This window comes from Chitinophaga sp. Cy-1792, assembly GCF_011752935.1.
In the GTDB taxonomy this organism is placed as follows: Bacteria; Bacteroidota; Bacteroidia; order Chitinophagales; family Chitinophagaceae; genus Chitinophaga.
This window is the reverse complement of sequence record NZ_VWWO01000002.1, coordinates 1,960,064-2,017,734: the sequence shown is the minus strand read 5'-3', so window position 1 is coordinate 2,017,734 and position 57,671 is coordinate 1,960,064. Positions and strand designations below refer to the sequence as shown.

General features: G+C 45.8%; 52 protein-coding genes (2 of these 52 running past the window's edge). 31 read left to right on the top strand and 21 right to left on the bottom strand.

The window, feature by feature from the left end; translation table 11 throughout:
- The 3 genes in view from F3J22_RS22420 to F3J22_RS22410 are tightly spaced (at most 12 nt apart) and all read right to left on the bottom strand, a layout consistent with a single transcriptional unit that may run on beyond the window.
- On the bottom strand, positions 1–1,302 hold the 5' portion of the coding sequence (locus tag F3J22_RS22420) for an aspartate aminotransferase family protein (RefSeq protein WP_167020166.1). 213 nt of this gene lie to the left of the window's left edge; the window shows 1,302 of its 1,515 coding nt (coding positions 1–1,302); it begins with the start codon at positions 1,300–1,302; the stop codon falls past the left edge of the window.
- Positions 1,303–1,308: 6 nt separating this feature from the next.
- Positions 1,309–2,460, bottom strand: a complete 1,152-nt coding sequence (locus F3J22_RS22415; RefSeq protein WP_167020165.1) for a GNAT family N-acetyltransferase — start codon at positions 2,458–2,460, stop codon at positions 1,309–1,311.
- Between the two features lie 12 nt (positions 2,461–2,472).
- A complete protein-coding gene (locus tag F3J22_RS22410; protein ID WP_167020164.1) occupies positions 2,473–3,609 on the bottom strand; it encodes a TauD/TfdA family dioxygenase in 1,137 nt (378 codons plus the stop codon).
- Between the two features lie 356 nt (positions 3,610–3,965).
- Between F3J22_RS22410 and F3J22_RS22405 the strand changes: the two genes are divergently transcribed.
- Positions 3,966–6,374 carry a TonB-dependent receptor gene (locus tag F3J22_RS22405; RefSeq protein WP_167020163.1) on the top strand — a complete coding sequence of 803 codons (2,409 nt, stop codon included), beginning with the start codon at positions 3,966–3,968 and terminating at the stop codon, positions 6,372–6,374.
- 163 nt (positions 6,375–6,537) lie between these two features.
- Here F3J22_RS22405 and F3J22_RS22400 read toward each other — a convergent pair whose 3' ends face one another.
- Positions 6,538–6,930, bottom strand: a complete 393-nt coding sequence (locus tag F3J22_RS22400) for a hypothetical protein (protein WP_167020162.1) — start codon at positions 6,928–6,930, stop codon at positions 6,538–6,540.
- A 218-nt stretch (positions 6,931–7,148) separates the two neighbouring features.
- Here F3J22_RS22400 and F3J22_RS22395 point away from each other — a divergent pair, with 218 nt between their 5' ends.
- Positions 7,149–7,781 carry a class I SAM-dependent methyltransferase gene (locus tag F3J22_RS22395; RefSeq protein ID WP_167020161.1) on the top strand — a complete coding sequence of 211 codons (633 nt, stop codon included), beginning with the start codon at positions 7,149–7,151 and terminating at the stop codon, positions 7,779–7,781.
- 90 nt (positions 7,782–7,871) lie between these two features.
- On the opposite strand, the gene F3J22_RS22390 is transcribed toward F3J22_RS22395, so the two are convergent.
- Complete coding sequence (locus tag F3J22_RS22390) at positions 7,872–8,186, bottom strand: KGG domain-containing protein (protein WP_205195526.1); 315 nt, start codon at positions 8,184–8,186, stop codon at positions 7,872–7,874.
- Positions 8,187–8,455: 269 nt separating this feature from the next.
- Between F3J22_RS22390 and F3J22_RS30575 the strand changes: the two genes are divergently transcribed.
- The 5 genes from F3J22_RS30575 (at position 8,456) to F3J22_RS22365 (ending at position 11,750) form a co-directional block, all read left to right on the top strand.
- A complete protein-coding gene (locus F3J22_RS30575) occupies positions 8,456–9,025 on the top strand; it encodes a DUF6496 domain-containing protein (protein ID WP_370459454.1) in 570 nt (189 codons plus the stop codon).
- A 96-nt stretch (positions 9,026–9,121) separates the two neighbouring features.
- Positions 9,122–9,376: a hypothetical protein gene (locus F3J22_RS22380; protein WP_167020159.1), complete on the top strand. Its 255-nt coding sequence runs from the start codon at positions 9,122–9,124 to the stop codon at positions 9,374–9,376.
- 72 nt (positions 9,377–9,448) lie between these two features.
- Positions 9,449–10,330, top strand: a complete 882-nt coding sequence (locus F3J22_RS22375) for a mechanosensitive ion channel family protein (RefSeq protein ID WP_167020158.1) — start codon at positions 9,449–9,451, stop codon at positions 10,328–10,330.
- Between the two features lie 83 nt (positions 10,331–10,413).
- Positions 10,414–10,890, top strand: coding sequence for a hypothetical protein (locus tag F3J22_RS22370; protein ID WP_167020157.1), 477 nt, complete (start codon positions 10,414–10,416; stop codon positions 10,888–10,890).
- Between the two features lie 224 nt (positions 10,891–11,114).
- Positions 11,115–11,750, top strand: coding sequence for an NAD(P)H-dependent oxidoreductase (locus tag F3J22_RS22365; protein ID WP_167020156.1), 636 nt, complete (start codon positions 11,115–11,117; stop codon positions 11,748–11,750).
- 71 nt (positions 11,751–11,821) lie between these two features.
- Here the strand turns inward: F3J22_RS22365 and F3J22_RS22360 are convergent, their stop codons facing one another.
- Positions 11,822–12,985 carry a histidine decarboxylase gene (locus F3J22_RS22360; RefSeq protein ID WP_167020155.1) on the bottom strand — a complete coding sequence of 388 codons (1,164 nt, stop codon included), beginning with the start codon at positions 12,983–12,985 and terminating at the stop codon, positions 11,822–11,824.
- A 182-nt stretch (positions 12,986–13,167) separates the two neighbouring features.
- Between F3J22_RS22360 and F3J22_RS22355 the strand changes: the two genes are divergently transcribed.
- Positions 13,168–13,629: an Lrp/AsnC family transcriptional regulator gene (locus F3J22_RS22355; RefSeq protein WP_167020154.1), complete on the top strand. Its 462-nt coding sequence runs from the start codon at positions 13,168–13,170 to the stop codon at positions 13,627–13,629.
- Between the two features lie 6 nt (positions 13,630–13,635).
- Here the strand turns inward: F3J22_RS22355 and F3J22_RS22350 are convergent, their stop codons facing one another.
- The gene (locus F3J22_RS22350) at positions 13,636–15,636 is read right to left on the bottom strand and encodes a tetratricopeptide repeat-containing sensor histidine kinase (protein WP_167020153.1); all 2,001 of its coding nucleotides are present in this window, start codon (positions 15,634–15,636) and stop codon (positions 13,636–13,638) included.
- A gap of 205 nt (positions 15,637–15,841) precedes the next feature.
- Between F3J22_RS22350 and F3J22_RS22345 the strand changes: the two genes are divergently transcribed.
- The 3 genes from F3J22_RS22345 to F3J22_RS22335 all read left to right on the top strand — a co-directional run bounded on the left by F3J22_RS22345 (position 15,842) and on the right by F3J22_RS22335 (position 19,498).
- Positions 15,842–17,068, top strand: coding sequence for a TCR/Tet family MFS transporter (locus tag F3J22_RS22345; protein WP_167020152.1), 1,227 nt, complete (start codon positions 15,842–15,844; stop codon positions 17,066–17,068).
- 60 nt (positions 17,069–17,128) lie between these two features.
- Entirely contained in the window at positions 17,129–18,310 is a 1,182-nt protein-coding gene (locus F3J22_RS22340) for a polymerase (RefSeq protein ID WP_167020151.1), read from the top strand.
- 159 nt (positions 18,311–18,469) lie between these two features.
- Complete coding sequence (locus tag F3J22_RS22335) at positions 18,470–19,498, top strand: outer membrane beta-barrel protein (RefSeq protein ID WP_167020150.1); 1,029 nt, start codon at positions 18,470–18,472, stop codon at positions 19,496–19,498.
- 76 nt (positions 19,499–19,574) lie between these two features.
- Here the strand turns inward: F3J22_RS22335 and F3J22_RS22330 are convergent, their stop codons facing one another.
- Positions 19,575–20,525, bottom strand: a complete 951-nt coding sequence (locus tag F3J22_RS22330) for an aldo/keto reductase (protein WP_167020149.1) — start codon at positions 20,523–20,525, stop codon at positions 19,575–19,577.
- Between the two features lie 69 nt (positions 20,526–20,594).
- On the opposite strand from F3J22_RS22330, the gene F3J22_RS22325 reads away from it, so the two are divergent.
- The 5 genes from F3J22_RS22325 to F3J22_RS22305 all read left to right on the top strand — a co-directional run bounded on the left by F3J22_RS22325 (position 20,595) and on the right by F3J22_RS22305 (position 27,681).
- Positions 20,595–21,401 carry a hypothetical protein gene (locus F3J22_RS22325; protein WP_167020148.1) on the top strand — a complete coding sequence of 269 codons (807 nt, stop codon included), beginning with the start codon at positions 20,595–20,597 and terminating at the stop codon, positions 21,399–21,401.
- Between the two features lie 95 nt (positions 21,402–21,496).
- Positions 21,497–21,859: a hypothetical protein gene (locus F3J22_RS22320; protein WP_167020147.1), complete on the top strand. Its 363-nt coding sequence runs from the start codon at positions 21,497–21,499 to the stop codon at positions 21,857–21,859.
- A gap of 46 nt (positions 21,860–21,905) precedes the next feature.
- Positions 21,906–23,324 carry a TolC family protein gene (locus tag F3J22_RS22315; RefSeq protein WP_167020146.1) on the top strand — a complete coding sequence of 473 codons (1,419 nt, stop codon included), beginning with the start codon at positions 21,906–21,908 and terminating at the stop codon, positions 23,322–23,324.
- Positions 23,325–23,363: 39 nt separating this feature from the next.
- Entirely contained in the window at positions 23,364–26,603 is a 3,240-nt protein-coding gene (locus F3J22_RS22310; RefSeq protein ID WP_167020145.1) for an efflux RND transporter permease subunit, read from the top strand.
- Complete coding sequence (locus F3J22_RS22305; RefSeq protein ID WP_167020144.1) at positions 26,590–27,681, top strand: efflux RND transporter periplasmic adaptor subunit; 1,092 nt, start codon at positions 26,590–26,592, stop codon at positions 27,679–27,681. The genes F3J22_RS22310 and F3J22_RS22305 overlap by 14 nt, the downstream gene beginning before the upstream one ends.
- A 399-nt stretch (positions 27,682–28,080) precedes the next feature.
- On the opposite strand, the gene F3J22_RS22300 is transcribed toward F3J22_RS22305, so the two are convergent.
- The 3 genes from F3J22_RS22300 to F3J22_RS22290 form a co-directional block, all read right to left on the bottom strand.
- Positions 28,081–28,728, bottom strand: coding sequence for a MarC family protein (locus F3J22_RS22300; protein ID WP_167020143.1), 648 nt, complete (start codon positions 28,726–28,728; stop codon positions 28,081–28,083).
- Positions 28,729–28,767: 39 nt separating this feature from the next.
- The gene (locus F3J22_RS22295) at positions 28,768–29,382 is read right to left on the bottom strand and encodes a trimeric intracellular cation channel family protein (RefSeq protein ID WP_167020142.1); all 615 of its coding nucleotides are present in this window, start codon (positions 29,380–29,382) and stop codon (positions 28,768–28,770) included.
- Positions 29,383–29,466: 84 nt separating this feature from the next.
- Entirely contained in the window at positions 29,467–29,724 is a 258-nt protein-coding gene (locus tag F3J22_RS22290) for a hypothetical protein (protein ID WP_167020141.1), read from the bottom strand.
- A 281-nt stretch (positions 29,725–30,005) separates the two neighbouring features.
- Here F3J22_RS22290 and F3J22_RS22285 point away from each other — a divergent pair, with 281 nt between their 5' ends.
- Both F3J22_RS22285 and F3J22_RS22280 read left to right on the top strand, forming a co-directional pair.
- On the top strand, positions 30,006–32,192 hold the full coding sequence (locus F3J22_RS22285) for a DPP IV N-terminal domain-containing protein (protein WP_167020140.1): 2,187 nt from the start codon (positions 30,006–30,008) through the stop codon (positions 32,190–32,192).
- 77 nt (positions 32,193–32,269) lie between these two features.
- Entirely contained in the window at positions 32,270–32,665 is a 396-nt protein-coding gene (locus tag F3J22_RS22280; protein ID WP_167020139.1) for a hypothetical protein, read from the top strand.
- 5 nt (positions 32,666–32,670) lie between these two features.
- Here F3J22_RS22280 and F3J22_RS22275 read toward each other — a convergent pair whose 3' ends face one another.
- From F3J22_RS22275 to F3J22_RS22265, 3 genes are read right to left on the bottom strand one after another with little or no spacing between them, the layout of a single operon-like run.
- A complete protein-coding gene (locus F3J22_RS22275; protein WP_167020138.1) occupies positions 32,671–33,312 on the bottom strand; it encodes a VIT1/CCC1 transporter family protein in 642 nt (213 codons plus the stop codon).
- A 33-nt stretch (positions 33,313–33,345) separates the two neighbouring features.
- Positions 33,346–34,569, bottom strand: a complete 1,224-nt coding sequence (gene rocD / locus F3J22_RS22270) for an ornithine--oxo-acid transaminase (protein WP_240155144.1) — start codon at positions 34,567–34,569, stop codon at positions 33,346–33,348.
- A 36-nt stretch (positions 34,570–34,605) separates the two neighbouring features.
- Positions 34,606–34,863, bottom strand: coding sequence for an acyl-CoA-binding protein (locus tag F3J22_RS22265; protein ID WP_167020136.1), 258 nt, complete (start codon positions 34,861–34,863; stop codon positions 34,606–34,608).
- A gap of 154 nt (positions 34,864–35,017) precedes the next feature.
- Here F3J22_RS22265 and lepA point away from each other — a divergent pair, with 154 nt between their 5' ends.
- The 4 genes from lepA (at position 35,018) to F3J22_RS22245 (ending at position 40,988) form a co-directional block, all read left to right on the top strand.
- Positions 35,018–36,817, top strand: coding sequence for a translation elongation factor 4 (gene lepA / locus F3J22_RS22260; protein WP_167020135.1), 1,800 nt, complete (start codon positions 35,018–35,020; stop codon positions 36,815–36,817).
- A 129-nt stretch (positions 36,818–36,946) separates the two neighbouring features.
- Complete coding sequence (locus tag F3J22_RS22255; protein WP_167020134.1) at positions 36,947–37,486, top strand: thioredoxin family protein; 540 nt, start codon at positions 36,947–36,949, stop codon at positions 37,484–37,486.
- Positions 37,487–37,549: 63 nt separating this feature from the next.
- The gene (locus F3J22_RS22250) at positions 37,550–39,976 is read left to right on the top strand and encodes an AsmA family protein (protein ID WP_167020133.1); all 2,427 of its coding nucleotides are present in this window, start codon (positions 37,550–37,552) and stop codon (positions 39,974–39,976) included.
- A 58-nt stretch (positions 39,977–40,034) separates the two neighbouring features.
- Positions 40,035–40,988, top strand: coding sequence for an NADP-dependent oxidoreductase (locus F3J22_RS22245; RefSeq protein ID WP_167020132.1), 954 nt, complete (start codon positions 40,035–40,037; stop codon positions 40,986–40,988).
- A 133-nt stretch (positions 40,989–41,121) separates the two neighbouring features.
- On the opposite strand, the gene manA is transcribed toward F3J22_RS22245, so the two are convergent.
- Entirely contained in the window at positions 41,122–42,330 is a 1,209-nt protein-coding gene (manA, locus tag F3J22_RS22240; RefSeq protein WP_167020131.1) for a mannose-6-phosphate isomerase, class I, read from the bottom strand.
- A 100-nt stretch (positions 42,331–42,430) separates the two neighbouring features.
- On the opposite strand from manA, the gene F3J22_RS22235 reads away from it, so the two are divergent.
- Together F3J22_RS22235 and F3J22_RS22230 are read left to right on the top strand one after the other, a co-directional pair.
- Positions 42,431–42,784: a YraN family protein gene (locus F3J22_RS22235; protein WP_167020130.1), complete on the top strand. Its 354-nt coding sequence runs from the start codon at positions 42,431–42,433 to the stop codon at positions 42,782–42,784.
- Between the two features lie 193 nt (positions 42,785–42,977).
- Positions 42,978–43,304, top strand: a complete 327-nt coding sequence (locus F3J22_RS22230; RefSeq protein WP_167020129.1) for a hypothetical protein — start codon at positions 42,978–42,980, stop codon at positions 43,302–43,304.
- 100 nt (positions 43,305–43,404) lie between these two features.
- On the opposite strand, the gene purB is transcribed toward F3J22_RS22230, so the two are convergent.
- Positions 43,405–44,742, bottom strand: a complete 1,338-nt coding sequence (purB, locus tag F3J22_RS22225; RefSeq protein WP_167020128.1) for an adenylosuccinate lyase — start codon at positions 44,740–44,742, stop codon at positions 43,405–43,407.
- 35 nt (positions 44,743–44,777) lie between these two features.
- Between purB and F3J22_RS22220 the strand changes: the two genes are divergently transcribed.
- Entirely contained in the window at positions 44,778–45,530 is a 753-nt protein-coding gene (locus F3J22_RS22220; protein WP_167020127.1) for a menaquinone biosynthetic enzyme MqnA/MqnD family protein, read from the top strand.
- A gap of 138 nt (positions 45,531–45,668) precedes the next feature.
- Entirely contained in the window at positions 45,669–46,328 is a 660-nt protein-coding gene (locus F3J22_RS22215; protein WP_167020126.1) for an NADPH-dependent F420 reductase, read from the top strand.
- Positions 46,329–46,393: 65 nt separating this feature from the next.
- Here the strand turns inward: F3J22_RS22215 and F3J22_RS22210 are convergent, their stop codons facing one another.
- Entirely contained in the window at positions 46,394–48,049 is a 1,656-nt protein-coding gene (locus tag F3J22_RS22210) for a M1 family metallopeptidase (RefSeq protein ID WP_167020125.1), read from the bottom strand.
- 46 nt (positions 48,050–48,095) lie between these two features.
- Here F3J22_RS22210 and F3J22_RS22205 point away from each other — a divergent pair, with 46 nt between their 5' ends.
- Positions 48,096–49,742 (top strand): ABC transporter substrate-binding protein, encoded by a 1,647-nt coding sequence (locus F3J22_RS22205; RefSeq protein ID WP_167020124.1) that lies wholly within the window; start codon positions 48,096–48,098, stop codon positions 49,740–49,742.
- 107 nt (positions 49,743–49,849) lie between these two features.
- A complete protein-coding gene (locus F3J22_RS22200) occupies positions 49,850–50,629 on the top strand; it encodes an acyl-CoA desaturase (protein WP_167020123.1) in 780 nt (259 codons plus the stop codon).
- Between the two features lie 90 nt (positions 50,630–50,719).
- Here the strand turns inward: F3J22_RS22200 and F3J22_RS22195 are convergent, their stop codons facing one another.
- The 4 genes from F3J22_RS22195 to F3J22_RS22180 are packed head-to-tail and all read right to left on the bottom strand — an operon-like array spanning position 50,720 to position 54,296.
- Entirely contained in the window at positions 50,720–51,313 is a 594-nt protein-coding gene (locus F3J22_RS22195; RefSeq protein WP_167020122.1) for an HAD family hydrolase, read from the bottom strand.
- On the bottom strand, positions 51,310–52,041 hold the full coding sequence (locus F3J22_RS22190) for an SDR family oxidoreductase (RefSeq protein ID WP_167020121.1): 732 nt from the start codon (positions 52,039–52,041) through the stop codon (positions 51,310–51,312). Before F3J22_RS22190 ends, F3J22_RS22195 begins: the two co-directional genes overlap by 4 nt.
- A gap of 36 nt (positions 52,042–52,077) precedes the next feature.
- Positions 52,078–53,409 carry an FAD-binding oxidoreductase gene (locus tag F3J22_RS22185; RefSeq protein ID WP_167020120.1) on the bottom strand — a complete coding sequence of 444 codons (1,332 nt, stop codon included), beginning with the start codon at positions 53,407–53,409 and terminating at the stop codon, positions 52,078–52,080.
- The gene (locus F3J22_RS22180) at positions 53,409–54,296 is read right to left on the bottom strand and encodes a decaprenyl-phosphate phosphoribosyltransferase (RefSeq protein ID WP_167020119.1); all 888 of its coding nucleotides are present in this window, start codon (positions 54,294–54,296) and stop codon (positions 53,409–53,411) included. Before F3J22_RS22180 ends, F3J22_RS22185 begins: the two co-directional genes overlap by 1 nt.
- A 103-nt stretch (positions 54,297–54,399) precedes the next feature.
- On the opposite strand from F3J22_RS22180, the gene F3J22_RS22175 reads away from it, so the two are divergent.
- From F3J22_RS22175 to F3J22_RS22165, 3 genes are all read left to right on the top strand, one after another.
- On the top strand, positions 54,400–56,049 hold the full coding sequence (locus F3J22_RS22175) for a hypothetical protein (RefSeq protein ID WP_167020118.1): 1,650 nt from the start codon (positions 54,400–54,402) through the stop codon (positions 56,047–56,049).
- 318 nt (positions 56,050–56,367) lie between these two features.
- On the top strand, positions 56,368–56,985 hold the full coding sequence (locus tag F3J22_RS22170) for a CGNR zinc finger domain-containing protein (protein WP_167020117.1): 618 nt from the start codon (positions 56,368–56,370) through the stop codon (positions 56,983–56,985).
- Positions 56,986–57,105: 120 nt separating this feature from the next.
- Positions 57,106–57,671, top strand: the 5' portion of a protein-coding gene (locus tag F3J22_RS22165) for an NAD(P)-dependent oxidoreductase (RefSeq protein ID WP_167020116.1). Its footprint extends 73 nt past the window's final position; only the first 566 of its 639 coding nucleotides appear in the window; it begins with the start codon at positions 57,106–57,108; its stop codon lies off the right edge, out of view.

Genomic DNA, 57,671 nt, shown 5'->3' with positions numbered 1-57,671 from the left:
ATCGTCCTTCACTTCTGCAGGGTGGTAACGGAATACCAACGCACTGATATCGGAATGTGTGAGTAATTCGAAGTCGGGATCTTTTTCAAGGATATCTGCTGCCTGTTCGGTTGTATCAATAATTGCATCGATACAGGCTCCCAGTTTCTGTTTACCCATTAGTCGAAGTGTGCACCAAAGTTTCAGCGCATCGAAGCGGCGTGTGCTTTGCGTAATGGTTTTATTAATCTGGTTCAGGCCTTCAAAAATATTTTCCTGTGGGTTAAGATAGTCGGCATGATGGGTAATAAGGTCCAGGTATTTTTTATCCTTTACCAGCAAAGCGCTGCTACTGATTGGCTGAAAGAAAGCTTTATGATAATCAGTGGTAACGGAATTGGCGAATGTTATGCCATTAAGCCGGTGGCGGTATTTGCTGCTAAGTAGCAAGCCACATCCATAGGCAGCGTCAACATGCATCCACAGGCTATGTTTTGCTGCTATTTTCCCTATCGCACCGAGTGGGTCGATATTGCCGAAGTCTGTTGTTCCGGCGGTCGCTATTACTGCAATTGGCAGATTGCCTTGCTCCAGTTCTTTTTCTATGGCTTCCTCTAAGGAATCAGCCCTCATGCGGAAGCCTTCATCTGTCTTTACCTTAACAAGTGATCGCTCCCCGAGTCCCATCAGCGAGACGGTATTCTGTATGCTGAAATGGGTCATTTCAGATACGAAGATCCTGAAGCGGGACGCACTTTCCGGGAGGCCATGTTTTCTGATGTTATGTCCTAACTTTTCTCTGGAGAAATAATCTCTTGCAAGAAGCAATCCCATCAGGTTACTCTGAGAACCGCCTGCCGTGAAAACGCCATCGGATGCTGTACTGAAACCAATTTCGTTGCAGGTCCAGGATATTAATTTTTGCTCCATAAGCGTGCCTCCTGCGCTTTGGTCCCAGGTGTCCTGCGAAGAATTAATGGCAGCGATCAGCACTTCCGCAGCCAATGCCGGAATGACTACCGGGCAGTTAAGGTGGGCGATATAGTTGGGCAAATGAAACGCGGTGGCATGGTTAACATACAGCCTTTCCACTTCCAGGAAAAGTTCCTTATAGTCAGCAAGCGGTGTGTCAAAATCAACCTGACTGAATAGCTGTCTGAGCTGACCAGGAGTGATACCGCTGAAGGGTGTACGGTTCTTTTCAAGAAAAGTATTGATCAGCTCCTTTGCTGCATCGATGGCAAAATTATACTCAGCTGCGGTGTTTTCGTGAAAAATTTCTTTTGAAGGAACAGCAATCGCTGGTAGTGTGATATCGTTCATCTCGGTTTAATTTTTTTGTGTGAGTAATGTTGCTGCTGGCAAAGTGGCGGCATATTGTTCGCGGGTACAAAATGCGAGGTAAGCCTTTTTGTGAGGGAGCTGTAGTTCCCTCGTGTATGCAAAACCGACCTTTTGAGTAAGTACATGCATCTTTTCATTTCTGATGTCTGGCTCCACAATCACTCTTTTTACCGCATCGTTCATCAGCATGTATTGCATAATAGTGTGAAGGATTTGTAAGGTGTAGCCATGAATTACCCGGTCTGGTGGTGCTACCAGCAAATGCAGTCCGTAGTCACCTTCCTGCACATCGTAATATTTTCCGATCGGATCATTTGCGGCGTAATAACTTTCCCAGAGAAAGGCAGGTACGTTATTGCAGAAACCTAGGAAAGCCTGTGCGTGTTTGGACTGGATGATGGAAGTATATGTGTGCTTTACCTGTTCAATACTGGTATGTTGCATTTGCCAGTATTTTGCATATTCCCGGTTTACCCAGTTATGAATGAGGAAGATGTCTGTATCCAGTTGCAGTGGCCTGAATGAAAAGTGGCCCATCTGGGTTACCTGACGGCTAAAAAGCTGCGGGATAATGGAGCTGCCGGCACTTTTTGCAGCATTATATTGCTCGCGTGTGCAGAAGCCGAGATAAGCATCTTTCTGTGGTAGGGAAATGATCTTTTGGTATTCAAATCCTGCTCGTTTGTTGAGGATATGGATCTTCTCATTTCGTACATCCGGCTCTACTACTAGCCGGTGTACGGCAGGCTCAGATAGCATATATTCGATGATGACGGAAAAAACGTTCCATGTAAAATTGTGGATAGGCTTTTCAGCGGGGGCGACAAGGATGTGGAAACCCAAATCCCCGGGCATGGCATCGTAATAATTACTAAGCGGATCCTCATTTACCCAATAGCATTCCAGCAGGAAGGCTGGATGTCCGGCATAAAAGCCCATCAGTACCTGGGTACCTTTTGTCTGTGTAATGGCCGTATATACTGCCTTTACATCTTCGGTAGAAGTATGCTGCATTTGCCAGTATCGGGCATATTCCCTGTTTACCCAATCATGGATAATGGGGATGTCTTGCTCCATTTGGAGCGCACGAAGGGTGAACAAGGTAGTGTCTACCTGTGTCAATTTGGTGTCCGACATGAGGGCTGATGATTATAATGTAGAGGAAATGGTGGCGGGGTATATTTTCCCGTAATGTTCTTCCATCACCAGGTAAGGATTCTGCGGATGGGCCACTGGTTGAATATGAATGAGACTCGTTTTACTCATCATGCGTAGCATCATCCTTCTTTCGCATGGTACCAGCTGGTCTCCTTCCTGTTTAAACCCTGCGGTAAATGCATTACGGCCATGTGCACATAAGTGGTTATTGACAAAAATCAGGTCGCCTGCCTCAGGAATGAATTCATCATAGATGAGTCCCTGTGCTTCATTCCAGAACTTTTGCAGGTGTTCGAGGGCTTCGGGGCTCTGGCCTGCATCTTCGTTGAAGATTTGTTCCGCTGCATCAAAGCGGATAAAAGGGGCTTCGGGGTTGCCATAGAGGATACTGGCATGAGGTGCATCACCGGTTGCGTCCTGCTGGCTGAAGTTGGCGTCCTTGGGGCACTTGAAAACCTCTTCAAACAAAGGTTTCATCGCTTCGCCCGGTTTGCCGTGCGATCGGATCGAGTAAAGCATGGATGGAACTTTTTCGTCGTTGCGCAGGAAAAGGAAGGACAGAAAATCTGCTGCATTAAAGAGAAATGCATCTTCTGTATGTACGAACAGTTCTGTCTTTGAACCGGAACCTGTTTGCGAATAAGCCATGTTTATATCAGGAATAATGGCATGCATCAGTCCTCCACCTTTTCGCTGTACATAGTATTCCACCGGTTTGGATGGTACTGCACCGTGAAGGAGGGAACAAATAAAACCATATTCCATGATTTTTCCCTTGTCGATCTCCTGCCAGCTGGAAGGTGTGGGGCCAAGTGCTTCCTGGTCGACATCGATTAGTCCTCTGAATACGACAGCACCATATTGTGAAGCTGAAAAATCGGTCCCCATACGCATTAATGCTCTGGCAATACTTTCCGGCAGTATCTTATAGGCATTCAGGTGCAGCGAATCGATGTATTCCGGACTTTCATAACTGCCATATTGTTTTCTAAGGCTTCTGCCAATACGTTCAAGCTCCAGCCGTTCGATAGCTGTAATTATCACTATGGCAGGATTCAAGGGAGGGTTTTCAGGAGAAAACCAGTCTCTTTTCAGGGTGTTTTCCTGGGCGAAAATTTGTTTTTCCATGAGGGATTTTTGGGTTTTCTGTTTGAAAAGGGTTTATGCTCATCATATAAAAGCGTTGGCTTTTCCGGGCTTCATGTCAGATGCTAAATAGTAAACACAGGATGCAGGGGGGGTGATTGTACAAATATGTACGTAGATACATCCTGGTGATAACAAAATTATTCTATCGGAAAACATTGGGCAAATCGAAACGGGAAAAAAAACCGATGCTGCGCTTTTTTTCCTGAAACGTCCTGTGATGCTTCATTTGAAAAGAATAGAAAACAAGTTTTGCAGTGGAATAATTTTCCGCTTTGGACAAAGCACCTACTAATGACTGTACTATCTTGCAGCCACAAAAAATGATTACCCCAGCTATGAAAATCTTATTGCGTCACCACTGCAGAATTGCAGCGTCTTTGATAATTTTTCAACTGAATGTGGTCTGTCAACATGCGATGGCCCGTCCCTTTGTATTGAATAACATAGAAACTGCCACCTATAGAGGGGAAGGAGGTATCAGAGGAAAGGTTACAACCAGTGATGGACAGCCGGCGGAATTTGCCACTGTTGTATTAGATAATCAAAAAGTTGTACCGGTGAAAAAAGATGGTTCGTTTTCTTTTAATAACCTGACCGCTGGTACCTACAAACTGGCTATTTCCTTCATGGGCCAGGCTTCGCAGGAAAAGATTGTAGTAGTGAAAGACGGAGAAACTGCTGATGTAAGTTTTACGTTAACTGCCAGCTCAAAAGCATTAAATGAAGTATCTATAATTGGTGATAAGTACACGATCACCTCCAAAAAACAAAGCAATAGCGTTGCTCGCCTGCCACTGAAATATCTGGAAAATCCTCAGGTATACAGTGTGGTAGACAAAGAACTGATTCGCGAACAAATGTCCGTGACCCTGGACGAATCGTTCCGTAATGTACCGGGAGCTGCACCGGCAAAAACAGGCGCAGGTATTCCAGCCTTCTTTTCCCGGGGATTTGTCACAAATGATAACCTTCGTAATGGTATGGCTACATTCACCCGCACCACCATCGATCTGGCCGTTGTAGAAAGAGTAGAAGCCATCAAAGGGCCTTCATCCACCTTGTTTGGTGCATCAATGGTATCTTTTGGAGGCCTGGTCAACTATATTACCAAAAAACCTTTTGCACAAACAGCCGGGGAAGTGTCCTTTACCCAGGGAAGTTACGACCTGAGTCGCATCGCAGCAGATTTTAATACCCCATTGAATAATGAACACTCACTGCTTTTCCGTGCAAACGTCGCTTACCAGAAAGAAAACAGCTTCCAGGACCAGGGGCAGGGACAAACTATTGTCATAGCGCCAAGTATATCTTACCAGGTGAATGATCGTTTTATACTCCGCCTGGATGCCGATATGCAGCGGTACAACGGTACTTCAAGCTCTGCCTGGATTGTATCACCAGGTATTAATGCCAAATCATACGATCAACTGAAACTGGATTATAAAAGTTCCCTGATTGACAATTCATTTTCTTCTAAAATGTTCACTAACAATATATTCCTGCAGGCAGAATATAAAATATCGGATCAATGGACATCCACTACCAACTATGCCTGGGCAACGGGAGGGTATAACAATATGTACTATTTCAACCTTACCTGGCTATCTGATACAACTATTGCAAGAAGCATCGGCGTTTATGCTCCTGATGAACTGGGCCGGAAACACTTTCAGCAGAACTTCAACGGTGACTTTAAAATAGGCAATATGCGCAACCGCCTTGTCGTTGGGTTTGATTTCATGGATCAATACCGGAATCTAAAATATAACATGTTACAGCTGGATGTTGTCAATACATTACATGCCACCAACGATGTACGTGTGGAAACCGTAAATGACCGGCTCGGAACGATCAGCTCGCCGGCAACAAGTACCAGGCAGTACAGTTATGGTGCTTACTTCTCCGATGTGTTAAACTTTACCGATAATTTCCTGGTAATGGCCAGTCTGCGTGCCGATTATTTCGACAATAAAGGCAGCCGTAATAACCTGACCAAGGTTACCTCCGGTAATTACAACCAGGCAGCCTTGTCACCCAAATTTGGCTTAATTTATCAGCCGGTATTAAAACGGGTGTCGATATTTGCCAACTATATGAATGGATTTAAGAATATAGGAAATACCGTGCAACCTGACGGTTCCGTATCCTCTTTCAAACCACAGCAAGCCAATCAGCTGGAGGGAGGGGTGAAACTGGACCTGCTTAATAGTAAGCTTGCCGCAACGATCAGTTATTACGATATCCAGATCAGTAACAGCACCCGTCCTGAAATCAAGGATAGTTTGGTGTTTACAGTGCAGGACGGAACGCAGGAAAGTAAAGGACTGGAAGTAGAGGTTATCGGCAATCCCTTACCAGGACTCAATATCATTGCGAGTTATGGCTACAACGAAAATAAATATAAGAAGGCTGCAGCTAATCTGATCGGCAAGCGTACAGTAGGGGCCCCTGCAAATGTTGGCAATGTATGGATAAGCTACAGTCTGTTGAAAGGTGCCGCAAAAGGACTGGGATTCGGTGCAGGTGCTATGTATGTCGGTGATGCATACTATGACCCGGCGAATACCTTTACTTTACCATCCTATACTACGGTTGATGCTACCATTTTCTACAATACGCCCCAATATCGCATAGGGATCAAAGGCAATAACCTTACAGGGGAAAAATACTGGGTAAGCGATGGCTTTTATGCTCGTCCTCAGAAACGCGGCAATTTCCTGGTAAGTCTCGCATTAAAATTCTAACCGATGACCGCATGAGCACTTGTTTACTGGTTCCTGTTGTCTACGGATCAGAAGGTTTCAGGTTTGAATCCTGACGCGATCATAAGAAAAAGCCTTCCGCTAATTGTTAGCGGAAGGCTTTTTCTTTATATCCCTACACAACAGCGTGTGCTGTCGACTTGGTTTAATTCGTAAAAAACCATCTTAAAACACGACCTGCCGCTTTAATATTTATGACAATAAATAACAGCAAAACCCATAATGAAAAAGGTTGCACCTTTAGATCTAAGCCGTTGTTATTTACACTAAATCCGAAAGTATAGGCAGTTATTACAGGTGTGAACGCAATCAGATTAAGTGCACCGGCCAATAAGGTAATCAAAGTGACGACTTTACCAGTCTTACGGTTCAATACAATGGCAACAATACTCGCCAATACGAAGAAAATACCCCAATAGTGCTTGCCTGCCAATAATATATTGGTAGTTAAGATGGTATAAATGCTATAACCTATGGCTAGTGTCATTATTGCAAGTGGTATATATTGCAGACTGCTTTTTATATTCATATGGTTCATCAAAATATGAATATTTTCTATATTAAAAACTGCTAAACTTTCTCCCGATAAATTGCAGGAATGCAGTTAGCTGGTAAATCTGCCCGATTGCTGCTGGCAACGAATGCTCCGGAAGTCGGTCAGAAAGATTTGTTAATATGGGCCTGTTGGACAAATGTCCTTGTCTTGCGCCTGAAAATGAAGTAGATTTACATATAACCCAGAAAACAACGGAAACTATGAGTATCAGAGAAGCTTATAATGAATGGGCATCACAATACGATACCAATATCAACAGAACAAGAGACCTTGAAGCACTCGCATTAAGAGAATCCCTTTCCCCGTTTACGATTGAACATGTCCTTGAAATAGGCTGTGGTACAGGTAAAAACACGGCTTTCTTTGTTGAAAATGCAATCAGCGTAACTTCAGTTGATTTTTCAGAAGAGATGCTGGCGAAGGCAAGGGAGAAATTCAGCACGCAGGGTAATGTTAGTTTTATTCAGGCAGATATCACCGCCCCGTGGACATTCGCCGGCGATAGAAAATTTGACCTGGTTTCATTCAGCCTGGTGCTGGAGCATATTAAAGACCTGGACAATATTTTTGCTTCGGCGGCAGCTGTACTACAGCAAAACGGATTGTTGTATATAGGGGAGTTGCATCCATTCCGTCAGTACGGCGGCAGCAAGGCCAAATATGAAACTGCTGATGGCCCGCAGGAATTACAAACCTATACCCACCATATTTCGGAGTTTGTACAAATAGCTGCCAGGCATGGGTTGCAGGTCTTTAATGCCAATGAATATTTTGACGAAGACCAGATCAATCCGGTGCCACGTATCCTCGTGTTACTGCTCAACAAGGAATAAAAGTCTGTTATAACACGATATTAAACCATACAAAAAATCCTGTCACCATATGATGACAGGATTTTTCTTTTTGAATATCTTTTCTGGCTGCTACAGCACGTGTTGTTGCTGTTCCTTGTGTTTATTTTTGCCACGGTTTGTACCGCCTTTGCGGCCAATGGCAGCCATATGTTCCCTGTTACGGCTTACCGCCTCTCCACCTTTCTTGCCGGCAGCTCTGGCCTCTTCAGATGTGAATTTATGTGCAACGCCCTGTTTGTGGGCTGCTCGTCCACCTTCTCTGGATATGGCTCTCTGTTGTTCCGGGTCCATGGATGCAAAACCGCGTTTGCTGTGCTTAGGTTTTTCTACCGCACTATCCTGCGGATTGCCATTGGGAAATGATTGATACCTCATGTTTTCCATAATGCAACTTTTATAGTGTAGTGAACAAATTATGTATAGCTCAACTATACAACTATGGTGCCACCGCCTGTAACTCAATGCAATACAGCCTTTTGGGTGTTATCCCACTGTGGTATTAGTGCAATTCATTACCCAATACATAGAAAAATACACACAATAAAACCCCCGATTCCACAGTTTTACCCCCTGAAATGCCTGATCTGCATTGGCTTATGATTTGCATTATTCACAGAGCAATAAACTTTTAATAACCCATTCAAACTTCTGTTATGGCAAAGTATTCGAGCGCTGTACAGCGTAAGGTGAAAAAAGTAATGCAGGAAATGCATGAAGGTAAATTAAGAAGTGGTAGAAGCGGTACAAAAGTAAAGAACCCAAAACAAGCTATTGCGATAGGATTATCAGAAGCCCGCGCTGAAGGCGATAAGGTTCCGCCAAGAAAATCATCTTCCTCCGGCAAAAAAAGTACAAAATCATCTTCCCCAAAGATGACAGCAAAACGTAGCACCGTCAAAAAAACAACGGCTAAAAAAACCATGGCTAAAAAAACAATGGCCAAAAAAGCTACAGCAAAAAAAGCAGCACCTAAAAAAGCAACTGCTAAACGTGCCACTGCCAAAACTGCCACTGCCAAACGGGCAACCGCTAAAAGGGCCACAGCCAAAAGAGCTGCTACCGCTAAAAAAACTACTGCGAAATCCATGACCGGCAAAAAGGCAACTGCTAAAAAGGCAATGCCTAAAAAAAATGCTAAAACTACTGTTAAAAAATCAACAGGAAGAAGCACCACAGCGGCCAGGAAACGAGCCACCAGCAAGCGTAGGGCAATGCACGCATAAACCCGTTTCAAACAATATCCAATCATATACAAAAAAAGACCGATGCCGTACGGCACCGGTCTTTTTATATGGCACATACCTTGTCCATATATCTGTATGGAAAAACATCATGTAACAGTTATTATCAATGGTAAGGCTTATGGACTTAACATCACGGTAAATAGCCAGATTCATGAAACCATGTATGAGGTTATCCCTGATGTCAGGCCATTTGTACTGGAGGATTTTCAACCGCAAAACAACAATTTTACGGCAGACCATACCGATACTGTGGCCGAAAGGTTACGGATCGTGGAAACTGAACAGATCGCACGGATCATATGGACTGAAATCCTCAGTAAAATGGATTAGCTCCTTTGCCCGGTTCTAACTGGTTAGCAACCATTTGGCAGTAATGTGCCCGGTTTGTACATTTACACCACTATGATGCTAACCGACGCAGTCTATAAGCGGAAAAACCGAAAGGAACGGATCCTGTTTTTAGCCAAATTACTGGCCTATCTGGCTATTGTGTATTTTAACCTGAATCATGCAGCCACCTATGATAAGTTTCCCTGGCTCTTCAGAATAACCAACGCCCTCTCTTTCTTCCTGGGCGCCAACCTGGTCATATCACTCGCCTGGATCCTCATCATATCATGGTATACCCGCCGCAGGCTCAACAAACCCGTGGAAAAAGATAATTTCATGCTGGGCCTCAACCGTATCAGCTCCGTGCTGAATACGGTTTTCTTTATCCTGTCTGTCATGATCCTCTTCGGTATCGACCTGCTCAAGTTCGTAACCAGCATCACCATCGTGGCGGCAGCCATTGCACTGCTTTCCAAAGATTATATCACCAATATCATCAATGGCCTCATCATCATGTTCTCCGATCAGCTCTCGCTGGGAGATCATGTTAAAATCGGTGACTACAAAGGAAAAATACTGGATATCACGCTCATCAATCTCGTACTCCAGAACGATGATGATGAAATTATGATCGTGCCCAACTCCCTCGTATTTACAGCGATTGTTGTCAATCAGTCTAAACAGAATATCAAAAAATTAATTATCGAATTTGAACTGGACCGTAAACTCGCCTTCACACCAGACCAGCTCGAAACACGCCTGAAAAATTCCATTACTGCCTTCGAAAGCCATTATGCAAAAGGTAGTTTCCTCCTCCGTACCATGGAAATCAAAAAAGACCATGTGCTGTTTAAAGTGCAGCTGACGCTTCCTGTGGCAGACAAACAACTGGAACAACAATTACGTCGTACACTGAATACAGAGATAATTTCCATTGCAGAAAAAGGTGTCTGAAAAGCATTCATTTTCAATAGAAATTCACTAGATTCGCTGTTATTAAATTTTTTTTAGATCTGATGTCAACATTAGCGTATACTATGAAAAAGTATTTAATTCCATGTGGTGCTGTGCTGTTGTTTACTTCCTGTGGCCTGTTTTCAGGTAAAGAGAAAAATATTGAAAGTGATTCCGTGAAAATTGCTGCCAGTGAACTGATCGATAGTACACAGGGAAATAGTGCAGACGATGGTGAAACGATTGATATGGATACCAGCACCATTAAACGTTTATCATGGATAGATGATGTGATGAAAGGCTATCTCCGGACACCTGAAGGTGTTAAAATAGTACAGGGATATAAGTATGAAAAAGATGTTAACTGGATCTGGGACTCCATGCGTAAAACAGATTCCGCGACCTATGTCGTATTACAGCTCGGCGGCGATGTAGACAACGGAGAAGGAATGGTATTCTCAACAGCAGCATGGATCTACGTAGATACACTCTCCAGAAAGGCATATGAATACAGCATCGAAAAAGAAGATTTACGACCGCTGAATATTCCAGCAAAATAATACAACAAAACTTACCATACGAAAGAGGGTAGCTGCATTCCGGTGTTGTTACCCTCTTTTTTTGCCTTTCTGCTATTTTTTATATCATGGAAAATGCTAAAATGATATTTTTTATTGATGCAAATGCTGTCTTTTGATGATATTTTAACATTTTTATTACTTTCGTCCCTCCATAGCGAAGCTGCATGCATTATCTTTGCAAGTACAATAAAAGCACAGGAATTATGTCATTAATTGAGCATTTAAATTGGAGATACGCAACGAAAAGCTATGATCCAACGAAGAAAGTAAGTGAGGAAAATGTGACGAAGATTGTTGAAGCAGCGCGACTGGCACCAACTTCGTCAGGACTACAACAATTCAGGATTCTGGTAATTACCAACCAGGAACTGAAAGAAAAAATCGTTCCGTTGGCTTGGGGTCAGGAAATTGTGGCAGATTGCTCACACCTGCTGGTATTTGCCGCCTGGGACAACTACACAGAAGAAAGAATTGATACTGTATACGACAGAACTACCGACGAAAGAGGCTTGCCACGCGGTCGCTTCTCCAGCTATACAGATAAGATCAAAGGCATGTACCTGCCACAGGAAGCGCACACTAACTTTATCCATACTGCACGTCAGTCGTACATAGGTTTCGGCCTCGCCATCGCACAGGCAGCAGAGCTTAAAGTAGATGCCACACCGATGGAAGGTTTTGACAATGATGCACTGGATGCCTTACTGGACCTCCGTTCCCACGGACTAAGAAGTGTTACGATGCTGCCACTGGGCTACCGCAAAGAGGACACAGACTGGCTCGTTAATATGAAGAAGGTACGCATCCCTTCAACAGAATTTGTTATCGAGTTAAAATAACATTCAACTCAGTAGATATGTCGCCTGAAAAGCAGTTTAATACTGCCTTTCAGGCGATTTTGTTTGCGGGGTTAAACAAAACTCATATTGTACAGCTGTTCCTGCGGTGCTTCCGGCATCGCAGTTTCCATTTCATGAATAAAGGTATCTATCAGCGCTTTCGTTACGCCAGGCATACAGATTATATGTGACCAGCCATTCTCTGAAGCCAGCTGCCACTTGTTCCTGATGCTGGCCGGAGGCTCCGGAAATACGACGGTTAACGTATCCGGGTTGCGCCATGCTGCCACACCAATTTCCCGTAGGCGACTCGTGGCATATGCCGCTACTTCCAGCGCTGCCATTGCCCTTGCACGCATGCCTTCAATGCCATAACGCTTCAATGCATACCATAGAAACAACGGACTATGGCCATTCCGGCTGCCGGTGATCGTTGTGTCCATCGTGCCGATATAGGCCACGGAACGGGCAATGCGGTCGCGGTACGACTTGTGCGCAATCACCACGCCACACGGCACGGGAGAGCCAATAAATTTATGACCGCTGATAGCAATACTATGAGCACCATCGGCAAAGTCGAAAGCCGGCCTGTTTTCCAGGAAACCACTGTAGCTGCCGGACAAAGCGCCGTCGGCATGTATATAAAACTGACGTATCGCCGTTTTGTCCAGGATCTCCCTGATACGCTTCACGTCATCCCTTGCCTCTGTCATGGTGGTGCCAATATTAGCCAGAATGATCACCGGCAACTGACGGTTCATGGAAATCGTATTCTCCAGGTCATCATAATCCATTTCACCGTTGTCCTGTGTGCGCACTACGATGGCTGGCATATTGAGCAGATGAATATTTTTCTGAACACTATAATGGGTGGCAGCGGAATAATATACCATCGCTTTGGGGTATAGCTCCCTGGCCAGGTATAAGGCATAGAGATTGCCTTCAGACCCGCCGTTGGTAACATATCCCCACCAGTCGTTGGCCGGAGCCCGGAAAAGCTGCGCAAAAAATGCGACTACTTCTTTTTCCAGGTCTCTGGAACCAACTGCATATGTAGATGGAATGAAAGGGTCGCCCAGGTTGTTGAGCGGGTATTGCAAAAATGGCATCAGCGGCGAATAATCAAAATCCTTCGAAACCGGATATCCCAGGAAGCCGGCCGTACCATTTGCTACAGTATCCAACAATGTCTGTAACCGCGTTGTGTCGGCCGCAGACAACTTAAAGTCGTTCATTTCTTGAAATTACAGGTGTATGATCCTGCGAAGCTAGGGATATATGGTTGAATAAATCTGTGGTTTGCTATAACTCAGAAAATATACACTAATTTTGTCTTTTAGGTAGATGATTGTATCTGTTTTCGCCTTTGTTTTTTATCTCCCGCAGATAAATCTGACTACCTCAAAATCTATATTTTATGGACATACTGGATAAAACAGACCGCCGGATATTACAGGTATTACAGGAAGATGCCCGGTTAAATACCAAAGAAATAGCCCATAAGATCGGCCTTTCTGTTACGCCCACCTATGAGCGGCTGAAGAAAATCGAGAAGCTGGGAATCATAAAAAAGAATGTAGCCCTGCTGGATGGTGAGAAGCTGGGAAAGACAATGGTGGCGTATTGCAACGTTTCCCTTCAACTGCATTCCCTGCCTTTGCTCCGTAAGTTTGAAGCGGCTATTCACCGCCACGAAGAAGTAATGGAATGCTATCACGTAGCGGGCAACTATGACTACTTATTAAAAATTGTGGTAGACGATATGAAGAGCTATCAGCAGTTTATAACCACTAAACTGGCTGCCATAGAAAATATTGCGAACGTGCATAGCTCCTTCGTAATGACGGAAATTAAAAACAGTACTGCGTTTTCGTTGTAGGTCAGCTTATTTTACAATGCTCATTCCATTGCTCCCCTGGTCCTGGATAACAACCGTATAGCCGCGGGAGTTAGTGTCGGCTTCATCGGAGAGAGGTACGGTGAAAGAGAAGCTGCTACCGTTTCCTGGTGTACTATGAAACCATATCCGGCCATGGTTGCGTTCTACAAAATCTTTGGAGAGATGAAGCCCTAGCCCGCAGCCCTTTTCGTTTTGCGTGCCGGATGTGCTGTAGTAAATATTGGAGAAGATACGGTGCTGGTTTTCTAACGGTATGCCGGTACCATTATCACGAACGATGACCTCAGCGAAAGTCCGGTCTATTCTGGCGCTCACAGATATCTTACCGCCGCCGGGGGTAAACTTGATCGCATTGCTGATCAGGTTACGCAATACCATCCTGATCATTTCAGGGTCGGCATATACCATCAACGATCCCGATAGTTCATGCTGTAAGGAAACATCTTTCTGTTTGGCCAGTGTCTGCAGCAGTTCAAATTCCTGGTTAAGCAGGAGCAATATATCAAAATCATCTGCCCTGACACCAATGCCTTTCATCTGGTTGCTGGCCCATTGCAGCATATTATCCATCATGTAGGAGGTATTTTTTACATCTCTCCATAACTCATCTGAATAAAACTTAAACTGCTCCTGCGTGATCCTTTCATCGCGCAGCAGAAACAGCAGGCCTTCCAGGATCGCCAGCGGAGAACGCAGGTCATGGGAAATCACAGAGAAGATTTTATCCTTTACCTGGTTCAGACTTTCCAATGTTGTATTCTGCTCAAGGATAATATGGTTTTGAAGAGACACTTCCTGGTTTTTGCTGTTGAGTTCACGGGTAAGCAGCTTTTGCTTTTTAAACATACGGTACAGCATAAACGTAATGACCAGCAGAATGATAAACAGCAGGGTAGCAGAAAACACCAGCATGCGCTGTTGCTGTATGGTGGCGAGGTGTATCTGTTGTTCTTTTTTTAGTAAGATGTTCTCCTTTTGCTTTTTCTCTGCTTCGTACTTTTCCTGGCTGCGGGATATCTGCCTGGATTTCTCCAGGTTGAAAAATTCCATATTGCGCTCCGTATAGGCTTTATAGTTATTGAGCGCCGACCGGTAATCATTGCGGGTACTATCCAGCTCATACCTGATCTTATAATAGATCATCTCATTTTTCACGTTCTTCAGCACCACATTGCCGGCATGGGCCTGCTGCAGGTTCTTTTCTGCATTGATGAGATCACCCATGAAGGTTTGTACCTCGGCGAGGTTCAGACTGGATTTAACCATTCCCAGCTGGTTGTCGGCTTCTCGGTAGCATTCGTTGGACAGCTGGTGATAATGCAACGCGTCTTCCAGGCGGTATTGCAACATGGCCACCAGCCCCAGGTTTTCGTAGGTATAGGCCAGTCCCCTGCGATCATTCTGCGCCAGCTTCATCGCCTCTGCTTCATGGAGGAATAGCAGGGAAGAATCCAGTACATGCAGAGCCAGGTAGGCTGATCCTATATTATTAAGTGTCTTGCTGATTTCTGAAATTTCGTGGAGGCTCTTTTTTATTGCGAGCGACCGGAGAAGATAGGGTAGGGCGTCTCTGGGGCTGTTTTGTTCTGTGAAGATGTTCCCCATGTCGTTATACAGGATGCTCAGGGTATGCAGGTCATTGATGCTTTCTGCGAGCTTCAGGGAGCTGAGGGTCAGCTGCATCTGTTTGTCGAGGTGGCCCCGGGTATTTTCGACGAGGGCCAGGTTACGCTGTGCCCAGATGCGCCCGTTCATATAATGGAGCTGTGCGCTGAGGCCCAATGCCTCATTGGCGTATTTTTCCGCTATCTGTGCATCTTTGGTAAAAAAGGCCCGGGAGGCTTTATTGAGAATATCTACGCGTTCCGTATCCTTCGCTGAGTGGTGAAGCAGCTCCATTTCAAAGCTGTCTGGCTGCGCTGATTGTGCCTCGCTGGCAGGTGACAGCAGTATCAGCCACAGCGGAATCAGTAAACATTTTTTCAAAGGATTGGCGGGCAGCATATGACGTAATTAATGTTGGCATTCGGTGGAACGGTTTTGGGGCGTCTCCACATAATTATGATAAAAATAATCATAATGCATGATGATTCAAAAATTGATCTATAATTGTATCCCATTTTGGGTAATTTTGCGCCCTGAATTATTGATCTTCAACTCCATTTGTACTAACAAGAAAATTTTCGCTAACATGGCTGTCAAGAAATCAGCTGCACTGGGCTTCATCTTTGTTACCCTCCTGATCGATGTTATCGGTTTTGGTATCATTATACCGGTAATGCCTAAACTTATCGAGTCGCTCACTGGCGAAGGCCTTAGCGGCGCCTCCTGGTATTCCGGCTGGTTAACTTTTGCCTACGCCATTACACAGTTTTTTATGGCCCCGGTGATCGGTGGCCTCAGCGATGCCTACGGCAGACGTCCTGTTTTGCTGTCCTGCCTGGCTGCATTTTGCCTGGATTACCTGTTCCTGGCCTGGGCGCCTAATATTGGGTTACTGTTCGTTGGCCGTATCATTGCCGGCATCACAGGCGCAAGTATGAGTACCGGCGCGGCCTATATTGCTGATATCAGTACTCCGGAAAAACGCGCACAGAATTTTGGTATGATTGGCGTGGCCTTCGGGTTAGGGTTTATTATAGGCCCGGGACTGGGAGCACAATTCAGCTCCTTTGGGCCCAAAGGTCCATTTATAGCTGCTGCCGGATTAACCCTGCTGAATTTCCTTTATGGCTTCTTTATCTTACCGGAATCCCTTGCACCTGAAAACAGGCGTCCATTTGAGCTGAAGAGAGCAAACCCATTTGGTGCGCTCAAGCAGCTGAAAAAATACCCGGTAATTTCCGGACTGATTTTTTCGCTGGTGCTGATTTACCTGGCTAACTATGCTGTACAGTCCACCTGGTCTTTCTTTACCATGCTGAAATTTAACTGGACTGTTAAAATGGTGGGGAACTCCCTGATGTTTGTGGGTTTCCTGGTCGCACTGGTGCAGGGAGGTCTTATCCGTGTGGTTATTCCGCGTTTGGGACAGAAGAAATCTGTAATCCTTGGGTTGATCCTGTATACTATCGGATTAGGACTATTTGGCTTCGCCGCAAATGGCTGGGAAATGTTCGTATATCTGGTACCGTATTGCCTGGGTGGAATATGCGGCCCTAGCCTCCAGGGTATCATGAGCAGTGCCGTACCTCCAAATGCACAGGGTGAGCTGCAGGGTGCTATGACAGGGCTCGTGAGCCTGACCATGATCGTCGGCCCGCTGATGATGAACAGTATCTTCACCTGGTTTACCAAACCTTCCGCACCGATCTATTTTCCAGGCGCACCATTTATTGCCGGTGCTGTTTTGCTGGTGCCGAGTATTATACTGGCCGCTATCTCTTTTAAAAAGAATCATACGCCTGCAAGATTGTAAAACAATTAAAAAGACATTGATAATGAGTTGAATATCTAAATTCAATTACATTTGCAAACTATGCTAAGAAAACTCATTGCAGTGGCATTGCTTACAATAGTTGGGACCAGCGCCAGTGCACAGCAGGATACGGTAAAGAATCAGCAGGCATCACTGTTCGGTCAGTCTGATACGGTATTGCATAAACGTAGTTTTTTCCCGTTGCCGGTACTGACCTATTCCCAGGAGAAAGGATTGGAAATAGGAGCGGCGATGTTATATTCTTTTTATACAGATAGAAAGAATCCAAGCGCGGCCACGCGTAACTCTACCATCAACCTGATACCGGGTGTCACCACCAAAAATCAGTACAAGGTAGACCTGAAAGCCGACATCTGGACACGCGATAATATCTGGCATTTCAGAGGTAGTATGCGCTACCAGAATTTCCCCTTGTACTTCTATGGTATCGGTGATACGACGCATGCAGCAGATAAATCACTGCTGAACAATGTGCGTTTCCGCTTCCAGGGAGAGGCAGAAAGGAAGGTCGGTTCGCACTTCTATGTTGGGGCTACCATGTCGTTCCAGAACGATACTTACAGCAGCGATGACGGAAAGGGAATTTATAATACCATGCCGCTGGTGGGCAAAACCGGAGGGCATGTTACCTTCGTAGGTCTGACTGGTATTTATGATACCCGCGACAATCAGAACTATACCCGTAAAGGAACCTGGCTACGATTGAATACGGCTTTTGCGCCTTCCTTCCTCAGCTCAGAGCAACTGTGGAAAATAGAAGCACAGGGCAAACAGTTCGTTTCATTGTCCCGCAAGAGTACGCTGGGCTTCAATGCATTTTTCAACTCCCTGCAGGGAAGTCAGCTGCCATTCTATCTCTTACCCGAAATGGGAAATGATAACCTGATGCGCGGGTATTATTCCGGTCGCTACAGGAACCAGAATTATTTAGCATTCCAAACCGAATACCGTTACCTGATAGATCCAAAAGTCAGAATCAAGGTATGGTTTGTTGATCTGCATCCTAAGTTCGCACTGGCCGCCTTCGCCGGTACAGGCACTGTGTTTGCAAATAGGGATTTTCACTTCGATGGCTTCAAGCCTAACTATGGCGGCGGTATCCGATATTTCTACGATGAAAATTCCAGGCTCACTGTTCGTATAGACTATGGCGTAGGAGAGAAACGTCCGGGAGAAGCCCGTCAGAAAGGATTGTATCTGTCGCTGGCAGAAGCTTTCTAAAAATATTAAGCCACTCGTTTTGGTGCAGGAAGTGCAATTGCTGAAATAAAATGTTTCAGTGGTTGCACTTCTTTGATTGTTATGTGCTAACATTTCCTTAACTTCCAGTATGCTGTTTATCAAGCAACAGTAAGTTACGATTCACCAAAACCACTGTTTATGAAACGACCTATCCTGTTATCAGCCCTGGCTTTGTCATTGGCTGTTACAAGTGCCGTACAGGCGCAGGACTCAAAATCTACCACACCTCCCCATTCCAAATTTTATCTCAAAGCAGCAGGAGGTTATTTCTTTAGTATTACCCCCGGTCAGTTTCCCAATGTTGGCCCATATCCTCCACAGGACCTGCATACGCAGTATAACCCGGCGAATGCAAATCCACTGGATACCCTCAGCAGGAAAGTGTTGACAGGTTCTTATGGTCAGGGCGTTCGCGGCGGACTTTCCGTTGGTTACAATATCAACAAATACATCGCCGTGGAAGCAACATTCAATTATTTCCACAGCGCCAAAAACCTCATGACCAATAACCTGACCACCGTGGTTAGTACCAATAAAGTATTGGGAAGTATTACTTCGCATGGCTATGTAAATGCCATCGACTTTGCTCCCAGCTTTGTTTTCAGCCCGGGGCTTGAAAAAATAAATCCCTACGTTCGCTTTGGTTTGGTGTTGCCGCTCTGGGGCAGACTGTATATCGAAACAGATGCCTTCCAGCTGTCCAACCCGCCTGCAGGTGCACCATTGCCTCCAGGTACCCTTATCCAGACGGAAATCCATCGTAAGGAAGAAGTTAAACCAAGTATCACCATCGGTATGCAGGGCGCCCTCGGTGTATCCTTCAACATTTCCCCACGCTTCGATATCTTCGTGGAAGCTGAATACAGAAACGTTCCTGTAAAAAGCAAGTCCAAAGAAGTTACCAAATACAGCGAAGTCAATACCGCTGTTAACGGAAGCACGGGCGCTGTTATCACCCAGATCAGCACCCGAGGCCTGGGCGACCTCAGCAATGCGGAAAGGAATACAGACTACGTCACTACGCTGGACCAGAACTCCAATACACCGATTGGACAAACAGGTACAGTGGTGCATTACAAAAATGACAACGCACCTGCCAATGACCTGAAATCATATATTAATATTGGTGGCCTTGGCGCCAACGCAGGTATCAAATTCAGACTCTGATTTAACAACCGTATAAATGAAGAATGCCGCCAGCAAATCTGCTGAGCGGCATTCATTTTGTGATGAGCATAAGATCTTAATACGCACTCGCTCTGTTCAGCAAATCAATATCTTCTTTATCTAACTGCAACTGGACACCACTGGTCAGTTCGTGCAGCTGTTCAATATTGGTGGCACTGGCAATCGGCGCTGCAATAGCAGGCCTTGTCAACAGCCAGGCAAGTGATATAGCGGATGGTGTAGTTGCATGTTTTTTTGATACTGTATCCAGCGCATCGAGTATCTTCAGGCCACGCGTATTCAGGTAGGACAGGGCTTTCTTACCGCGGGCACTGCTCTTGCTTACATCCCCCTCATTTCTGTACTTTCCACTCAGGAAACCGCTGGCAAGAGAATAATAATTAATCACAGCAATATCTGCTTTAACGCAGATGTCTGCATATTGTTGTTCATATTTTTCCCTGTCATACAAATTGTATTCGGGCTGAAACGTTTCATATCTCGGATAGCCGTGCGACTCACTAGCCCTTAAACTCGCCAGCAGCCTTGCTGCCGTCATATTGGAAGCGCCGATGGCTCGTACCTTTCCTTCCTTTACCAGCTGCGCATATGCTTCCAGTGTTTCTTCCACAGGTGTACCTTCATTATCATAATGCGTCTGGTAGAGATCAATAAAATCCGTTTGCAGACGCTTCAGCGAATCTTCAACATGTTTCAGTATATATTTTTTGCTCACATTGATGCCTTCCCCAAAGTCGGCACCCACCTTAGTGGCAACAACTACCTTTTCACGATTGCCGCGTGCCTTCATCCATTTACCAATGATGGTTTCCGACTCACCACCGCTGTTGCCCGGCACCCAGCGCGAGTATACATCAGCGGTGTCCACTAAATTAAAACCCTGCGCTATAAATTCATCCAGCAGCGCGAAAGAAGTCTTTTCATCTGCTGACCATCCAAATACGTTACCGCCAAAAGCCAATGGCGCCACTTCCAGTTCCGATTGTCCGAGTTTACGTTTTTTCATATAAAAGTGATTGAGTTAATCCTGCTAACCTCTAATTTAACTACTTTTGTTGCATCATAAAGCGAAAACATGCCTGTAGATATATTAAAGCAAGATTTTGACTGGCTTACATCCACTTATGGAAAGTTAAATGGTAATTCCGTACTGGATGCCAGAGAAAATGTTACCCATGAGATCTTTCCCGACAAGGTTATAATAGGCACTGCCTTCGTGAATTGCGCCACCTACCAGGTTTTCTTTGAAGGTGCCGACCTGGAGGTCAATAAATTCGCACTGGAGAATCCTGTCGTAGAAGACAGTCCGCTGGTGGCCGACCCTATGACCGACATAGACGTAACAGAATTGCAGCGCCGCTGGAATGAGTTGCTTAAAAGCATCCGTGCAAAGGAAAAGTTGCAGGGCAGTGGAAATGCACGTCAGGCACTCTCACAGTTGTTCTATGATATTTTTGAGGAAGATCAGGCAATATTAGCCATCGATGAATTGCCGGATTTTGTAAAACCAGATCCTGCTGTTATCTGGGACGAGCTGGCAGTAGCATTGCAGAATAATGGTAACCTGGCTGAGTTCGAATGGTCGGATCTCACGGATACCGGTATCTATTCGCTCAATGAACTGGAACCAATTCAGCTGGCAGGAATTGTTTTAGATGTACCATCTGAAGAAGATTATGAAGAAATCGTTGCAGCAGAAGATTTTGCACAGGCTGCGCTCGATTATGTAAATATGCAACTGGAAGAAGCCGAACTGAAGATCGTTGCAGTAGGTACCTCCCTCGACGAATACCAGGCATTTACCTGTCTGTCCATCGCCGACCAGCGTTTCTCCGATGCCATCAAACATATGTCTGCACTGTGTCTGGTAACACTGTACTAATTGAAATATTCGATTAAAATTACCTTAAATATTATAAACGGTTATCAGTCTCCCGTTAATTATCAATAAATTAGTAGGACGAAATTAACCAAACAGTGAAGGTTGTTGCCAGGCTAGTATTATTATTTATCCTTACCACTTTTTTATTACCCGCAACGAGGGAAAGTGGTAAGGTAACGCTGTATCCACATGCAGCGCGATATACTACTACCACAAAATTACAACAACGTTTCCTACTTGCTGACCCCGATCAATACCAGGTCAAAACAACACAGGAACGACATAAACGTCGCCCGGTCGGACTAAACGACTACATCAATCACGCCTGCGTTGTTTCCGTTATCCATCTCAAAGACAGATTTATTTATGTAGAGCAACCCAGCAGGGGTTATCTCCATAACCGTTACCTCAGTATCCATCCTCCGCTAAGAAGCTGGAGAGGCCCGCCTGTAGCCTGATCCTCCAAAATTCAGCATTCTTATTTCTCAGTTTTTATCACGATTTATGAAGATATTTATGAACGTGAAGATTTACTGTGTGGCATTGCTATGCCTTGCAGCAACCACTGGTAAACTCTTCGCTCAACAGCCGGCGGATTCATTTTCGCTGCATAAAGCTATAGACCGGACACTGGCACATTATCCCACGCTAAAAGCAAAAGCAGCAACAGTACAGGCCGGACAGGCAAGCCTGACAGACGTCAAACATAACTGGTACCCAAACCTGAAACTCCATGAGCAACTGGACCTGGGTACCGACAACAGTATATATGGCTCGTATTTCACCCTGGGAATGATCCCATCCACCTCAGGAGGTATACGTGAAGAGAATACCAGCCAGGCCATGAGCGGTAATATCGCCATGGCAGAAATGCAATGGGAGATCTATAACTTCGGCGCCTACCGCACCCAGAAAGATGCAGCAAAGTCTGCCCTGCGTGTCAACTCCGCAGATATGGCCAATGAAGCCAACCAGCTCACCGCAGCCATCATTCAGGATTATCTTGAACTGCTACGACTGGAACAGCTGCGCAAAATCCAGCAGGATAATATCAACAGAACAGCCGAAATCCAGCGGGCAGTAAATGCCATCGTTAAACATGGTCTGAAACCTGGGGTAGATAGTGCGGTTGCGGCTGCTGAACTCTCCCGCGCACGACTGAACCTGATTGATGTAAACAGTCAGTATAACCGCGTACGCATCGAAATAGCCAGCTTCACAGGAATGGATACCACCGGCATCATTCCTGATACCATCAATGAAACCAGGCTGCTGGCACTACTCAATGAATACCTGCCGGAAAAACAACAGATGGCAGATAGTCTGGGTAGTCATCCGTTGCTGCAATACTATAATGCACAATACCTCAATCAGCTGGCCAATGCACAGGTAACAAGGAAAAGCAACCTGCCAAAGGTAAGTCTGATGGCAGCAGGCTGGATGCGCGGTTCCAGCGGTGAATACAATGATTACTTTAATAAAAATCTCTGGAGCGGATTAGGCTACAGCAGGTCCAACTATCTCGTAGGCCTGGGTATCACCTATAATCTGACCGATATAAAACATACCCGCGAACGTGTAGCTGTACAGCAATACAAAGCCCAAGCCGCCGAACAGGAAATGGAAACGGCCCGTACAAGACTGCAGCAATCGCTCGACCAGGCACAATCCGATATGGCCATTTCAGAACAACGCCTAGAGGAAATTCCCGCGCAACTCAATGCTGCAAGGGCAGCGGCTACGCAAAAAACAGCCTTGTATAAAGCCGGATTAACAAACATCATTGAAGTAACTAACGCACTGTTCCTGCTCAACAGAGCAGAAACAGACCTGGTGCAAGCCAGGGATATTGCCTGGAAAGCCTTGTTCAGAGCTGCTTACGCAGGTAATAGTATTCAACAGTTATTACCTGAGCTGAACTAGGTATCATTGATTTTTTTGCAGATCTAAAAACAGAAGAACATGTCGTTAGTATCCTCTGCACTGAAAAAGCCCATCGCGGTAGTCGTAATCACCATCGGTGTATTGCTGTTTTCAGTGTTGTCCATATTTAAGATTCCGATAGATATATTTCCTAAACTCAACCTGCCTACCATCTACGTGATAGAGCCTTATGGCGGTATGTCGCCCAAACAGATGGAAGGCTTTTTTGCCACTGGATTGCAAGACCAGTTTTTGTATATCAACGGTATCAAAAACATTACAAGTAAAAATATCCAGGGGCTTACGCTGCTGAAACTCACCTTCTATGAAAATACCGATATGGCCGAAGCTTCCGCGCAGGTGGCCTTGCAGGTGAGCAGAGCATTGAAATTCTTCCCACCGGGAGCCCTGCCGCCACAGGTGGTACGCTTTGATGCATCCTCCCTGCCGGTTGGGGAACTGGTACTCAGTAGTCCTACTAAATCGCTGAAGGAGATCGCTGACCTGGCTGCTACACGTATCAGGCCTATGTTTGCTACCGTGCCCGGCCTCTCGGCACCTCCGCCTTTCGGCGCCAACTCCAGGTCTATTCTTGTGAACGTAGATCCTGAAAAGCTGCGCAGCTTCAACCTCTCGCCGGATCAGGTGGTGGAAGCCATTGCAAAGAATAACGTTATGACACCCTCCGGGAATATCCGTATCAACAATACCATGTTCGTGACTACGGTAAACTCACTCGAGGATAAAGTGTCCGCATTCGGTGATATACCTATCTCCAGCAACGGAAACTCGAATATCTTTATTAAAGATGTGGCAAGAGTAGTAGACGGTTCCGACGTTACCGTCGATTATGCGCTGGTAAACGGCAAACGCTCTGTATATATTCCGGTGGTAAAAACGGCAGATGCTTCTACCTGGGATGTGGTAAAAACGCTGAAAAGCAAAATGCCGGAAATGCAAAGTCTGCTCCCGGACGATGTCAAACTCAGTTACGAATTTGACCAGTCCGTATTTGTAATCAATGCGGTGAAAAGCCTGATGACAGAAGGTATACTCGGTGCGTTGCTGACAGGTTTGATGGTGCTGTTGTTTCTGGGTGACCTGAGAAGTTGCCTCGTGGTGGTGGTGACCATTCCGATAGCAGTACTTACGGCAGTAATGTTCCTGCATCTCAGTGGACAGACAGTCAATATTATGACCCTGAGTGGTCTCGCACTGGCCATTGGTATCCTGGTGGACCAGGCCACGGTAACGATAGAAAATATACACCAGCACCTGGAAATGGGAAAATCAAAACGCAGGGCTATTTATGATGCCTGTGAGGAGATTTCCTTCCCGCTGTTGCTGATATTGCTTTGTATCCTGGCAGTATTCGCGCCTTCCTTTATTATGACGGGTGTGCCTAAAGCCATGTTCCTGCCGCTGGCACTCAGCATCGGTTTTGCCATGATCGCCTCTTACTTCGCCGCTCAGACGCTGGTACCGGTAATTGCAAACTGGTGGCTGAAAGCCGAAAAGTTCCAGCATGCACATGCAGGCCTTGCGCTGGATGAGGACGAAGTGGAAGAGATCAACAACCATATGGTGCACGAAGAAAAAGCAGGCGCTAAACTAAAAGGATTTGAAAAATTCAAAATGGCGTTTATCAACCTGCTGGAGAAGGCAGCGCCTAAATCTAAGCTGATTGTAACAGTATATGTCATTGGTTCATTATTGGTAGCCGCTGGCTGTTATTTGTTCATTGGTAAAGACCTGATGCCACATGTCAATGGGGGGCAGTTTCAGCTTCGTCTCCGGGAACCGGATGGAACCAGGCTGGAAAGAACGGAGGCGCGTGTGCACCAGGTGCTGGATATGATAGATAGTACGGCAGAAGGCCATGTGGCCATCAGTTCTGCTTACGTCGGGCTTATTCCGAGCAGCTATGGCGCCAGTAACCTCTACATTTTCAATAGTGGGACGCATGAGGCTGTATTGCAGGTAAACCTCGACGAGGATTACAAGGTGAATATGGATGCGTTTAAGGATTCGCTGCGTAACAAGCTGAATGCAGCTTTCCCGGAAATGAAATTATCTTTTGAGCCGATCGATCTGACAGAAAAGATCATGAGTCAGGGTGCTTCCAATCCGATAGAAATCCGTGTGGCCGGAAAAGATATGAAAGAGATTTCCGGTTTTGCAGATAAGGTGGTGGCCAACATGCAACAGATTCCTTATTTGCGCGATGTGCAAATTGCGCAACCCTTGCATTTTCCGGTTATCAATATCACTATAGACCGCTTCAAGCTGGCACAGATGGGACTCGATATCAGTCAGGTGGCCCGCTCAGTTACAGCTTCAACATCTTCCAGCCGTTTCTCCGAAAAAAACCAATGGCTCGATGAAAAAGTCGCTTATACCTACCAGGTTCAGGTACAGGTGCCGGAGTATGATATGACCGCTATTAATGACCTGAAGGAGATACCGCTTGTAAAAGGGCAGCTCAGGCCGGTGCTGGGAGATGTAGCCACTTTCAATACAGGGGAGATGCCGGGAGAATATGACCGTGCAGGGCCTCGTAGGTTCGTTACCGTTAGTGCAAACATTAGCGGTGTAGACCTGGCTACCGCAACAGAAGCCGTTAAGAAAGCAGTACATGATGCAGGAACGCCGCCCAAAGGACTGGTAACGGAAGTAAAAGGTGCGTCTAGTCTGCTGGTAGAAACACTGGACAGCTTACAGAATGGACTGGCCATTGCAGTAGTAGTCATCTTTCTGTTGCTGGCAGCGAACTATCAGTCGTTCCGGCTTTCCTTTGTGGTATTGTCTACCGTGCCGGCAGTAATTGCGGGTGCATTGATTGCACTGTTAATTACCGGCGCAACACTCAACCTGCAATCGTATATGGGTATGATTATGTCAACGGGTGTATCGGTTGCAAACGCGATTCTTATTGTTACGAATGCAGAGAAGTTACGTATAGATTATAAGGATTCATTCAGGGCAGGAATCACGAGTGCCGGGGTGAGGCTTCGTCCGATCCTGATGACCAGTCTGGCAATGATAGCCGGTATGATCCCAATGGCCTCCGGGCTGGGAGAGGCCGGTGACCAGACGGCGCCGCTGGGACGCGCCGTAATAGGTGGCCTGGTAGCCTCCACGATGGCAGCCCTGCTGGTGTTGCCACTGGTATACTCCCGTGCTATGCGCAAACAAGGTTATCAGTCACCTTCGCTAATGCCATCTGAAAAAATAACTACCCTTCATCAACAATTAACCAACCATCATGCAAACGTATAAATCAAATAAACATTACCTGGCATTAGTGGTGCTGGCCGCAGGATTTGCCGCCTGCCACGGTACAGAACAGAAAAAAACACCTGTTAATCATCCCGCTAAATATAACATGGCCACGGTAGTAAAAGAACCGTTGACCTCCAGTATGCAGCTCCCGGGGGTATTACAGGCATTTGAAAAGGTGAGCATATTTCCCCGTGTGAATGGTTTTGTAAAAACAATTACGGTGGATAGAGGAAGTAAAGTGCACAAGGGCCAGCTGCTGCTGGAACTCGAGGCGCCGGAGATCATGCAGCAATACCTGGCGGCACAGTCGAAATACCTGCAGGCAGCTGCATTGTTTGCCGCCAGCAAGGATAATTACGAGCGTATGCTGGCCACCAGCGAAACACCGGGAACGATTGCCGCTCATGACCTGGAACTGTCGAAAGCCAAAATGATAGCTGATAGTGCGCTGATGAACAGTGAGCGCTCCAACCTGGCCGCAGTAGGGGTGATGAAGAGTTACCTGACCGTAACCGCGCCATTTGATGGCGTTATCACAGAACGTAATATCCATCCTGGCGCACTGGTAGGACCTACCACCAAAGTAGACGACAAGCCAATGCTGATGCTGGAACAGGAAGATAAGTTAAGGCTGGTTTTGCAGGTGCCGGAAATTCTTAGTGCACAACTGGCGGATGGCGCAAAAGTGAACTTTAATATCAATGCTTTACCTGGCAGTTCCTTTACGGGTATAATCAGCAGACAGGCAGGAACACTCAGCGATAAATACAGGTCTGAGGCAGTGGAAATAGATGTGGAGAATCCGAAGCATATGCTGAAATCAGGTATGTATGCAGAGGTAAGTATCCCTGTAAGCGGATCGGCGCAGGCCATGGTGGTGCCGGCTTCTGCGGTGGTGATGTCTACCGAAAGGAAATATGTCATTGCAGTAAAGGATCATCGTACCAAATGGATAGATATTCAGGAGGGAAATCATCACAATGATTCGACAGAAGTGTTTGGTAGCCTGATAGCGGGAGACCGTATAATCACCAATGCGACGGATGACATTAAGGAAGGTACAGCAATAGAATAATTGTATGGATAATATATAAAAACCGGCCGCCCCGAAGAATCGGGGCGGCTTTTCTGCTAACTGTTCCGTCTATATTGATTTTATTAGTTCCAGTTGAAAAAATGGAACGATAACATCCACCTAGTAATCAATAACGGATTTTACCTGTTGTTAATCGAAAAAAGAGTTATAGATGTCATACTAAGATGACGATCCATTTTTATTGTGTACAATAAATGTCAGGAATATTTTTACAGCATTTCAAACAATCATTAACATTGCTAACAGCTATGTCAGGAACGCAGGCGAACATGTTGTGATCGGGTAGGGGCCGACTATCAGCATGTTTTTATAAGCCTGGTATATGTGTAATAAACACAAAAAAAATCCAAATTGTTTTAACGGATAAAAAGAAATATTTTAAAGCCTGAAGAGTTCCATTGCGCCCAGGGCCAGCATTTGTACCCCTATCACTGCTAATATCAGCCCCATCATTTTGGTTATCACCATCATAACATTGGAGCCGATAATTTTTACAATTCTATCACCGGCAATAAACAACAGATAGGTAATATAACAAATCAATCCATAAACAGCCATTACGATGGCCAGATGATAAACATCTTTAGCGGCCGAATAGCTCATGGCAGTAGTAATGGTGCCCGGACCCGCCATCAGTGGCATGGCAAGTGGTGTAATCGCGGCACTGATGCCCTTATCAGCCTTTACAGGCTGGTCGCCCAGTTTGGGGTTGGATGCTTTGTCTTCGTCTTTTCCTCTTACCATTTCATATCCGATAACGAATACTAAAATACCACCCGTTACACGAAGTGCAGCAAGGGTAATACCGAATACATGGAAGATCAGCTTACCTGCAACAGAGAAAATGCAGATAATACAGAATGCAATAAGTACCGATTTGGTTGCGATATTCTTTCTTGCCGGCTTGTCCATGTTGGAGGTAAGCTCCAGGAAAACAGGAATGGAAGAGATGGGATTTACAATGGCAAGTAAACCCATGAAAACAGTTGTAGCAAAAGCAAAATAATTATCGAATATTTCCCTCATAACAGCAATATAGAAAAATTATGCAATTGACGGGAGATATTATTTTCCTTTTAAACGAGGTAGCTGCCAGTTGTAATGTAAACTGACCAAACGGATTAAAACTATAACGGCAACGACTACACTCTGAATAATATCTGCGTTGAAGTGAAGGTAATAATTGAATACGTAAATTATCCCACCGGCAATGGAGGCCATGGCATAAATTTCCCTGGTAAAGAGAATAGGTTGTTCTCCGGAAATAACATCGCGCAGCAGTCCGCCGAAAGTACCGGTAATAGTACCCAGCGCTACACAGATGGGCAGCGGGAGTCCTGCTGCCAGTCCTTTATTGATACCTGTTACGGTAAACAGTGCCAGTCCGATGGCGTCAAAGAAGGTAATCCACTGATGGAGTTTCTTTACATAGGAGAAAAAGAGTGCGGCGATAACTGCGGCGATGATGATGGCGGTGTTGGTAAGTCCGTCTCTCATCCATGCTACCGGTGTGGCTCCGATAAGAAGATCTCTGATGGTTCCTCCGCCAATGGCTGTCACAAAAGCCAGTGTAAGGAGTCCTATTACGTCGTAGGATTTATTAATTGCTGCCGTTGCACCGGAAATGGCAAAGGCAAATGTTCCCAGTAACTCTAATACCTGGATGTAGTTGAGCTGCATTCCGCGAAAAATTAATTTTGGGCTGCAAGATAGGAATACATTGGCGTCCGGCAATAACGCGCAGCATGATATGCCTGCTCCAGATCAATAGTCGTAGTCGTACTCACCACGCAGGGTGCGCTCGATCTGATCCTGCAGCTGACTGCTGAAACCTTCCACCTCAATTTTAGGATGATTGTCGAGATTGATCAGGAAACGTCCTTTTTCTAAAGCCAGCAGGTCATAGATGTCCTCTAACAGCGCATATAAAAGTTTCTTGGTGTTTTCTGCTATCTGAGCCAGAAAAGTATCTTCCAGTTGAACGAATTCGCGGTTCTTATAAGATAAAGCAACTTGTATCATAGTATTATGGTTTTTCTACAGGATAAAATTTTTAAGAATAGTAGTTTTAGATTTTGTTTTCTTAACCAGCTGATTCTCATTAAGTAATTGTTATTTCTTGCATAAAAATAGATAAAAAGACATGAATATTTTTTAATTACACATACTTTTTTATCCACATAACGGAAAAAAGCTGAAATTTATTCTACCTTACCAGGTCGTTGCTCCTCAATAACAGTACCATCCTCCCTTTGTTCATTTTCTTATTTTTTTTTCCTTACCATTGCAGCTTATTTATTTTTATGAAGAAACTCGTCCTGTTTTTAACGCTGCTATTGGCAGCCAGCCAGTGTTTATGGGCCCAACCCGGACAATCGCCGGTATGGAGCCGGAATGGACTCGGATACTACGACTTCCAGGAAAAAGACATCCTCTTTGTACCTTTCGACCGCTCCCAGTCTGTTTCCGTAAAAGTGCCAGGTAGTCTCCTTACCCCGGCCGGACAATCAGCCCCGATGGAACTGAAAGATTTCTCCTTTTCCGCAGATGAAAGTAAGGTTTTACTCTACACCAATTCAAAAAAAGTATGGCGCTATGAAACCCGTGGCGATTACTGGGTAGCTGATATCAGCACCGGAAAGCTCCGCCAGCTGGGAAAAGGCCGCCCGGCATCCTCCCTCATGTTTGCCAAATTTTCTCCCGACGGGAAAAAAGTAGCTTATGTAAGTGAACATAACCTGTATATGGAAGATATAGCCACCGGCGTTATCAAACCATTGACAACCAACGGTTCCCGCCGCATGATCAACGGTACCTTCGACTGGGTATATGAAGAGGAGTTTGATTGCCGCGATGGTTTCCGCTGGAGCGACGACAGCAAACATATCGCCTACTGGCAGATCGATGCTACCAAGATCCGCGATTTCCTCATGATCGATAATACCGATTCCATTTATTCCTTTACCGTTCCGGTAGAATATCCGAAAGCAGGTCAGAGCCCTTCACCTTGTAAAGTTGGTGTTGTGGATATCACTACTGCGAAAACAACCTGGTTGCAGGTGCCTGGTGATGCCCGCGAACACTATATCCCGCGGATGGAATGGATACCCGGCAAACAGGAGCTGATCCTCCAACAGCTGAACCGCCGTCAGCAGGAAAGTAAAATTATGGTGTGTAACGCCGCTAACGGCAACGCACGCACGATCTATTCCGAAACTGATAACGCCTGGATAGACGTAAAGTCTGCCTGGGACGATGGCGGTATCATGGGCTGGGATTTCCTGGCAGATGGTAAATCCTTCCTCTGGCTGAGCGAAAAAGACGGATGGCGTCATATCTACAAAATTTCATTGGCTGATGGTGCAGCTACCTTACTCACCCCTGGCAACAGTGATGTGATCAAACTGGTAAAATTAGATGATAAATCAGGTAAGATCTATTATAATGCCTCTCCGGAAAATCCTTTACAGCAGTACCTCTACAGTACTTCGCTGACAGGAGGTAGCGGTGCCCGCGTTACGCCTGCCGATCAGCAGGGTTTCAACAGTTATGAAATTTCTCCATATAGTCTGCGCGGCTTTCATACGCTGGCTTCCAGCAAACAAACCCGCCCTGTCGGACAGTTGGTGAACCTCGCCAACCCGCAGGAAACTGATGCCGACATGAAGGCGCAAATGGCCGGTGTCGCTAAAACAAACAATACCCTGGAATATATTCAGGTAACAACAGGTGAGGGTATTGTACTTGACGGCTGGATGGTGAAACCTGCCAAATTTGATCCTGCCAAGAAATACCCGGTGGTGTTTTATGTATATGGTGGCCCTGCTACTGCTACTACTTTGGATAACGGCTATGCCGGTCATAATAGATTGTACCAGGGAAATATGGGCGATGACGGGTATATCTATGTATCTTTTGATAACCGCGGTACGCCTTTACCCAAAGGTCGTCAGTGGCGTAAAAGCATCTATAAAAATATAGGTGTAATTGATACAAAAGATCAGGCAGAAGCAGCCAAAGCGCTGATGAAGCAATATGCCTTTATTGACCCTGAGCGTACAGCAGTTTGGGGATGGAGTGGTGGAGGCACCATGACATTGAACCTGCTTTGTCAGTACCCTGGAGTATTTAAGACAGGTATTGCCATTGCGCCGGTGACCAACCTGCTCACCTACGATAATATTTACCAGGAGAGATATACCGGCCTGCCACAGGAAGATATGGAGCCCTATAAAAAAGGATCTCCCATTACCTATGCCAAAGATATGCAGGGGAATCTGTTAATGATCCATGGTACGGGAGATGATAACGTACATTATCAGAATGCAGAGATGATGCTCAATGAACTGATCCGTTACAATAAACAGATTCAGTTTATGTCGTACCCCAACCGTACCCATAGCATTTCTGAGGGTGTTGGAACGACCTCACATCTGAGTACGTTGTATACGCAATACCTGAAAGCGCATTGCGAACCGGGCGCTAAATAATACAAAAGCAGTTTTAACGGTTGCGGAGGTAAGAATCACTTTTAAATGATTACCTTCGCAACCCAAAAATAAAAGATATGTCTAAAACCAGGATTGTAGGGCTTATAGCATCAGTAGTAGTGATCATATGTGCATTTTTGCCATGGTCAGAGATCAATGATTCACACCTGAAGCATATGGTATTTACGGGGCTGAATACAGCGGGGTCGAGTTATGGTGAACCTGGAAAGCTGAATATATTCCTGGCTGTTGGCGCTATTATATTTTTTGCCATCAGACGTAAATGGACATTACGTGTAAACCTGTTTTTCTGTGGGTTCATGCTGGCATGGACTTTCCGCAACGTAATGCTTTTCTCAAGATGTGAGATAGGCGTTTGTCCGGATGCAAAGGCTGCGCTCTACGTTTCCTTAGCGGCAGCCCTGATTGCGTTTGTGAGTGTACTGGTTACCCGTGTAGACAAGAAGCAATAATTACATTACCATACTTTGTGGAGTATCCATGCTCCTACTAAAATACCAGCGCCCATGAGCCAGTAGCGAATTACTAATGGCAATGGGCGCTGTGCTGTTATTTTGGCTTTGAAGAAGCTGTAGAAAGTTAATCCCAGGAAAACCAGCATCATACTGGTTTGTACGGCTGCGCTGAAATTTTCATTTGCCAGGTAAGGGCCAAATGATAAAGCGCCTCCAGCCAGAAAGAAGAAGCCGGTAAAGAAGGCATTGCTGATAGCACGGCCGCGGCTAAACGTAGTTTCCTTTACATTTTCTGTTTTAAGTGTGTGTTCCCAGAGGTCAGCATCTTTCTGCATTTCCCCTGCGATATGTTCGATGGTACTGGCGTTGATATCCAGGTTTTCCAGTTTGGATTTTTCTTCAGGCGTAAGCAGCGGATTATCGTGCTGTGCATCGCCGCGATTGGCGCTGAAAGCGCTGATCATGACCAGCACGGCACCTGCGAACCAGATGATTAATTGTGTATTGTAGAAGGTTTGAACTTCCATGGCAAAGCCCTGCATAACCTGCGTCGAAAAGAAGAGCAGAAACAGTCCGTCGGGGAATCCTATTAAAAAATCAGTTATCCATCCGGAGCTGCGGATGGCCTTGTGGCTGCTCGCCATGGGAAATTTTCTTTTACAGTTTATAATGTGGCACTAGCGGTGGAAAGTGGTTTCCAGGCTGCGCTGAATAATGCTTACACAGTCGATGATCTGATCAGCTGTAATGGTCAGTGGGGGAGCGAAACGGATTTTATCGCCATGTGTTGGTTTGGCTAACAGTCCGTTGTCTTTCAGTGTCAGACAGAGGTCCCAGGCTGCTTCCGGATCGCTGTGTTTTACAACGATAGCGTTCAGGAGGCCTTTTCCGCGTACAGTAGTTATATAAGGAGATTGTAAACCCAGTAAACCTTTCCTGAGCAGTTCACCCATAGCAGTGGCGTTCTCCGCCATTTTACCGGTTTTTAATACCTCGAGTGCCTTGATGGCTACTTTACATGCCAGTGGGTTACCGCCATAGGTAGAGCCATGTTCGCCTGGTTTGATGGTGAGCATGATCTCATCGTCGGCCAGTACTGCACTTACCGGTAAGGTACCGCCGGATAATGCTTTCCCGAGGATCAGGATATCCGGGCGCACATTTTCATGGTCGCAGGCCAGCATTTTACCTGTCCGGGCCAGGCCGGTCTGGATTTCGTCGGCGATAAACAGCACATTGGCATCTTTACACAGCTGATAAGCCTGTGCAAGATATCCTTCGTCCGGTACTACTACGCCGGCTTCTCCCTGGATAGGTTCTACCATGAAACCAGCTACGTTTTTGTCCAGCAATGCCTGTTCCAGTGCAGTCAGGTTATTGAAGGCAATGATTTCATAACCCGGCATGTAAGGGCCGAAGTTTTTGCGTGCATCGGGGTCTGTGCTGAAAGAGATTACATTCAGCGTACGGCCATGGAAGTTATGGCTGCACACGATGATTTTCGCTTTATCTTCAGGTATGCCCTTTACCTGGTAGCCCCAGCGGCGACAGAGTTTCAGGGCTGTCTCCACGGCTTCTACGCCGGTATTCATCGGCAATACCTTGTCGTATCCAAAATAGGAAGTGATATACTGTGCATATTCTCCCAGCAGATCGCTGTGAAATGCACGGGAGGTCAAAGTAAGTTTGCCGGCCTGCTCTATGAGCGTGGCAATAATTTCAGGATGGCAGTGCCCCTGGTTTACAGCGGAGTACCCTGATAAAAAATCGTAATATCTTTTACCGTCAACATCCCACAAAAATACACCTTCACCGCGATCCAGTACAACCGGGAGCGGGTGGTAGTTATGTGCGCCATACTGTTCTTCCAGTTCCAGAAAATGTTGAGTTCTTTCAGTCATTGTATTTGTGGGTATCATACTTCAAAATTAAATCAATTATCCTTTTAATCGCTGCACTAATGCAACGTATTCTTTCATGGCATCTTCCTTAGACTTTCCTTTTAGTTCTTCCCAGGCATTGTGCTTCGCTTTTGCCACAAAGTCAAAAGGATTGGAAGGGCCTTCTCCGGTTACATCACCTTCTGTTGCCTGTTTGTAAAGAGAATACAGCTGCAGCAGAATTTCATTGGAAGGCTTTTCAGATAAGGTTTTGCTTTCAGCAACCGCAGTCTCAAATTGTTGTGTGAGTTCCATGGAGAATCCTTTTTAATGATGATGAAATAATCGTTGTTTTACTAAGGTGCAGATAAATTAATCATTCACCAAATAAACCAACTTATTTTAATACCTTTGCGGGCTGAAATGGCCGGTCCCTGTCAGGATCACCATTGGACCAGTAAATTATCATATGAAGAATATTCGCAATTTCTGTATTATTGCCCATATTGACCACGGTAAGAGTACCCTGGCTGACCGCTTGTTGGAGCACACCAAAACTATTTCTGATCGCGACATGCAGGCACAGGTGCTGGACGACATGGACCTGGAACGTGAGAAAGGGATAACCATCAAGAGCCATGCAATTCAAATGAACTATACCGCCAAAAACGGTGATAAATATGTTTTCAATCTGATTGATACCCCTGGCCACGTAGACTTTTCCTACGAAGTGTCCCGTGCACTGGCAGCCTGTGAAGGTGCATTGCTGCTAGTAGATGCTGCACAGGGTATCCAGGCACAAACTATCTCCAACCTCTACCTGGCACTGGAGAACGACCTCGAAATCATCCCGGTAATCAACAAAATTGATATGCCCGGTGCTATGATCGAGGAAGTAAAAGACCAGATTATCGAGCTGATCGGTGTGAAAGATGAAGATATCCTGCTGGCTTCCGGTAAAACCGGCATCGGTATCGAAGAAATCCTGGAAGCGATTGTTACCCGCATTCCAGCGCCAAAAGGTGATCCTCAGGCGCCGCTTCAGGCACTGATATTTGATTCTGTTTTCAACTCTTTCCGCGGTATCATCGCTTACTTCCGTGTATACAACGGTACTATCAAAAAAGGGGACAAAATTCAGTTTGTCAATACCGGTGAAGAATATGAAGCGGATGAGGTTGGTATACTGAAATTGGGGCTGGAACCTAAGAGTGAAGTACATTGCGGCGACGTAGGCTACATCATTACAGGTATCAAGAACGCCAAAGAGGTTAAGGTAGGTGATACCATCACCCTTGCCAGCAACCCTTGCCAGGAAGGTATTAAAGGTTTCCAGGAAGTGAAACCAATGGTATTTGCCGGTATCTTCCCGGTTGTAACGGAAGATTTCGAGGAGCTGCGTGATTGTATGGATAAACTCCAGCTCAATGATGCCTCCCTGACCTATGAACTGGAAACTTCCCAGGCCCTCGGCTTCGGTTTCCGTTGCGGATTCCTTGGAATGCTGCACATGGAAATCATCCAGGAACGTCTGGAACGTGAGTTCAATCAGTCTGTTATTACTACCGTACCCAACGTAGGATTCATCGCCTACGATACCAAGGATACCACTAAAAAGATTATCGTAAATAACCCTTCTGAAATGCCTGACCCTACAAAGATGTCACGCATTGAAGAGCCGTGGATCCGTGCACAGATCATCACCAAGCCTGATTATATCGGTAACATCATGACTCTTTGTCTGGGCAAACGTGGTTTGTTGCTCAACCAGAGCTACCTGACCACTACCCGCGTGGAGCTGATGTTTGAATTGCCGCTGACAGAGATCGTATTCGATTTCTACGATAAACTGAAAAGCCAGACCCGTGGTTATGCTTCCTTCGATTACTCACCAATCGGATTCCGCGAAAGCGATATCGTGAAAATGGATATCCTGTTGAATGGTGATAAAGTGGATGCATTGAGCGCACTGATTCACCGTAGCCGCGCGCAGGATTTCGGTCGTAAGCTCTGCGAAAAACTGAAAGATCTGTTGCCTCGCCAGCAATTCCTGATTGCTATCCAGGCTGCTATCGGTGCTAAATTTATTGCCCGTGAAAACATCTCCGCAATGCGTAAAGATGTGACGGCGAAATGTTATGGTGGTGATATCTCCCGTAAACGTAAGCTTCTCGAGAAACAGAAAGAAGGTAAAAAACGTATGCGCCAGATCGGTAACGTAGAAGTACCACAGGAGGCATTCCTGGCAGTACTGAAACTGAACGATTAACAGTACGCCTGCACTATATTTGTAAACAGCCATCTCTGCAAAGAGATGGCTGTTCTGTTTTTATCCGGTACCGCCACCAGGAAAAACGGAAGGGATCTTTTTTCTGTATATTTGGTAAAACCCGCTATCATGAAAAAACTATTTATCAGTGTAATATTATTGCTGCTGACCTATGCAGGTTACAGCCAGCATGCAGTGCCGGCAGATAAGGTCCTGAAAGAAGCCAGCGCCCTGGCTGCCAAAGAGCACAAGAACGTCTTTATTATATTCCACGCCTCCTGGTGCGGCTGGTGCCATAAAATGGATACGGCCATGAATGATGCAGCCTGCAAACCAGCCTTCGAAAAGAATTATGTGATCCGCCATATTACTGTAAAGGAAGCCGCAGAGAAGAAAAACACGGAAAATCCCGGTGGCATGGAGCTGCTGACAAAATACAACGGTGATAAGGAAGGTATTCCTTTCTGGCTTGTTTTCCAGCCGGACGGCAAACTGTTGGCAGATAGCCGTATGAAAGGCACAGATGGGGCATTGCATAATATTGGTTGTCCTGCAGAGCCGGCAGAAATAGCGCAGTTCCTGGAGATATTGAAAGCCTCTTCCCATATGACTGCAGACGAACTTACTGCAATAGAAAAGAGATTCGGGGAGATCGCCCGGCACAATTAATGCTATATTGGTTAAACATCCCGTACCTGTTATCTGTTTTAACCAATAAACCATTAAGATCAGATGCGCAAATGGCTAAGGATTACACTTATTGTAGCAGGATCGATAGTAGCATTAGGGACTTTATTGCTGTTGGGGCTTGCATGGTATATCAAGGCCAACAAAGCAGATTTGCTCAAGCAGATTACAGAGAAAATCGACGGCCGGATAAATGGAACATTGCATATAGGTGACGTAGAGCCCTCCATTTTTTCAGGATTCCCCAATGTGTCACTAGCCCTGAAAGATGTACAGCTGGTAGACAGCCTGTACCCCATACATCATAAACCCCTGCTGAATGTAAAATACATTTACATCCGGCTCAATAGCTGGTCGCTGCTGCGTAAACATGCCGACATTAAAGAGATAACGCTCAAAGATGGTGAGGTCTTTCTGTTTACTGACTCCACCGGCTATACGAATACCAGTATTTTCCAGGAACCTGCCGGCACTAAAAAGAAACCCGCCAGGGCAACGGATATCGGAACGCTGGTATTCTCCAACATCCTCTTCTCTATAGAAAATCACCAGAAACAAAAACTGTTCGAACTTCTGATACGCGAAATGGCGGGACATGTCAAAACAGTTGGTGATAACATGGATATCAGCATATTTGCGCACCTCTTTTCCCGGCATTTTGAATTTAATACACAGAAAGGTAGCTACCTGAAAGATAAAGAAATGAACCTGCCCCTGCATGTTTCATTTAACAGGAAAACGAAAGTCCTGGAAGTACCGCAGCAGCCTATTAAAATAGATAATAAGCCGGTAATGATCGGTGGTCAGTTTGTATTCGCCACAAAGCCACATGCCTTCCAGCTGAAAATAATTGCCAACCAGGTATTATTGAAAGAAGCCGCCTCCTGGCTGCCGCCCAATATCTCGGGGAAGCTGAATACCATTGACCTCCAGAAGCCACTGGACGCAGAGGCTAACCTGGTGGGGCATATGCAATACCGGGATACGCCACACGTAGTCGTTACCTGGAAAACTACCAGCAACGTATTAAACAGTGGTCTTGGCCAATGGAGTGCCTGTAGCTTTTCCGGTCGTTTCAACAATGAAGTGATCACTGGCGCTGGCTATACAGACGAGAACTCCGCAGTAAATATCTTCAACCTCTCTGCCTTGTTTGGCTCTGTGCCGGTAAAAGCAGATACCATCAGGGTCGTTAACCTGAAAAAACCTTTGCTGCGTGGGCATTTCCAATCTTCTTTCCCGCTGGTCAATCTCAATGAAAATGACGACCCTTTGCCGCTGGCATTCTCCAGTGGTAACGCCGTCGCCGACCTGAATTATACCGGCCCATTGATGAAAGACGATCCTACGCCATCAGCACTGATAGGCACGGTACAGGTTACCAACGCAGCTTTTACCTATACTCCCAGGGACCTTAAATTTAAGAACTGTAATGCGATGCTTCGCTTTACAGGAGAAGACCTGCTACTGGAAAATATCAAACTGCAAACACAAAGTAGCAGTCTGACCATGGATGGTAAGATGAAAAATGTGCTGGGCTTCTATTTCACGGCGCCCGATAAGATTGTGCTCGACTGGAATATTCAGAGTCCGATGGTAGATCTGAACGAGTTCAAGTCCTTCCTGATGCCCAGGCAACAAAGCAAAGCGGTTGCCAATGCACGCCGCAAAGCGAAAATGGGGAGAGTGGCAAAACAGCTGGACAATGTGCTCGCAGCAAGTAACGTTAACATGAATGTGCAGCTGAACAAAACGGTATTCCGGCATTTTACGGCAGATAATGTAAAGGCAGTAGTGGCGCTGACAGCATCGGATATTCTGTTGAACCAGATTTCCCTTCAACATGCCGGCGGAACACTTTCCGTAAAGGGGAAAGTGCACCAGGTAAGTGTAAACAACTATTTCGATCTGGCAGCCAGTTTCGTAAATGTCAATATCTCCCAGCTGTTTTATGCGTTTGATAACTTCGGAATGAAGGGACTAACGTCGAAGAATATACGTGGAATAGCCACTGCTAAAACCAATATCAGGGGAAACATCCTTGATAACGGTACTATGATCAACAAAACACTGAACGGGAATATAAACTTCAGCATGAAACGTGGCGCCCTGCTGGATTTTCAGCCACTGGTAGATATAGGAGATTTTCTGTTCAAGCGCAGGAGGCTGGACAGTATTACATTTGAAAGCCTCAGTAATAATTTCCAGGTACAGAATGGTAAGATTATCATTCCACCCATGCGCATTGCATCGAGTGCATTGAATATAGATATGCAGGGCATATATGGTATCGGTGGCGGAACTAATCTCCAGCTGGATGTCCCATTAAGAAATCCCGCGAAAGACTCTGCCGTTACGGATAAGGCGGAGCGCCTGCGTAGAAGCCGTAAAGGCATTATTCTGCACCTGCATGCTGTGGATGGGCCTGATGGAAAGGTGAAAATAAAAATGGGCCGCGGCGACAGTGAGTAATATTCACTAAATTTAATGCATACAGTTACCTCCATAAAAAGATCTAAACCCGATTATTATGAAAGCAATAGCGATAAATGCCTTCAAAGAAACCCCACAGCTGATGGATTTACCGAAACCTGGTGTCAGGCCGGGAGCAATGATTGTAAAGATGCAGGCCGCTGGCCTGAACCCTTTTGACTGGAAGATGATCGACGGTATATTGGATGGGGCGATGCGCCATCAGTTTCCGATGATTATTGGTGTAGATGGTGCCGGTGTGGTGCAGGAAGTAGGAGAAGGTGTTACCCGCTTCAAGGCAGGGGATCGCGTATATGGTCAGTTTATTCATGTGCCAATAGGTGAAGGCGCCTTTGCTGAATACATCGTGGTGCCGGAGAAGGCAGGGATTACCAAAGCCCCGGAATCCATTGATGCAGTAGCCGCTGCGGCCGTGCCTACTGCCGGCATGACAGCTTTGCAGCTGCTGGAAAAACTACAGCTGAAACAGGGTGATTTATTGCTGATCAATGGTGCTACCGGTGGGGTTGGTTCTTTTGCCACACAGATGGCGGCAGCGAAAGGTATCCAGGTGATTGCCACTGTTTCCAGCGCAGAAGGTGCCGTACGTATGAAGCGCCTGGGCGCCAGTAAATCCATCAACTATGAAGAAGCACCTATATACGAACAAATACAAACATTATATCCGGAAGGTATCCATGGAATAATAGACCTGGTTAGTCAGGCTGCTGGCTTCAGTAAAAACCTGGGACTGCTGAAACCCGGTGGTGGCGCACTTACGACGGTATTTGTAGCTAATGAGGAAGAAATAAAATCAAAAGGTTTGCATGGTGGTAATTTCGAAACAAAAGGTTCTGCGGCTTCCATGGACCAGCTGACAGCGTTAATAGATAGTGGAGACCTGACGATTCCGGTAGAAACAAAAATCACACTGTCACAGGTACCGGAGGCAATTCAGCAAAGCCGTCACGGAAGAGGTAAAGGGAAAACAGTTATACAGATAGCATCTTAATAAAATAAACGAGGATGTCTCCTCAGTAATAGTTTATCTGGCGATAGCCCACCGTCTCTATAACGTAGAGATCAGCTGTATATCAAACACAGATAGTATTATTGATAAAACATCCTCGTTATTCCGGATATAATTATTTAACAGGAACCGTTGCTTTATAGATAGCAACTTCGCTATCAGTGGTAACCTGATAATTGGCGCCATAAGCGGCAAACAGGCACTGGCCCTTATGTAAAGCCAATGTGGTTGCTTCTCCTTTCACTTCACATTCCCCATTCATCACAATCAGAATTTCAGGAGCGGCAGCGGTGTGTTGGTAGGTCTGACCTGCTTTAACAGTAATACTGCTTACCACGAAATCCGGTGCGGGCGTAGGATAGATTGTTTCCAGTCCACCTGCGATGACATCACCGTTAATAATATGCGGATGTACTGCTTCAAAGCGGGTATGCTTCAGCAGCTCTTCCACATCGATGTGTTTCGGTGTGAGTCCGCCGCGGAGTACATTGTCTGAATTCGCCATCAGCTCTACGTTCTGGCCTTCCAGGTAAGCATGCGGGATGCCGGCATCCTGGAATACTGCCTGTCCCGGATGTACATGCATGATGTTGAAGAAGTAGATAGAGAAGATACCTCTGTCAATTTTATCAGCAGATGCAGGGTCGTTCAAAACTGCGCGGGCAGCCCAGAACGCCGGATCGCTCTTGGAGAGTTTATTTTCCTTGTATAAAGGAACCGCTCTGTCGGTGAGTGGGCGAAGCAGCGTATTCACCAGCTGTTGCGGCATTTCCATTACGGTTTTGTACAAACCATAATAACCTTCATTTTCGTATATACTTACCAGTGAGGTAAACTCGGGTGTATCTTTCAGCACCTGTTTCAGTTGCGCTTCCGGCAGGAAACCGTGCAGCAGCCAGAATTCACTTAATGCCACCATGATTTCAGGTTTATGGTTGGCATCTTTATAATTTCTGTTGGGTGCATTTAAGGGGATACCTGCTGCGTTTTCACGTGCAAAACCTTTCTCTGCTTCTGATTTGTCAGGGTGTACCTGGATGGAAAGCATCTCTCTTACATCCAGAATTTTGAAGAGGTAAGGTAATTGTCCGAATGTATTCCAGACATCCTGGCCAACGAGGTTTGCGGGGTCTTGCTGGAGGAGTGTATTCAGCGGTACCTGGCCGCTGGCAGTTGTGATGGCGGAAGGCGCGCTTTCATGTGCACCCATCCAGTATTCAGCGCTTGGTTTATCAGTGGGTTGAATTCCCAGCAACGCAGGGATGTATTCAAACCCGCCCCAGGCATAGTGTTGAACTTTTCCGTCCAGTCTGAATAGTTTCATATCGGATAACTCGTTTTAAATTATTTGCATACTGCGCTGCAAAAGTAATAGATATCAACTGATAACCAACTGATTTGCTAACCCATTTATCAACATTGTTATGAGTAACCATGTCCGACTGGGCAAACAGGGGGAGGCACTCGCCCTGGCTTATGTCGCAAAGTATTGTGAGGTGCTGCATTGTAACTGGAAATCAGGCCGCCTCGAACTGGATATTGTAGCCCGGCGTCATACCTGTATCTATTTCATTGAAGTAAAGACCCGACGTACTGACCTTTTCGGTTATCCGGAGGAAGCGGTAGACCGCAAAAAAGAACAACATATCAGGGATGCTGCCACCCGCTACCTGGAGGTCCATGAATTGCATCCCCGGGAGATAAGATTTGATATTATCGCTATTGTAAAAAACGATAGCGGAGCACTGCAACTATTTCACTTAAAAGATGTCTTTTAATGAGTTAGCAGGCTCCTGAAAAGCGGGCTGCGACGTTAACTAACGCTTAACAAAAAACATATCTATAAAATTTATTTAATCCGATAGAGGTGTTATCTTTGCGTAGCAAAAAAATTAACCCTGTCTTCAACCTGATCCATCTTCCTCAGAAAAACTTCGTCACAATATTTAATCATTTTAAAAATGATAAATGATGAGTTTTGGAAGCCTGGTACTAATGACATTTCAGTTGGCAACAGTAACTTCGGTAAACAGGGATACTGTTTGTACAATGTGGCAGGAGCAAGGTGATGAGCGTATGTTTCATATACGTTCTGCAATGATAGGGGATCAGGGGCAGACCACCCTGACTGTATTGAATGAGCAGCGGGTTCCTGTGCGGATTATACCGTTTGCACCAGGAAGTTTGTATACCGCGCAATCAGTGAAACTGACAGGTATACCATCAGGAAACTATATTTTTCGTGTAACCATGGCCGGCAGGGCCGAAGAGAAATTTTTCGTAATAGAACAGTTATAGGAATCTGTTCAGTTGCTTTCGGGAGTTATTTAAGACAACGGGGCCAGGCATCAGCCATGGCCCCGTTGCTATTTTGTATCGTTATAATTTTTGCAGATGCCTACCAGATACCGGTATAGTTATGCGGCGTGATTGCCTTTAACTCTTTTTTCAGTGCAGCACTGATTTTAAGGCCATCGATGAATTTGTGCATACTTTGTTTGGTAATGCCTTCACCGCCACGGGTCAGGGCTTTCAGTGCCTCGTATGGCTGTGGATAGTTCTCACGGCGTAATACGGTCTGAATAGCTTCTGCTACTACTGCCCAGGTGTTTTCCAGATCTTCCTTGAGTTTCGCTTCATTGAGGATCAGTTTAGACAGGCCTTTCTGGATGGATTTGGTAGCCAGCAGGGTATGTCCGAACGGAACGCCCAGGTTGCGCAGCACGGTAGAATCGGTCAGGTCGCGTTGCAGGCGGGAAATTGGCAGCTTCGCACTCAGGTGTTCAAAAATAGCATTTGCCAGTCCCAGGTTACCTTCTGCATTTTCAAAGTCGATAGGATTTACTTTGTGCGGCATGGCAGAGGAGCCAACTTCATCTTTCTTGATTTTCTGTTTAAAGTAATCCATGGAGATGTAAGTCCAGATATCACGGCAGAAATCGATAAGGATGGTATTGATACGTTTGAGTGCATCAAACTGAGCGGAGATATTATCGTAATGTTCAATCTGAGTAGTAAACTGCATACGTTGCAGGCCCAGGGTTGTGTTTACGAATTTCTCGCCGAATTTCTCCCAGTTGATTTTAGGGAATGCCACGTGGTGGGCGTTAAAGTTACCGGTAGCACCACCAAACTTGGCTGCGAAAGGAATTTCGCCCAGCAGTTTGATTTGTCCTTCCAGTCTTTCTACGAACACCATGATTTCTTTACCGAGGATGGTAGGAGAAGCTGGTTGTCCGTGTGTACGTGCCAGCATAGGGATCTTCATCCATGCTTTGGCCATTTTACCCAGTTCCAGCACGAGGTTGGCCAGTGCCGGCATGTAAACGTGCTCGATGGCATCTTTCCAGAACAGTGGGGTAGCGGTGTTGTTGATGTCCTGAGAGGTGAGGCCGAAGTGTACCCATTCCAGTTTGTCTTCCAGACCCAGGTTCTTCATTTCATTCTTCAGGAAATACTCCACGGCTTTCACGTCGTGATTGGTGATCTTCTCGGTGTCTTTGATCAGTTGTGCATTCTCAACCGTGAACTCCTGGTAGATCTTACGCAGGGCAGGTACTTTAGCCTTTGGCAGGGTAAAGATTTTCTGTTCCGACAGCGCAATAAAGTATTCCACCTCTACCATCACACGGTAACGGATCAACGCAAATTCAGAGAAATAATTGGCCAGCTCGTCCAGTTGCTTGCGATAGCGCCCGTCCAAAGGTGAAATGGCAGTTAATGGTTGTAATTGCATAATTAGTTACTTTTGCAGCTTCAAAATTACAGAAATTGGAACAGAAAGTAAAAGTAGCGGCTGTAAGTTATTTGAATACAAAGCCTTTATTGTATGGATTCAGGAATCATCCGGTCTTGGAGATGATGGAATTATCAATGGATTATCCGGCTAAGATAGCGCAGCAACTGATAGATGGAGACGTAGACGTGGCGCTGGTACCGGTAGCCATCATACCTAAGCTGAAGGAATATCATATCATTGCAGATTACTGTATTGGTGCAGAAGGACCGGTTGCTTCCGTGTGTTTGTATAGTGAAGTGCCTTTACATGAGATAAAGAGAATTTACCTGGATTACCAGAGCCGTACCTCTGTAGCGCTCCTGAAAGTGCTGGTGCGTGAATACTGGAAACTGGATGTTGAGTTTATTGCCACCAATGGTGACTATGAATCCAATATTAAAGGCACTGATGCCGGATTGGTTATTGGTGACCGTGCTTTGAAGCAAAGACATATCTCTCCGTTTATCTATGACCTGGCAGAACACTGGATGCGCTTTACCAGCCTTCCTTTCGTATTTGCGGCATGGATCAGCAACAAACCATTACCGAAAGAATTCACGGATGCTTTCAATAATGCCACTGGCATTGGTATCCAGAATATTCCTGCGGTAGTGGCAGAGAACCCATATGATGTATATGATCTCACTACTTACTATGTGCAGAATATCAGCTACCCGCTGACACCGGCAAAACGCCAGGGAATGCAGAAGTTCCTGGGCTACCTGCTGGCAGAACAACAGGCATAGGTAATTATCATACGATAAAAATAGCTGATGGGCCACCAAAGCCGGTGACCCAACAGCTATTTTTATGCCCGGTTATTGTCTTTTGCGGGTACCGGAATTTTCAGTATCTTCATTATTCACCCAATTATTTTATGGGCTATGAAGATCGGCATCCTGGGAAGTGGTCCTGTAGGACTCACACTCGGTAAAGGCCTTATTCAGACAGGTCATCACATTACTATTGGTACCAGAAACCCGGCTAAAGAGTCGTTGCAGCAATGGGCCAAACGCCTGGGTAACCAGGCCGCCATCGGTACATTCAGGCAAGCCGCCGAATTCGGGGACCTGATGCTGATATGTACCCGGTGGACAGGTACCAAAAAGGCTATAGAAGCTGCCGGCGTCTGGAATTTTAAAAACAAAACCGTCGTCGACGTCACCAATCCGATCGATGGCAAAGGCCCCGACGAAAATGGCCGCATGACGCTTGTCATCGGGCATAATCATTCTGCCGGAGAGCAGATCCAGGCCTGGCTGCCACCAGATTCTTCCGTTGTGAAGGCACTTAGCTGTATAGGCCACGAACATATGTTACTCCCTGCCTTCAAGGAAGGTGCTCCCACCATGTTTATTGCCGGCAATAACCATATTGCCAAAAGAACGGTTGTCAACCTGCTCCACCAGATGGGCTGGCACGATGTTGCAGACATGGGAAATATTGAGATGAGCCGCAACATTGAGCCACTGGCAGTACTCTGGGAAGCATATGCCTTTCTTAATAACAGTAGAGAACATGCATTTAAACTGCTGAAAAAATAAACGCATTAAAAAAGGCAACCGGCCATAGCCGGTTGCCTTTATATTTTTAAGCTGCTGTAGCGTCGTTATTTCGCTTTCTTCACGTCTTTTACATTTTTCACATTTATATAGAAATTAGGGTCCACCTCAAAATCTTCCGGCTTATCCAGCGTCAGTACGGCGGTATGCCATAAGGTACCTGGATAGATAAGGGTGTAGCCACTGGCATTGAGTTTTACCTTTACCGGCATATTGAAATCCTTTACAGCATCTACCCAGCGGAATTGCAGCTGCTGGCCGGTAATGCGGTATTCAAGGGTTGGTATTTGTGTAGTGGTAAGATATTGCTCGTACATTTTATCCAGGTTAATACCGACAAAATTGTTGATATAATCCTGAACCTGTCTGCCGGTAACGGTCTGATGCCAGAAGGTTTTATTCAGTCCGCGCAACAGCTGACGGAAGGCTTCGTCATTTCCCATTATCTGACGGATCATATGGATCATGTTGGCGCCTTTGTAGTACATATCGCCACTGCCTTCAGCATTTACGTTATAGGCAGGAATGATAGGCTCGTCGTTGGTGATATTATGCCTGCTTCCCTGTACATATTCATTCCCTGCTTTAGCGCCGTACTGGCAGGTAGTAAAGAGCGTTTCGGAGTAATTGGTGAAGGATTCATGTACCCACATATCTGCCAGGTCTTTGGTGGTTATATTATTACCGAACCATTCGTGGCCGCTTTCATGTACAATAATAAAGTCCCATTTCAGTCCCCACCCGGTGCCGGAAAGATCCCTGCCCAGGTAACCCATTTTGAACTTATTGCCATAGGCAACGGCGCTCTGGTGTTCCATCCCCAGGAAAGGTACCTCTACCAGCTTATAGCTGTCTTTATAGAAAGGATATTTTCCAAACCAGTATTCAAAGCATTTCAGCATAGGCTTCACTACTTCGAAGTGTACTTTGGCGGTATCTACGTTATAGTCCAGTACCCAGTAGCTGAGGTCCAGCTTTCCGCCTTCGCCGCTATAGCTGTCTTTTATTTCTGTATAGTTCCCGATGTTGACCGACACATCATAGTTGTTGATGGGATTGGTCACCATCCAGGTATAGGTGGTCGTGCCATCCGCATTAGGGAACGTCTTTTTCAGGCGGCCATTGGAAACGCCTTTCAGTTCATTGGGTACCGTCAGCGCGATGGTCATACCGTTGTCCGGCTCATCACTCTGGTGATCTTTATTGGGCCACCAGACACTGGCGCCCAATCCCTGGCAGGCAGTAGCTATCCACGGACGGTTTTCTTTATCTTTCCCCCAGACTACACCGCCATCCCACGGCGCTTTCACGGCTACCTTTGGTTTGCCATGAAAGAAGATGGTAATCTTATCTGCTTTCTTAGCGATCTGTGGTTTCTTCAGGTTAATAAAAAAGGCATTACCATCGCGGGTAAATGTCAATGTATGTTTATCCTGTAATACGCTATCGATTTCCATAGGTTCCTGCAGGTCTATCTGCATGATGGAATCGGGTTTTAATACATTATAGGTAATCGTGTTGAAACCGGTAAAAGTGCTATCGGGAGGGTCTACTGTTACATGCAGGTCATAATACTGAACATCCCACCAGGCACGCTGTGGCGTAATGCTGCCCCGAAGCGTGTCGGCATGGGTATACTGTTTCTGAGCAAATGCAGCACTGGAAAATAATAAAGCCAGGCAAAGCAATTTAATGCCGCGCATAATTGTGTCTGTTTAATGTGGGTGAAAGATATTAATTTACTGCCAAATGAAAAGTAATTATTGTCAGGCGTTTATCGGTAGATTTTTTGTAGCGGCCTTGCTATTGGGCGGTATAGGTAGTTGTGGACCGCAGGCAGACAGTGGAAAGCAGGTATTCCGCTATAACCAGGTGGAAGGTATTACCAGCCTGGACCCCGCCTTTGCCCGTAATCAATCCGTTATCTGGGCGGTGAGGCAGATATATAATACACTGGTAGAACCAGATGAAAACCTGCAGATGCGCCCATCACTGGCAAGCCACTGGGAGGAATCGGCAGACCATCGGGTGATTACCTTTCACCTGCGTACAGATGTATACTTCCAGGACAATGACATATTTCCCGGAGGGAAAGGAAGGAAAATGACCGCCGGTGATGTGGTGTATAGTTTGCGCCGTATCATGGACCCTGCCACGGCCTCGCCGGGTGCCTGGATCTTTAATGGTCGCCTGGATAAAGACAGCGGCTTTGTTGCCCTGAACGACTCCACATTTCAGCTTCGTCTGTTTGAGCCATTCCACCCGATACTGGGCATACTCAGTATGCAATACTGTTCGGTAGTGCCTCATGAAGCCATCGCCAAATACGGTAAGGACTTCCGTAACCATCCCTGCGGTACCGGACCTTTTCAGTATTTCCTCTGGGACGAAGGCCAGGCACTGGTATTACACCGTAACCCGCACTATTTTGAGAAAGACAGTGCCGGTGCACCATTGCCTTACCTGGATGCTGTACAGATAAGTTTCCTGGAGAGCAAGGCCACAGAGTTTCTGTTGTTCCGCCAGGGACAGCTCGACTTCATGAACGACCTGGATGCCAGCTTCAAGGATGAGGTGCTCACCAAAACAGGCAACCTGAAGCCGGAATGGAAAGGCAAAATGGTGCTGGACAAACATTCCTATCTGAACACAGAATACCTGGGTATATTAAACGATACGGCGCTGGAAGTGGTAAAGACTTCCCCGCTTCGCTATAAAAAGATTAGACAGGCCATTAACTATGGTTTTGACCGGGTGAAGATGATGACCTATCTGCGGAATAGTATCGGACAGCCGGCAACATCAGGGTTTGTTCCTGCCGGATTGCCTTCCTTTGATGCAGCGCTGGTGAAAGGCTATAGCTATAACCCGGCAAAAGCCAGGGCATTACTGAAAGAAGCCGGTTTCCCGGACGGACAGGGCCTGCCCGTTATCAAACTGTTGTCTATACCTATATATGCAGACCTGGCCAACTATGTAGCTAACCAGTTGCAGGAGATAGGTGTTCGTATACAGGTAGAGGTGATACAGAAAAGTTTGCTGCTGGAGCAAACCGCCAAATCACAGGCGATGTTTTTCCGTGGCAGCTGGATTGCCGATTACCCGGATGCGGAGAGCTACCTGGCCATGTTCTATGGGCAGAACCCTGCACCACCAAACTATACGCGGTTTAAGAACAGTGCCTACGATAAATTGTACCTGGAAGCTATGGCAGAACAAAACGACAGCATACGCTATCATCTCTACCAGGAGATGGATAAAATAATCGTGGAAGAAGCACCGGTGGTACCTTTATTTTATGACGAAGTGATCCATCTTATCCAGCCCAATGTAGAAAATCTGAAAAGCAATGGATTGAACCTGCTGGAGTTACGCAGGGTCAAGAAAAGAATATAATTTATTTATTTTAACATTTTATTGGGTATTAAACGGGATAAATTGAGTTGACTTACAGTTTATTAGGCTATCTTTGGTGATTATTGTCAACTTTTATAAAAACAGAAATGACAGCAATCCTGATATTCTTTTGTGTGCATTGGTTCGCATCTTTGTTCTTTCACACATTTTATTTACACAGATATGCGTCTCACCAGATGTACACTACCAGTAAATTCTGGGAACGCTTTTTTTACTTCTGTACCTGGTTTTTCCAGGGTTCGTCCTACCTGGTTCCGAGAGCGTATGGTGTAATGCACCGTATGCACCACGAATTCAGTGACACAGAGCATGATCCGCATTCTCCGCACTTCTTCAAGGATGTATGGAGTATGATGGTACATACCCGTACTATTTACAACGGTTTCTTACATGATACCAGCAAGGTAGATAAGAAATTCCTGGAGGAGCCTTTACCAAGATGGGATGCAATGGACAAATTTGGTGATAACAACTTTACCCGTCTTGCATGGATGGCTTTATATATTGCTTTCTATGTAGCATTCGTTCCAACCGGTATGTGGTATCTTTATTTACTGCTGCCTATCCACTTCCTGATGGGGCCTGTACAAGGTGCAGTGGTAAACTGGTGTGGTCACAAATATGGTTACAGCAACTTCGATAACGGTGATAAATCTAAAAATACTTCTCCATGGGGTATCATTCTCCTGGGTGAACTGTTCCAGAACAACCACCACAAGTTTAAAGACAGTCCTAACTTCGCTAAGAAGTGGTATGAATTCGATCCTAGCTACCAGGTGATGAAACTCCTGAATGTTGTCGGAATCATTAAACTGAAGCCTGCCATGGTTACTCCGGCGCAGATGAAAAAAGCGAAAGCGGCTTAATACACCACAATCAATCCGTATCAATAAACAGAACGACCTGCCAATTGGCAGGTCGTTCTGTTTATTATGAGGTTGGTATCAACGCTTCGGTCAGTTCCGGAAAGGGCGGAAGGAGCTTTTGTTACCCGCCAGTGCCAGCATTGGTTTATCCCCGCTGCTGTCACCATAGGCATATATCTCCGTATAATCGTTCAGGTGATAGACCTGTTTGATCCTGTTTACTTTTTCTTCACCATTACAGTTGATTCCCTGCAGTTTACCGGTAATAGCCTCATCCGTTACTTCCAGCAGGGAACCTATGCATCGGATATTTAGCCGCTGGCACCAGGGCGCTACCCAGTTATAGGCAGATGCCGTTACGACCACTACTTCATGTCCGGCCTGCTGGTGCTCACGGATAGCCTTTAACGCCTGGGGACGGATCATTTTCGGGAGTGCCTCTTCACAGAAGGCATTGCATCCAGCCTGGAAATCGCTTTCCTTCATGCCAGCAAAGAAATGCCTTAATACTTTCTCCTTCATTTGCTGTGCCGGGATCAGTTTCAATTTTAATTGAAGCAGGCCTGGAAGCAGTTGCAATACACCCCGGTACATGGCTCCGTTGCCTTTCTGGAAACGGATTATCTGCCAGAGTGTATCCGTATCCGTTATAGTACCATCGAAATCAAAGAATGCTATGGTCATAGCTTCAGTTTTTTGAACATACCTTCCGGTATATTTCTGATGATCAGCATAATATATTTCCAGTGCCACTTAACGAAGAGGGTATTCTTCTTTTTATCTGCTGCTTTCAGCACGGCGGCAGCTACTGCTTCGGGCTGGGCTGTCAGGAGCGGAGGGAGTGCCAGATGCTGTGTCATCTGTGTATTAACAAAGCCTGGCTGTACACTCATCACATGGATACCTTTATGGAACAACCTGTTTCTCAGTCCACTCAAATAGGCGGAGAAGCCGGCTTTGGCGCTGCCGTATATATAGTTGCTCATGCGCCCGCGTTCGCCGGCTACGGAGCTGATACCTATGATCGTGCCGCTGCCTTTGGTAATATAGCGTTCTGCAATGATATTGAGGATGCTGACTGCGCCGGTATAGTTACTGTTAATGATACGTTCTGCTTCCAGCCAGTTGGTTTCGGCTTTTTCCTGGTCGCCCAGGTAGCCGAATACACAGATGCTGATATCGGGGATTACCGGAAGCTGTTCATAAAAAGCTGCATGTGAATTAAAAGCGGTGGCGTCAAAATCGTGTACGGTTACATTTACACTATGGCGTATCTGCAGGTCCTGTTGTAAGGGAATTAACGCCTGGCCGCTGCGGGCTGCCAGTTGTAAATCATATTTTCTGGAGGCATACGCACGGGCTATGGCTACCGCCATATCAGACCCGGCGCCAAGTATTAATACGGATGGCATGGGATTGCGAAGGTATTGGTTAGCAGGAATAATATTTTATCGGGTCAGCTGTAAACGCTCTGACTGTAAAGAGGTAAAGCGCTTGTCATTATTATATTGCTTTACGATGGCCGCGAATTTCTCTGCATTGGGGTAGCTCTTCCAGAATACTTCCTGTTTCATGCGGGCATCTTTGGAAAGATATAATCTTCCCCCGTATTGCAGTACAATCTCATCCAGCTCATCCAGGAACTCGAAGAGCCCTTTGCGTACCGGGAAATCCAGTGCCAGCGTATAGCCTTCCATCGGGAAGGAGATCAGGCTTTCCTGGTTACCAAATACTTTCAATACCGCCAGGAAGGATCCCCAGCCTTTGTCGGAGATACGTTTCAATATGGCTACCAGTCCATCTTTATGTTCCAGCGGCAGCACAAACTGGTACTGTACAAACCCTGCTTTGCCATAACCTCTGTTCCAGTGAAGGATAGCATCCAGCGGATAGAAGAAGGGCTCGTAAGGTACGACGTTATTGATTTCGCGCTTGAGATTTTTATTGTAGTAGAGCCAGTTAAAGATTTTGACTGTCAGTGTATTCAGGATAAAGGAAGGGAGGTTGAAAGGGACTGTCAGTTTTCGTTTAACCGGCAACGTTAATGGCGCCTTTGCCTGCTTAGCGTTCAGTTCTTCCGGGGTGGCATGTTCTCCAACGATGAGGATACTTCTGCCGAAGGAGTCGCCCTGCTTGAGGCAGTCGATCCACGCCATGGAATACGTATAGTGCTTATATTCTTCGAACAGCCGGATCACATCTTCCAGGTTCTTTGCCTTGATCTGCGTCTGACGGATATACGCCGTTTCTATTTTCTTCAGGTCAAACTTCACGCGGGTAATGACACCGGTTAATCCCATGCCGCCACAGGTAGCCCAGAAAAGGTCTGTATGCTGATTGGGGCTGCAGGTAATTGTTTCACCGGTGCCTGTAATCACATCCATATCAATAATATGGTTAGAAAAGGCGCCGTCTACGTGGTGGTTTTTACCATGTACATCAGAGGCTACTGCGCCGCCAATGGTAATGAATTTCGTACCTGGTGTAATGGGTAAGAACCATCCTTTGGGAACGAGAATATCAAGAAGCTGGTCGAGGGTAACACCTGCCTGGCATTCCATGATACCTTTTTCCGTATCGAAAGACAATATCTTATCATATTTAAGCATGGAGATGCTATGCTTGCCCAAAGAGGCATCACCATAGCAACGACCGTTTCCGCGCGCTATCAGCTCATGGTTCGTGCTTACAAAGTTGCGCAGTTGTTCTTCCTGTGTGAAGGAACTTTCCTCACTGGCAATGGCGGGGTAGTTTCCCCAGTTTGCTAACCGTTTTTGCATTATTCAAAGAATCTAACGTTAGTGGGTAAATAAATTAAAACATAAAAACTCAGGACCCACAGGAAAATGGTTAATTGAATAAAACGGTCTTTATATAGGATCTTGGTGGGAGAACCAGTATTGTTCTCCACGTAGGTTATTTGCAAATATCGTAATAATCCTCCAATAACAAAGAGGGAGGTATAATATAAGCGATAGGTATTAAAGCGCTGCTGCGTTTCAGGGGCCATGGTATACATAAGGTACGCCACAATGATAACGGCAGATACCAGGGCCAGCATTACATTCATGAAATCCAGGTTATAACCCTTGGCAGCCTTACGCATTTCCTGTCCGGACGACAACTTGATAAGTACATCGTCCCTTCTTTTCGCAATTGCCATAAATAAGGCCAGGAGAAACACCATGATCATCAGCCATTCAGACATCGCTACTTCTGTGGCCACACCGCCTGCCTTTACACGTAATACGAAACCAATGGCCAGAATAATGATATCCAATATAGAGATGTTCTTCAGCCCGAAGGAATAGAAGAGGTTAATGACGAAGTAGATAGCTACTACAAAGGCAAATTTGGGACGTACATACCAGGCCAGCGCAAAGCCTACAATGATACATAACGCGAAGAGCACCAACGCTGCTGGTTTCGATACGGCTCCGGAAGCCAGGGGGCGCTTACATTTAACCGGATGGATCTTATCGGCCTCAATATCCTGATAATCATTGATGACATAAATACTGCTCGCTACTAAACTAAAAGAGATAAATGCTACAATGAGTTCTACAATCTTATCAAGATTAAATAACTGCCCTGCAAAAAATAAAGGGATAAAGAGGAAGGCATTCTTAGCCCAGTGCTTGGGGCGGAGTAATTTCAAATATTTCATGGGGGGAACTAAAGTTGACGCAACAAGATACAATTAATTCAATTATTTTTGATTGTCTATATGTTATGATAACATTACAAAGTAGCGAATCCCAATTTCATCTATGCCATCAACATCCCTTTCGACCCGTAAATGGGCCCTCCTTGAAATTTTACTGATAATAGGTTTTGCCCTCATTCCATTGTTCATGACCTTCCCGTACAGGGTTAACATATTTCTTTCATGGGAAGGAGCGTACAGGCTCTATTTAGGTCAGCAGCCTTATAAAGACTTCGGTATGCCGCTGGGCTATGGCTACTGGATCGTGCCGGCACTGTTCTTTAAACTCTTTGGGCCGGCGATGATCACGCTGGTGAAAGCACAGGCATTCCTGAACATCCTGGCCGGACTCTCCTTTATCTCCATACTTAAATCCTTTGATGTAAAACCGGGTATACGGATTACGGCGTTGCTGGTATTTCTCCTCTCTTACTCCCTGAATAACTTCTGGCCCTGGTACAACCATACGGTTATCGTATATGAGCTGGTAGGTCTGAGTTTTCTGTTAAGAGGCTTGTTTACAGATAACAAAATCGCAGGATGGCTGATGATGATCATTGCCGCTTTCTTCCTGTTCCTGTCGTTTTTTACCAAGCAGGACGGAGGAGGCATGGCGCTGCTCATTGCGCTGGCGCTCCTGTTATATAATGCAGTTACCTCCAGCCGCTGGTCGGCACTGGTCGCCTTCATCATTGCTTACCTGTCAGTTGCGCTCCTCATCATACTGCCTTTAGGCGCCGGCTTCAGCTACTGGTTTAACCATGGGCAGGCACCACATAGCTCACGCTTAGACCCGGGGGATATCTTTACAGAGATAATGGCCTGGTCGGCCTGGCTTAAAGCATATTTCCTTTTGGTGGTCTTTAGTATAGCCGCTGGCGTCAGCAGCTGGAAAGCATGGCTGCAGGACCGTAAGGCAGTTACCTTCGCACTGCTGACTTTAGGAATACTGGCAGAAGCTGCCATCTTCCAGGTTACCAGTTATACACCGCTGGATAACAATATCTTCTTTCACGCTTTCTGTTTTGCCTTTATAGGACACCAGCTTTGTAATAAGCTGTCGTTCAACACGGAGTCCCGTAAATTTATCGGGATGACGGCTGCGCTGGTGCTGCTCTGGTGGTCAGGTGCTTACTGGCGCTATGCAGACAGACTAACCCAGCGTATCTTCCCGCAACATGATATAGCCGCAGAAATGAAAGCTACCGGGGAGAATATCGTATCCCGGCACAACTATATGGTTATAAAGCCCGATACCAGTTTTGTAGATGAACCCGTAGGCCAATGGACCTTTACCAATCTGCCGGTATTTAAGCGTATATATATGCCTGTTAGTACAGTAAAGGGAATAGAGCGGGTATTAGCCCTGCCGGTAGTAAAGGAGAAGAAGAGCGGGTTAAAGGTCCTCAATATGACAGAGCTGACTCCACTGGCCGAAGCGATGCCTTACCAGCTGGAAACGGGACCAGACTATCCGCTCTGGTACCATCTGGGGGTAGGGATGTTTAACAGGCAGCTCCATACATTCGAAGAGAAGATAAAGGCACATCACTACGACCTGATATTATATGAATACGCCCCGACGCTAAACAACTTTTACCCGTTTGCGCTGAGGCCGGTATTGCAAGACAACTATATGCGTATTGATACCTTTTTGGCGCCTCGTCGCCCGACAAATGCCACAATTGAAATCTATGTGAACACATCTAAATAAAGTCTAACTTTATAAAATATTATATCTATATATTGCATTCCGGTAACCTGCCGGAATGCAATTCTTTTTTAAGCCCATCCATTCCGCTTTCAGTAGCTAAAATTATATCGGTCAGGCCACTGGATCTCCATTTTTTCAATAATATTTCATCTGTTTAAATTGTTGATTTTTAGCAAGATGATTACATTTTGATTAACTATTACTTTAGATAAGGATTTTCTACAGAATTACCTATAAAAATACTAACCGGTAAAACTAATTTGACTGGTTAAACGTAATGGCGTAACTTAGGAAACACCCTGAATAAATCACATTACAATGACTACCCCGGTGACCATATCAAGCCTGAAACCAGATGGCGGCATTTACTGCCTGGATTTCCTGAATACCCTCAGTGACCGCTTCAAAACAGACCCTACCGAACTCCTCCAAACTTATAAAGACCTCAGCCTTTGGTGTCATCAGACGGAGATCATCTCCCCCAAAATTATTCAGACACTGGAACGACTCGCGAAGGATTATCCGGTTAAAGCAGCCCAGGCATTCGACAAAGGCTTGCGGCTACGGGAACTCCTGTATACCATCTTCCGGCAGGTAATATCGCGTAAGCCACTGGCCGACAATGACCTGCTCACGCTCAACACCTATATCAGTGAAGCCTATACGAATTTGGAATTCTCCTGGGACAAACGACTGGGACATGGTCAACTGTCGCTCAGCGCGCCGGGGCTGGAGCTCCCCATCTGGAAGATTGTGCAATCAGCCGCTGGCCTGCTGGCTACACCTCAGGTGAAAGCTGTCAAACAATGCCCCCGCTGTGGTAAGCTCTTCCTGGACAAAAGTAAAAATGGCTCCAGACGCTGGTGTAGCATGGCCACCTGCGGTGATGTTACCAAAGTAACCCGCTTCCAGCAAAAGAATAAAAAGACTAAATGAATCATCTTCCAATAGATACTGTATCTTCAGCTCATTAAAAGATAATTGTAAATATTAACAGCCGGTATTCTTGCTGTCCGTTTACCGGGCAGCCTTATTTCCTATGTAATATTTACAACTATGCAATACTCCACTATAGCCGTCTTAGGCGGCGCTGGCCGTACAGGTCTATATCTACTCCAATCACTTCTACAAGCGGGCTATGAGGTGAAGGCGCTGGTCCGCCATCCAGGCACATTCACTTTCCGGCATCCTCACCTGACGGTCATTCAAGGCGACGCGTTGGATTACATCGCCATCGATCAGCTGCTGGAAGGCACGCAGGCAGTACTGAGCACTATCGGTCAGCGACCCGGTGAGCCACTGGTGGCGGGTCTGCTGACAACCCATCTGATGAAAGCAATGCCCGTTCACCAGATCAGCCGCTATGTGCTGCTGGCCGGAATTAATGTAGACGTTCCTGCCGATAATAAAGGGCCTGAAACGCGTAAGGCCACCCAATGGATGCAGCAAACGTACCCACTGGTCAGCAACGACAGGCAGCTTTCCTATGAAATGCTGGCAGCCAGTAAGCTGGCCTGGACAATGGTACGGGTGCCATTTATTCATTTTAAGCCGGCTTCCGGGAAGGTTAGTATAGCAGTAGATGATTGTCCGGGTAACTATGTAAACGCGGGCGATATAGC

Coding starts and splice junctions, on each gene's coding strand:
- F3J22_RS22415 (WP_167020165.1), bottom strand. CDS start 2,460: ATGTCGGACACCAAATTGACACAGGTAGACACTACCTTGTTCACCCTT.
- F3J22_RS22410 (WP_167020164.1), bottom strand. CDS start 3,609: ATGGAAAAACAAATTTTCGCCCAGGAAAACACCCTGAAAAGAGACTGG.
- F3J22_RS22405 (WP_167020163.1), top strand. CDS start 3,966: ATGAAAATCTTATTGCGTCACCACTGCAGAATTGCAGCGTCTTTGATA.
- F3J22_RS22400 (WP_167020162.1), bottom strand. CDS start 6,930: ATGAACCATATGAATATAAAAAGCAGTCTGCAATATATACCACTTGCA.
- F3J22_RS22395 (WP_167020161.1), top strand. CDS start 7,149: ATGAGTATCAGAGAAGCTTATAATGAATGGGCATCACAATACGATACC.
- F3J22_RS22390 (WP_205195526.1), bottom strand. CDS start 8,186: ATGGAAAACATGAGGTATCAATCATTTCCCAATGGCAATCCGCAGGAT.
- F3J22_RS30575 (WP_370459454.1), top strand. CDS start 8,456: ATGGCAAAGTATTCGAGCGCTGTACAGCGTAAGGTGAAAAAAGTAATG.
- F3J22_RS22380 (WP_167020159.1), top strand. CDS start 9,122: ATGGAAAAACATCATGTAACAGTTATTATCAATGGTAAGGCTTATGGA.
- F3J22_RS22375 (WP_167020158.1), top strand. CDS start 9,449: ATGATGCTAACCGACGCAGTCTATAAGCGGAAAAACCGAAAGGAACGG.
- F3J22_RS22370 (WP_167020157.1), top strand. CDS start 10,414: ATGAAAAAGTATTTAATTCCATGTGGTGCTGTGCTGTTGTTTACTTCC.
- F3J22_RS22365 (WP_167020156.1), top strand. CDS start 11,115: ATGTCATTAATTGAGCATTTAAATTGGAGATACGCAACGAAAAGCTAT.
- F3J22_RS22360 (WP_167020155.1), bottom strand. CDS start 12,985: ATGAACGACTTTAAGTTGTCTGCGGCCGACACAACGCGGTTACAGACA.
- F3J22_RS22355 (WP_167020154.1), top strand. CDS start 13,168: ATGGACATACTGGATAAAACAGACCGCCGGATATTACAGGTATTACAG.
- F3J22_RS22345 (WP_167020152.1), top strand. CDS start 15,842: ATGGCTGTCAAGAAATCAGCTGCACTGGGCTTCATCTTTGTTACCCTC.
- F3J22_RS22340 (WP_167020151.1), top strand. CDS start 17,129: ATGCTAAGAAAACTCATTGCAGTGGCATTGCTTACAATAGTTGGGACC.
- F3J22_RS22335 (WP_167020150.1), top strand. CDS start 18,470: ATGAAACGACCTATCCTGTTATCAGCCCTGGCTTTGTCATTGGCTGTT.
- F3J22_RS22330 (WP_167020149.1), bottom strand. CDS start 20,525: ATGAAAAAACGTAAACTCGGACAATCGGAACTGGAAGTGGCGCCATTG.
- F3J22_RS22325 (WP_167020148.1), top strand. CDS start 20,595: ATGCCTGTAGATATATTAAAGCAAGATTTTGACTGGCTTACATCCACT.
- F3J22_RS22315 (WP_167020146.1), top strand. CDS start 21,906: ATGAAGATATTTATGAACGTGAAGATTTACTGTGTGGCATTGCTATGC.
- F3J22_RS22310 (WP_167020145.1), top strand. CDS start 23,364: ATGTCGTTAGTATCCTCTGCACTGAAAAAGCCCATCGCGGTAGTCGTA.
- F3J22_RS22305 (WP_167020144.1), top strand. CDS start 26,590: ATGCAAACGTATAAATCAAATAAACATTACCTGGCATTAGTGGTGCTG.
- F3J22_RS22300 (WP_167020143.1), bottom strand. CDS start 28,728: ATGAGGGAAATATTCGATAATTATTTTGCTTTTGCTACAACTGTTTTC.
- F3J22_RS22295 (WP_167020142.1), bottom strand. CDS start 29,382: ATGCAGCTCAACTACATCCAGGTATTAGAGTTACTGGGAACATTTGCC.
- F3J22_RS22290 (WP_167020141.1), bottom strand. CDS start 29,724: ATGATACAAGTTGCTTTATCTTATAAGAACCGCGAATTCGTTCAACTG.
- F3J22_RS22285 (WP_167020140.1), top strand. CDS start 30,006: ATGAAGAAACTCGTCCTGTTTTTAACGCTGCTATTGGCAGCCAGCCAG.
- F3J22_RS22280 (WP_167020139.1), top strand. CDS start 32,270: ATGTCTAAAACCAGGATTGTAGGGCTTATAGCATCAGTAGTAGTGATC.
- F3J22_RS22275 (WP_167020138.1), bottom strand. CDS start 33,312: ATGGCGAGCAGCCACAAGGCCATCCGCAGCTCCGGATGGATAACTGAT.
- rocD (WP_240155144.1), bottom strand. CDS start 34,569: ATGACTGAAAGAACTCAACATTTTCTGGAACTGGAAGAACAGTATGGC.
- F3J22_RS22265 (WP_167020136.1), bottom strand. CDS start 34,863: ATGGAACTCACACAACAATTTGAGACTGCGGTTGCTGAAAGCAAAACC.
- lepA (WP_167020135.1), top strand. CDS start 35,018: ATGAAGAATATTCGCAATTTCTGTATTATTGCCCATATTGACCACGGT.
- F3J22_RS22255 (WP_167020134.1), top strand. CDS start 36,947: ATGAAAAAACTATTTATCAGTGTAATATTATTGCTGCTGACCTATGCA.
- F3J22_RS22250 (WP_167020133.1), top strand. CDS start 37,550: ATGCGCAAATGGCTAAGGATTACACTTATTGTAGCAGGATCGATAGTA.
- F3J22_RS22245 (WP_167020132.1), top strand. CDS start 40,035: ATGAAAGCAATAGCGATAAATGCCTTCAAAGAAACCCCACAGCTGATG.
- manA (WP_167020131.1), bottom strand. CDS start 42,330: ATGAAACTATTCAGACTGGACGGAAAAGTTCAACACTATGCCTGGGGC.
- F3J22_RS22235 (WP_167020130.1), top strand. CDS start 42,431: ATGAGTAACCATGTCCGACTGGGCAAACAGGGGGAGGCACTCGCCCTG.
- F3J22_RS22230 (WP_167020129.1), top strand. CDS start 42,978: ATGAGTTTTGGAAGCCTGGTACTAATGACATTTCAGTTGGCAACAGTA.
- purB (WP_167020128.1), bottom strand. CDS start 44,742: ATGCAATTACAACCATTAACTGCCATTTCACCTTTGGACGGGCGCTAT.
- F3J22_RS22215 (WP_167020126.1), top strand. CDS start 45,669: ATGAAGATCGGCATCCTGGGAAGTGGTCCTGTAGGACTCACACTCGGT.
- F3J22_RS22210 (WP_167020125.1), bottom strand. CDS start 48,049: ATGCGCGGCATTAAATTGCTTTGCCTGGCTTTATTATTTTCCAGTGCT.
- F3J22_RS22205 (WP_167020124.1), top strand. CDS start 48,096: ATGAAAAGTAATTATTGTCAGGCGTTTATCGGTAGATTTTTTGTAGCG.
- F3J22_RS22200 (WP_167020123.1), top strand. CDS start 49,850: ATGACAGCAATCCTGATATTCTTTTGTGTGCATTGGTTCGCATCTTTG.
- F3J22_RS22195 (WP_167020122.1), bottom strand. CDS start 51,313: ATGACCATAGCATTCTTTGATTTCGATGGTACTATAACGGATACGGAT.
- F3J22_RS22190 (WP_167020121.1), bottom strand. CDS start 52,041: ATGCCATCCGTATTAATACTTGGCGCCGGGTCTGATATGGCGGTAGCC.
- F3J22_RS22185 (WP_167020120.1), bottom strand. CDS start 53,409: ATGCAAAAACGGTTAGCAAACTGGGGAAACTACCCCGCCATTGCCAGT.
- F3J22_RS22180 (WP_167020119.1), bottom strand. CDS start 54,296: ATGAAATATTTGAAATTACTCCGCCCCAAGCACTGGGCTAAGAATGCC.
- F3J22_RS22175 (WP_167020118.1), top strand. CDS start 54,400: ATGCCATCAACATCCCTTTCGACCCGTAAATGGGCCCTCCTTGAAATT.
- F3J22_RS22170 (WP_167020117.1), top strand. CDS start 56,368: ATGACTACCCCGGTGACCATATCAAGCCTGAAACCAGATGGCGGCATT.